The organism is Micromonospora sp. NPDC002389 (genome assembly GCF_040296095.1).
Lineage (GTDB): Bacteria > Actinomycetota > Actinomycetes > Mycobacteriales > Micromonosporaceae > Micromonospora.
Genome location: NZ_JBEOWP010000021.1, coordinates 1 through 56,757, shown reverse-complemented (window position 1 = coordinate 56,757; position 56,757 = coordinate 1). Strand labels below are relative to the sequence as shown.

Annotated in this window: 55 protein-coding genes (1 of these 55 only partly in view); 18 read left to right on the top strand and 37 right to left on the bottom strand. The window is 71.6% G+C overall.

Features of this window, described 5'->3' with window-relative positions:
* The 7 genes from ABT008_RS27955 to ABT008_RS27925 form a co-directional block, all read right to left on the bottom strand.
* Positions 1-2,365, bottom strand: partial view of a type I polyketide synthase gene (locus ABT008_RS27955; RefSeq protein ID WP_350699926.1) — the 5' portion only. 881 nt of this gene lie to the left of the window's left edge; only the first 2,365 of its 3,246 coding nucleotides appear in the window; it begins with the start codon at positions 2,363-2,365; its stop codon lies off the left edge, out of view.
* 1 nt (position 2,366) lies between these two features.
* On the bottom strand, positions 2,367-7,661 hold the full coding sequence (locus tag ABT008_RS27950; protein ID WP_350699925.1) for an acyltransferase domain-containing protein: 5,295 nt from the start codon (positions 7,659-7,661) through the stop codon (positions 2,367-2,369).
* A gap of 477 nt (positions 7,662-8,138) precedes the next feature.
* Complete coding sequence (locus tag ABT008_RS27945) at positions 8,139-8,816, bottom strand: response regulator (protein WP_350699923.1); 678 nt, start codon at positions 8,814-8,816, stop codon at positions 8,139-8,141.
* A 28-nt stretch (positions 8,817-8,844) separates the two neighbouring features.
* Entirely contained in the window at positions 8,845-10,440 is a 1,596-nt protein-coding gene (locus ABT008_RS27940; protein WP_350699922.1) for a sensor histidine kinase, read from the bottom strand.
* The gene (locus ABT008_RS27935; RefSeq protein WP_350699920.1) at positions 10,437-10,712 is read right to left on the bottom strand and encodes a hypothetical protein; all 276 of its coding nucleotides are present in this window, start codon (positions 10,710-10,712) and stop codon (positions 10,437-10,439) included. Before ABT008_RS27935 ends, ABT008_RS27940 begins: the two co-directional genes overlap by 4 nt.
* Positions 10,713-10,856: 144 nt before the next feature.
* Positions 10,857-11,225: a hypothetical protein gene (locus ABT008_RS27930; protein ID WP_350699918.1), complete on the bottom strand. Its 369-nt coding sequence runs from the start codon at positions 11,223-11,225 to the stop codon at positions 10,857-10,859.
* A gap of 129 nt (positions 11,226-11,354) precedes the next feature.
* Positions 11,355-12,269: an oxidoreductase gene (locus ABT008_RS27925; RefSeq protein WP_350699916.1), complete on the bottom strand. Its 915-nt coding sequence runs from the start codon at positions 12,267-12,269 to the stop codon at positions 11,355-11,357.
* 102 nt (positions 12,270-12,371) lie between these two features.
* Here ABT008_RS27925 and ABT008_RS27920 point away from each other — a divergent pair, with 102 nt between their 5' ends.
* Both ABT008_RS27920 and ABT008_RS27915 read left to right on the top strand, forming a co-directional pair.
* Positions 12,372-13,196, top strand: coding sequence for a helix-turn-helix domain-containing protein (locus tag ABT008_RS27920; protein ID WP_350699914.1), 825 nt, complete (start codon positions 12,372-12,374; stop codon positions 13,194-13,196).
* A 262-nt stretch (positions 13,197-13,458) separates the two neighbouring features.
* Complete coding sequence (locus ABT008_RS27915) at positions 13,459-14,139, top strand: lytic polysaccharide monooxygenase auxiliary activity family 9 protein (RefSeq protein WP_350699912.1); 681 nt, start codon at positions 13,459-13,461, stop codon at positions 14,137-14,139.
* A gap of 73 nt (positions 14,140-14,212) precedes the next feature.
* Here ABT008_RS27915 and ABT008_RS27910 read toward each other — a convergent pair whose 3' ends face one another.
* From ABT008_RS27910 to ABT008_RS27875, 8 genes are read right to left on the bottom strand one after another with little or no spacing between them, the layout of a single operon-like run.
* Complete coding sequence (locus ABT008_RS27910; protein WP_350699910.1) at positions 14,213-14,602, bottom strand: VOC family protein; 390 nt, start codon at positions 14,600-14,602, stop codon at positions 14,213-14,215.
* A 12-nt stretch (positions 14,603-14,614) separates the two neighbouring features.
* Positions 14,615-14,893: an ArsR/SmtB family transcription factor gene (locus ABT008_RS27905; protein WP_350699908.1), complete on the bottom strand. Its 279-nt coding sequence runs from the start codon at positions 14,891-14,893 to the stop codon at positions 14,615-14,617.
* 58 nt (positions 14,894-14,951) lie between these two features.
* Positions 14,952-16,520, bottom strand: coding sequence for a hypothetical protein (locus tag ABT008_RS27900; RefSeq protein WP_350699907.1), 1,569 nt, complete (start codon positions 16,518-16,520; stop codon positions 14,952-14,954).
* Positions 16,520-16,819, bottom strand: a complete 300-nt coding sequence (locus tag ABT008_RS27895) for a YciI family protein (protein ID WP_350699905.1) — start codon at positions 16,817-16,819, stop codon at positions 16,520-16,522. Before ABT008_RS27895 ends, ABT008_RS27900 begins: the two co-directional genes overlap by 1 nt.
* Entirely contained in the window at positions 16,816-18,135 is a 1,320-nt protein-coding gene (locus ABT008_RS27890; RefSeq protein WP_350699903.1) for a hypothetical protein, read from the bottom strand. The genes ABT008_RS27895 and ABT008_RS27890 overlap by 4 nt, the downstream gene beginning before the upstream one ends.
* Before the next feature lie 43 nt (positions 18,136-18,178).
* Positions 18,179-18,940, bottom strand: a complete 762-nt coding sequence (locus ABT008_RS27885; RefSeq protein WP_350699901.1) for an SDR family NAD(P)-dependent oxidoreductase — start codon at positions 18,938-18,940, stop codon at positions 18,179-18,181.
* Entirely contained in the window at positions 18,937-19,917 is a 981-nt protein-coding gene (locus ABT008_RS27880) for an alpha-ketoacid dehydrogenase subunit beta (RefSeq protein ID WP_350699900.1), read from the bottom strand. Before ABT008_RS27880 ends, ABT008_RS27885 begins: the two co-directional genes overlap by 4 nt.
* Positions 19,910-20,845 (bottom strand): thiamine pyrophosphate-dependent dehydrogenase E1 component subunit alpha, encoded by a 936-nt coding sequence (locus tag ABT008_RS27875; protein ID WP_350699898.1) that lies wholly within the window; start codon positions 20,843-20,845, stop codon positions 19,910-19,912. Before ABT008_RS27875 ends, ABT008_RS27880 begins: the two co-directional genes overlap by 8 nt.
* 130 nt (positions 20,846-20,975) lie before the next feature.
* Here ABT008_RS27875 and ABT008_RS27870 point away from each other — a divergent pair, with 130 nt between their 5' ends.
* The gene (locus ABT008_RS27870) at positions 20,976-22,106 is read left to right on the top strand and encodes a mandelate racemase/muconate lactonizing enzyme family protein (protein WP_350699896.1); all 1,131 of its coding nucleotides are present in this window, start codon (positions 20,976-20,978) and stop codon (positions 22,104-22,106) included.
* 52 nt (positions 22,107-22,158) lie between these two features.
* On the opposite strand, the gene ABT008_RS27865 is transcribed toward ABT008_RS27870, so the two are convergent.
* The 6 genes from ABT008_RS27865 to ABT008_RS27840 all read right to left on the bottom strand — a co-directional run bounded on the left by ABT008_RS27865 (position 22,159) and on the right by ABT008_RS27840 (position 28,077).
* Positions 22,159-22,476, bottom strand: coding sequence for an L-rhamnose mutarotase (locus ABT008_RS27865; RefSeq protein WP_350699894.1), 318 nt, complete (start codon positions 22,474-22,476; stop codon positions 22,159-22,161).
* 122 nt (positions 22,477-22,598) lie between these two features.
* Positions 22,599-23,432, bottom strand: coding sequence for a carbohydrate ABC transporter permease (locus tag ABT008_RS27860; RefSeq protein WP_350699892.1), 834 nt, complete (start codon positions 23,430-23,432; stop codon positions 22,599-22,601).
* Entirely contained in the window at positions 23,429-24,388 is a 960-nt protein-coding gene (locus ABT008_RS27855) for a carbohydrate ABC transporter permease (RefSeq protein WP_350699890.1), read from the bottom strand. Before ABT008_RS27855 ends, ABT008_RS27860 begins: the two co-directional genes overlap by 4 nt.
* A 61-nt stretch (positions 24,389-24,449) precedes the next feature.
* On the bottom strand, positions 24,450-25,748 hold the full coding sequence (locus ABT008_RS27850; protein ID WP_350699888.1) for an ABC transporter substrate-binding protein: 1,299 nt from the start codon (positions 25,746-25,748) through the stop codon (positions 24,450-24,452).
* A 15-nt stretch (positions 25,749-25,763) separates the two neighbouring features.
* Positions 25,764-26,768 carry a Gfo/Idh/MocA family protein gene (locus ABT008_RS27845; RefSeq protein WP_350699886.1) on the bottom strand — a complete coding sequence of 335 codons (1,005 nt, stop codon included), beginning with the start codon at positions 26,766-26,768 and terminating at the stop codon, positions 25,764-25,766.
* A 64-nt stretch (positions 26,769-26,832) separates the two neighbouring features.
* Complete coding sequence (locus tag ABT008_RS27840) at positions 26,833-28,077, bottom strand: M20 metallopeptidase family protein (RefSeq protein ID WP_350699884.1); 1,245 nt, start codon at positions 28,075-28,077, stop codon at positions 26,833-26,835.
* A 113-nt stretch (positions 28,078-28,190) separates the two neighbouring features.
* On the opposite strand from ABT008_RS27840, the gene ABT008_RS27835 reads away from it, so the two are divergent.
* Positions 28,191-29,057: an amidohydrolase family protein gene (locus ABT008_RS27835; protein ID WP_350699882.1), complete on the top strand. Its 867-nt coding sequence runs from the start codon at positions 28,191-28,193 to the stop codon at positions 29,055-29,057.
* 127 nt (positions 29,058-29,184) lie between these two features.
* On the opposite strand, the gene ABT008_RS27830 is transcribed toward ABT008_RS27835, so the two are convergent.
* The 5 genes from ABT008_RS27830 to ABT008_RS27810 all read right to left on the bottom strand — a co-directional run bounded on the left by ABT008_RS27830 (position 29,185) and on the right by ABT008_RS27810 (position 33,009).
* On the bottom strand, positions 29,185-29,859 hold the full coding sequence (locus ABT008_RS27830; RefSeq protein ID WP_350699881.1) for a DUF6891 domain-containing protein: 675 nt from the start codon (positions 29,857-29,859) through the stop codon (positions 29,185-29,187).
* Between the two features lie 47 nt (positions 29,860-29,906).
* Entirely contained in the window at positions 29,907-30,863 is a 957-nt protein-coding gene (locus ABT008_RS27825; protein ID WP_350699879.1) for an ATP-binding protein, read from the bottom strand.
* Between the two features lie 148 nt (positions 30,864-31,011).
* Positions 31,012-32,076: an LLM class flavin-dependent oxidoreductase gene (locus ABT008_RS27820; RefSeq protein ID WP_350699878.1), complete on the bottom strand. Its 1,065-nt coding sequence runs from the start codon at positions 32,074-32,076 to the stop codon at positions 31,012-31,014.
* Positions 32,066-32,458: an SCO5389 family protein gene (locus tag ABT008_RS27815; RefSeq protein WP_350699877.1), complete on the bottom strand. Its 393-nt coding sequence runs from the start codon at positions 32,456-32,458 to the stop codon at positions 32,066-32,068. The genes ABT008_RS27820 and ABT008_RS27815 overlap by 11 nt, the downstream gene beginning before the upstream one ends.
* Before the next feature lie 143 nt (positions 32,459-32,601).
* Positions 32,602-33,009: a Fur family transcriptional regulator gene (locus ABT008_RS27810; protein WP_350699876.1), complete on the bottom strand. Its 408-nt coding sequence runs from the start codon at positions 33,007-33,009 to the stop codon at positions 32,602-32,604.
* Between the two features lie 231 nt (positions 33,010-33,240).
* Between ABT008_RS27810 and ABT008_RS27805 the strand changes: the two genes are divergently transcribed.
* Together ABT008_RS27805 and ABT008_RS27800 are read left to right on the top strand one after the other, a co-directional pair.
* Positions 33,241-33,594, top strand: a complete 354-nt coding sequence (locus ABT008_RS27805; protein WP_350699874.1) for a hypothetical protein — start codon at positions 33,241-33,243, stop codon at positions 33,592-33,594.
* A 353-nt stretch (positions 33,595-33,947) separates the two neighbouring features.
* A complete protein-coding gene (locus ABT008_RS27800; protein ID WP_350699872.1) occupies positions 33,948-35,471 on the top strand; it encodes a non-reducing end alpha-L-arabinofuranosidase family hydrolase in 1,524 nt (507 codons plus the stop codon).
* A gap of 116 nt (positions 35,472-35,587) precedes the next feature.
* Here ABT008_RS27800 and ABT008_RS27795 read toward each other — a convergent pair whose 3' ends face one another.
* From ABT008_RS27795 to ABT008_RS27775, 5 genes are all read right to left on the bottom strand, one after another.
* A complete protein-coding gene (locus ABT008_RS27795; protein WP_350699870.1) occupies positions 35,588-35,848 on the bottom strand; it encodes a superoxide dismutase in 261 nt (86 codons plus the stop codon).
* A 5-nt stretch (positions 35,849-35,853) separates the two neighbouring features.
* Entirely contained in the window at positions 35,854-36,468 is a 615-nt protein-coding gene (locus tag ABT008_RS27790; RefSeq protein ID WP_350699869.1) for a superoxide dismutase, read from the bottom strand.
* Between the two features lie 528 nt (positions 36,469-36,996).
* Entirely contained in the window at positions 36,997-38,118 is a 1,122-nt protein-coding gene (locus ABT008_RS27785; RefSeq protein ID WP_350699867.1) for an AbfB domain-containing protein, read from the bottom strand.
* Positions 38,119-38,214: 96 nt separating this feature from the next.
* A complete protein-coding gene (locus ABT008_RS27780) occupies positions 38,215-39,435 on the bottom strand; it encodes an MAB_1171c family putative transporter (RefSeq protein WP_350699865.1) in 1,221 nt (406 codons plus the stop codon).
* A gap of 12 nt (positions 39,436-39,447) precedes the next feature.
* Positions 39,448-39,960: a M78 family metallopeptidase domain-containing protein gene (locus ABT008_RS27775; protein ID WP_350699863.1), complete on the bottom strand. Its 513-nt coding sequence runs from the start codon at positions 39,958-39,960 to the stop codon at positions 39,448-39,450.
* Positions 39,961-40,169: 209 nt separating this feature from the next.
* On the opposite strand from ABT008_RS27775, the gene ABT008_RS27770 reads away from it, so the two are divergent.
* Positions 40,170-40,790, top strand: coding sequence for a phosphatase PAP2 family protein (locus ABT008_RS27770; RefSeq protein ID WP_350699861.1), 621 nt, complete (start codon positions 40,170-40,172; stop codon positions 40,788-40,790).
* 12 nt (positions 40,791-40,802) lie between these two features.
* On the opposite strand, the gene ABT008_RS27765 is transcribed toward ABT008_RS27770, so the two are convergent.
* Complete coding sequence (locus ABT008_RS27765; RefSeq protein ID WP_350699859.1) at positions 40,803-41,225, bottom strand: helix-turn-helix domain-containing protein; 423 nt, start codon at positions 41,223-41,225, stop codon at positions 40,803-40,805.
* Positions 41,226-41,652: 427 nt separating this feature from the next.
* Between ABT008_RS27765 and ABT008_RS27760 the strand changes: the two genes are divergently transcribed.
* Positions 41,653-42,333 carry an HAD family hydrolase gene (locus ABT008_RS27760; protein WP_350699857.1) on the top strand — a complete coding sequence of 227 codons (681 nt, stop codon included), beginning with the start codon at positions 41,653-41,655 and terminating at the stop codon, positions 42,331-42,333.
* An 82-nt stretch (positions 42,334-42,415) separates the two neighbouring features.
* Entirely contained in the window at positions 42,416-43,033 is a 618-nt protein-coding gene (locus ABT008_RS27755) for an STAS domain-containing protein (RefSeq protein WP_350699855.1), read from the top strand.
* A 43-nt stretch (positions 43,034-43,076) separates the two neighbouring features.
* On the opposite strand, the gene ABT008_RS27750 is transcribed toward ABT008_RS27755, so the two are convergent.
* Positions 43,077-43,268, bottom strand: a complete 192-nt coding sequence (locus ABT008_RS27750; protein WP_350699853.1) for a hypothetical protein — start codon at positions 43,266-43,268, stop codon at positions 43,077-43,079.
* 3 nt (positions 43,269-43,271) lie between these two features.
* Positions 43,272-43,790, bottom strand: a complete 519-nt coding sequence (locus ABT008_RS27745) for a SigE family RNA polymerase sigma factor (protein ID WP_350699852.1) — start codon at positions 43,788-43,790, stop codon at positions 43,272-43,274.
* Between the two features lie 315 nt (positions 43,791-44,105).
* Between ABT008_RS27745 and ABT008_RS27740 the strand changes: the two genes are divergently transcribed.
* The 5 genes from ABT008_RS27740 to ABT008_RS27720 are packed head-to-tail and all read left to right on the top strand — an operon-like array spanning position 44,106 to position 51,251.
* A complete protein-coding gene (locus tag ABT008_RS27740) occupies positions 44,106-44,573 on the top strand; it encodes a hypothetical protein (RefSeq protein WP_350699941.1) in 468 nt (155 codons plus the stop codon).
* Positions 44,573-45,970 (top strand): hypothetical protein, encoded by a 1,398-nt coding sequence (locus ABT008_RS27735; RefSeq protein WP_350699850.1) that lies wholly within the window; start codon positions 44,573-44,575, stop codon positions 45,968-45,970. The genes ABT008_RS27740 and ABT008_RS27735 overlap by 1 nt, the downstream gene beginning before the upstream one ends.
* Positions 45,967-47,313: a VWA domain-containing protein gene (locus ABT008_RS27730; RefSeq protein ID WP_350699849.1), complete on the top strand. Its 1,347-nt coding sequence runs from the start codon at positions 45,967-45,969 to the stop codon at positions 47,311-47,313. Before ABT008_RS27735 ends, ABT008_RS27730 begins: the two co-directional genes overlap by 4 nt.
* Positions 47,314-47,328: 15 nt before the next feature.
* Positions 47,329-48,441: an ATP-binding protein gene (locus ABT008_RS27725; protein WP_350699847.1), complete on the top strand. Its 1,113-nt coding sequence runs from the start codon at positions 47,329-47,331 to the stop codon at positions 48,439-48,441.
* Positions 48,438-51,251, top strand: coding sequence for a DUF5682 family protein (locus ABT008_RS27720; protein WP_350699845.1), 2,814 nt, complete (start codon positions 48,438-48,440; stop codon positions 51,249-51,251). The genes ABT008_RS27725 and ABT008_RS27720 overlap by 4 nt, the downstream gene beginning before the upstream one ends.
* Before the next feature lie 56 nt (positions 51,252-51,307).
* Here the strand turns inward: ABT008_RS27720 and ABT008_RS27715 are convergent, their stop codons facing one another.
* Genes ABT008_RS27715 through ABT008_RS27705 form a run of 3 tightly spaced genes read right to left on the bottom strand, consistent with a single transcriptional unit; the run spans position 51,308 to position 52,369 of the window.
* Complete coding sequence (locus tag ABT008_RS27715; RefSeq protein WP_350699843.1) at positions 51,308-51,730, bottom strand: SHOCT-like domain-containing protein; 423 nt, start codon at positions 51,728-51,730, stop codon at positions 51,308-51,310.
* 19 nt (positions 51,731-51,749) lie between these two features.
* Positions 51,750-52,010 (bottom strand): hypothetical protein, encoded by a 261-nt coding sequence (locus ABT008_RS27710; protein ID WP_350699842.1) that lies wholly within the window; start codon positions 52,008-52,010, stop codon positions 51,750-51,752.
* The gene (locus ABT008_RS27705; RefSeq protein WP_350699841.1) at positions 52,007-52,369 is read right to left on the bottom strand and encodes a DUF2089 domain-containing protein; all 363 of its coding nucleotides are present in this window, start codon (positions 52,367-52,369) and stop codon (positions 52,007-52,009) included. Before ABT008_RS27705 ends, ABT008_RS27710 begins: the two co-directional genes overlap by 4 nt.
* A gap of 219 nt (positions 52,370-52,588) precedes the next feature.
* Here ABT008_RS27705 and ABT008_RS27700 point away from each other — a divergent pair, with 219 nt between their 5' ends.
* The 4 genes from ABT008_RS27700 (at position 52,589) to ABT008_RS27685 (ending at position 56,632) form a co-directional block, all read left to right on the top strand.
* Positions 52,589-53,410 (top strand): class I SAM-dependent methyltransferase, encoded by an 822-nt coding sequence (locus ABT008_RS27700; RefSeq protein WP_502890512.1) that lies wholly within the window; start codon positions 52,589-52,591, stop codon positions 53,408-53,410.
* A gap of 112 nt (positions 53,411-53,522) precedes the next feature.
* The gene (locus ABT008_RS27695) at positions 53,523-54,227 is read left to right on the top strand and encodes a YcnI family copper-binding membrane protein (RefSeq protein ID WP_350699837.1); all 705 of its coding nucleotides are present in this window, start codon (positions 53,523-53,525) and stop codon (positions 54,225-54,227) included.
* Between the two features lie 15 nt (positions 54,228-54,242).
* Entirely contained in the window at positions 54,243-56,015 is a 1,773-nt protein-coding gene (locus tag ABT008_RS27690; RefSeq protein WP_350699835.1) for a copper resistance CopC/CopD family protein, read from the top strand.
* Positions 56,012-56,632: a DUF1775 domain-containing protein gene (locus tag ABT008_RS27685; RefSeq protein WP_350699833.1), complete on the top strand. Its 621-nt coding sequence runs from the start codon at positions 56,012-56,014 to the stop codon at positions 56,630-56,632. The genes ABT008_RS27690 and ABT008_RS27685 overlap by 4 nt, the downstream gene beginning before the upstream one ends.
* The last annotated feature ends 125 nt before the right edge of the window (positions 56,633-56,757 follow it).

Below are 56,757 nucleotides of genomic sequence, written 5' to 3'. Positions count from 1 at the left end.
GTACGGTGCCGGCGCGGGGACGGATTCCGGCCAACTCGGTGAGCAGGTCGTCGGTGAGGGCGTCCACCTGCGGGCTGTGCGAGGCGACGTCGACGCGTACCGGCCGGGTGAAGACGTTGTCGGCCCGCAGCCGGTCGGCGATGCGGGCCAGGGTCGCCGGGTCGCCGGACAACACGGTCGAGGTCGGGCTGTTGCAGACCGCGACCGACACCAGCTCCTCGTGCCCGGTCACCAGGTCCTGGGCGGCGGCCGTGGGCAGGGCCACCAGCAGCATCTCGCCCTGCCCGGCGATCCGCAGCAACAACGCGCTGCGCCGGCAGACGATGCGGGCCGCGTCGTCCAGGCTCAACGCCCCGGCCAGGTACGCGGCGGCGATCTCGCCCATGCTGTGCCCGACCACGGCGTCCGGTTCGACACCGGCGGCGCGGTAGTGGGCGGCCAGACCGACCGCCATCGCGAACAGGGCCGGTTGGATGACGTCGATGCCGGTCAGTTCGGTGCCGTCGGGCAGGCCGTGCACCGCGTCGAGGATGCTGCGCCCGAGCACCCGACGGAACGCCTCGTCGCACTCGGTCACGGCGGCGCGGAAGTGCGGGCAGTGGCGCATCAGATCCGCGCCCATGCCGGCACGCTGTCCACCCTGGCCGGGCACCACGAAGACGACCTTGCGCCCGGCCCGGTTGCGGGCCCGGCCACGACTGACGCCGGACGCCTCGCCGGTGTCGAGCCACTCGGTGAGCCGTCGGGCCGCCTCCTCGTGGGTGGCGGCGACCACTGTCAGGCGGTGGTCGTGCTGGGTCCGGCGGACCACGGTGGCGTACGCGATGTCGGCCAGCGGTCGGGCCAACGCCTCGGGGCTGCGCAGGTGTGTGACGTAGGCCCGCGCCATCGCGGTCAACGCCTCGGGTGCCGCCGCGGTGAGCGACAGCACGACGGGCTCGCCGTCGTGCTCGTCCACGACGGGCGGGGTACGCGCCTGCTCGGGTGCCGGCCCGAGCACCACGTGGGCGTTGGTGCCGCCGGCCCCGAACGAGCTGACCGCGCCGTAGCGGCGGTCGGTGGGCACCTCCCAGCTCTGCGCGGTGCGTGGGATGAACAGCCGGGTGTCGTCGATGTCGAGGTGCGGGTTGAGTTTCTCCAGGTGCAGCAGTGGCGGGATCGCGCGGTGCCGGATGCTCAGCGCGACCTTGATCATTCCGACGATGCCCGCGCCGGCCTCCAGGTGACCGAGGTTGGTCTTGGCGGAGCCGAGCGCACACCGGTCGGTCCCGTCGGTGGCCGCACCATAGACCTCGCTGAGCGCCTCGACCTCGATCGGGTCGCCGAGTTCGGTGCCGGTGCCGTGTGCCTCAAGGAGGGTGACCTGCCCGGCGTTGACCTGGGCGTTGCGCAGTGCCGTGGTGATGACCGCGCGTTGGGCGTGTCCGTTGGGCGCGGTGAGGCCGTTGGTGAGGCCGTCCTGGTTGACCGCCGATCCGGCGATCACCGCCCAGATCTGGTCCCCGGCGGCGACCGCGTCGGAGAGCCGCTTGAGCACCACCACGCCGACGCCTTCGCCTCGGCCGTACCCGTCGGCCCGGGCGTCGAAGGTCTTGCACCGGCCGTCGGGCGCCAGCGGCAGCCCTCGCGCGTGTGCCTCGGTCAGGGTGGGCGAGAGGATGACGTTCATGCCGCCGACCACTGCGGTGTCGCACTCCCGCGTCCGCAGGCTCTGACCGGCCAGGTGCACGGCGACCAGCGAGGACGAGCAGGCGGTGTCCAGGGTCAGACTCGGTCCGCGCAGGTCCAGCAGGTACGACAGCCGGTTGGCGATGATGCAGCCGACGCCGCCGACCACCGTGTACGTGTCGACGTCGGCCGGGTCGGCGAGCTGCAACTGGAGGTAGTCGGTGGCGTTGGCGCCGACGAAGACACCGGTGGCGCTGCCCCGGAGCTGGTCACGGGTGAGGCCGGCGTTCTCCAGCGCCTCCCAGGAGGTCTCCAGGAACAGTCGCTGCTGGGGGTCCATCCGGGCCGCCTCGCGCGGGGAGATCCCGAAGAAGTACGGGTCGAAGTCCGCCACCCCGTCGATGAACCCGCCCTGGCGGAACACGTTCCCGGGCGGCGCGTCCGCAGTGTGCCACCGGTCGCGTGGCACCTCCACGATGCCGTCGACCCCGTCGATCAGGGCCTGCCAGAAGGTCTCCGCGGAGGTGACTCCCCCGGGCAGCCGGCAACCGATGCCGACGATCGCGAGCGGTTCGCGTGCGGAGCGTTCGAGTGCGTCGACCTTCTGCCGGAGTTGCCGGACGGCGGAGAGGGCCGCGGTGAGCGTGGCCTGCGGTCGTGGTGTGGCCGGGTCTCCCGGACGAGATCCGTCGGCCATGTCAGATCATCTCCATCCGTCGGTTGAGCTCGGCGAGTTCTGCCGCCAGCTCCGCTTCGAGGCTGTCGAGCGGCTCGTCCGGGGGCGTCGGCTCCGGCTCGGGCGCGCCGGTTGCCGCCGGTTGCCGTGCGTCCTCCGGCGGGCCGAGTCGTTCGGCCAGGTGGCGGGTGATCTGGTCGATGGTCGGGTGGTTGTAGATCAGCGTCGCCGACAGGCGCAGACCGGTGAGGCGTTCCAGCCGGTGCCGCAGTTCCAGTGCCATCACCGAGTCGACGCCCATGCTCCGCAGTGGCGTAGTCTCGTCGAGCCGGTGCTCGGGCAGCCGGACGACCTCGGCGACGTGGGTCAGCACCGCTTCGGACAGCAGCGCGCGACGCTGCTCGGGGTCGGTGACCTCGGCCAGGGCCGGGCCGGTGGCGGCGGGTGCCGGGGCGGTGGCGTCCGGCGACGTGTCGACCGGCAGACCACGGGTCCGCACCAGGCCGAGGCCGTGCACCTCGACCAGCAGTCGTCCGTCCGGGGCGAGCAGCCGTACGTCCGCGACCGGGTACCGCTCGTCGGAGACCGGCCGGTGCACCGCGTACGCCCACGCCGAGGTGCCGGGGGCCTGGTGCACGATCACGCGTTCCGCGCCGGTGCTCAGGTAGGCGGTGTCCGCCGTCGCCGTGGCCAGCAGCGGTGCGAGTGCGGACTGGAGTGCGGCGTCCAGCACGACGGGGTGGACGCGGGTGTCCGGCAGCGCGGCCGTGGTGGGTGACTCGATGCGGGCCAGCGCCTCGACGTCGTTGTGGCGGATCTCCACGATGCCCTGGTAGGCGGGGCCGAAGCGCACTCCCCGGGTGGCCAGGTCGGCGTAGAAGGCGGCCCCCTCGACCAGGGTGGATGTGCGGGCGGCCACGGCGGCCCGGTCCATCGGGGGCGGTGGACCGTCGGTGGCGGCGGTGAGCAGGACGCGCATGACAGGCGTCGGTCCGTCGTCGGTGACGCCGAAGACCTGGAGCTGTGCCGGGCGGGCGGTGGCGTCGAGGGTGACCTGCACCCGCCGGCTGCCCCGGTCGGGGATGGCGAGCGCCTGGCTGAACACCAGGTCGGACAGGACCGGCGGGGCGCAGGGCAGGGTCTCGGCGGCGGCTCGCAGTGCGACGTCCACGTAGAGCGCGCCCGGGACGACGACCTGACCGCCGATCCGGTGGTCCCCGATGGCGGCGGTGTCGGCGTCGTACCGCATCTGCCAGTAGTGGTGTCCGGGCACGATCGGGGAGTCCAGGCGGTCGGCCAGCACGGTGGTCGCCGCCGTGGCCGGGGTGGCTGCGGGCGGCGGCGTGTCACCGCCGTCGAAGCCGGCCATGTCCTCCGGCCAGTACCGCTCCCGCTGCCAGGGATAGGGCGGCAGCTTGACCCACGGGTCGCCGGGGGTGAGTGCGCGGTCGAGCGCGACCGGGACACCGGCCACGTGCAGCGCACCGAGGGTGGCCAGCAGGGTGTCCCGTTCCGGTTCGTGTCGGCGCATCGAGGGCAGGACGGTGACGGTGCCGTCTGCGGCGGCGGCCACCTGTTCCACTGCGGGCAGCAGGATGGGGTGTGGGCTGGCCTCCACGAACACGCTCGCGCCGTCGCCCAGCAGCCGGGCGATCTGGTCGCCGAAGAGCACCGGCTCGCGCAGGTTGTCGACCCAGTAGTCGGGTGACAGGTCGGTGCCGTGCACGACCGTGCCGGTCACCGTGGAGTACAGCGGTAGGCGGGCGGCGTGGTGGGTGAGCCCGTCGAGTGCGGCCAGCAGGTCGTCGCGGAGGACGTCCATCTGCGGGCTGTGCGAGGCGACGTCGACGTTGACCCAGCGGCAGAACACGGCGTCGCGTTCCAGCGCCTCGGCGATGCCGGTGAGGGCTGCCACGTCCCCGGAGAGCACAGTGGAGCGCGGGCTGTTGTTCACCCCGATGGACACCACCGCCTCGTGCCCGCTGATCGCCTCCCGGGCCTCGTCGACGGTCAGTTCCACGGCGAGCATCGCGCCCTGGCCGCTGAGCCGGCGCATCAGCCGGCTGCGTCGGCAGATGATCTGCGCGGCGTCGTCCAGGCTGAGGATGCCGGCGACGTGTGCGGCGGCGACCTCGCCCATGCTGTGGCCGACGACGGCGTCGGGGGTCACGCCCCAGGCACGCCACTGTGCCGCCAGTGCGACCTGTACCGAGAACAGCAGCGGCTGCACCACGTCGATGGGGCCGAAGCTCGTGGCGTCCGGTGGATCGTGGAGCAGGTCGCGTACCGACTGGCCCAGGTGCGGGCGGCAGGCGGCGTCGCAGGCGCGGATCGCCGCGTCGAACGCCTCCGCGCGGCCCAGCAGGCCCCGGCCCATGCCCACCCACTGTGAGCCCTGACCGGGAAAGACGAACACGGTACGCGGCGGCGCGTCGACCGCCCGGTCGCTCACGGCGAGGCCGACGACGTGTTCACCGGCGGCGAACCGGCCCAGGTGCTCGGCGAGTTCGGGCAGGTGGTGGGCGACCACCGCGAGCCGGTGCGACTGCCCGGAGCGCCGGTGCGCGGCGGCGGCGAGGTCGGCCATGGACGGTGGGTCCACCGCCGGGTTGTCGATCGCGGCGGCGACCTGCCGGGCCAGTTCCCGCAGCGCCTGCGGGCTCTGCGCGGAGAGGGTGACCAGTTCGCCGATGGCGTCGGCGTCCTGTCCGGGCGGGCGGACGTCGAGGCCGAGGGCGCGGCACTCGGTCAGGGTCTCCGCCAGGCCGTGGTCGTCGTCGCGGCGCAGGGTGGGCAGCACCTGGGCGGACCGGCCGGCCTGCTCGACGCTCTGGCGCAGCGCGGGCAGCAGCACCGGAGCGGCGCTGATCTCCAGGAACAGGTCGTGGCCGTCGTCGAGGAGGAACCGGGTGGCGTCGGCGAGGAGCACCGGCTGGCGCAGGTTCCGGACGAAGTAGTCGGCGTCGGCCTCCCGCCAGTCGAGTGGTCGACCGGTCACCGTCGAGATCATCGGTAGTCGTCCGGGGCGTGGGGTGAGCCCGGACAGTGCGTCCCGCAGGTCGTCGCTGACCAGGTCGATCGCCGGCCCGTGCGCGGCCAGGTCGACCCGGATCAGGGAGCAGAGCACCCCGGCGGCCTTCCATCCGGCGACAAGCGTGCGCAGCGTCTCCTGGTCGCCGGTCAGGGCGGTGGAGCGGGGTCCGTTCTCCGCGGCGACCACGGCGGCGAGGCCGCGCTCGGTGAGCAGGGCGCTCACCTCGGCGCCGGAGAGTTCGACCAGGGCCATCCCGCCGCCGGTGCCGGCCACCCGCCGCTGCTGGTCGCTGTAGTGGTGGATGAGGCGCACCGCGGAGGTGAGGTCGAGGATTCCGGCGATGACCGCGGCGGCCACCTCGCCGAGGCTGTGTCCGACCACCGCGTCCGGCCGTACCCCCCGGTCCTCCAGCCACGCGGCCAGGCCGACCTGGATGGCGAACAGCAGTGGCTGCATGACGCCCACGTCCTCGGCGTCGTCGCGGCCCCGGTTCCGGAACATCTCCTCGACCAGCGAGACACCGGTCAGCCGGTGGAACTCCTGGTCACACCGCCGCACCACGGCACGGAAGACCGGTTCCGTCCGGTAGAGGTCACGGCCCATGCCCGTCCACTGCTGACCGTACGGGGAGCACACGAAAACGACCCGGGGACGGGCGCCCTCGGGTCGTGATCTCTCGACGGGCGGCACCGTCATCCGCGCGGGCTCTGTCCAGCCCTCCAGCACGAGGTGCACGTTGGTGCCGCCCCAGCCGAAGGCGCTGACACCGGCCAGCGACGGCTGTTGCGTCGGCCACGGCTCCACCTCGGTGGGCACCCGCAGCCGCAGGTCGTCGAAGGCGATGTGCGGGTTGGGCCGATCGAAGTGCAAATTCGGCGGGATCGCCCGGTGCCGCAGCACCAGGACGGCCTTGAGCAGCCCGGCGACGCCCGCCGCGCCTTCCAGGTGCCCGATGTTGGTCTTGACCGAGCCGATGACCAGGCTCTGCTGCGGCGGACGGTCAGCGCAGAGCACCGCGCTCAGGGCCCCGGCCTCGATCGGGTCGCCAAGCATGGTGCCGGTGCCGTGCGTCTCGACGTAGTGCACGGCGCGCGGGTCGACGTCGGCCCGCCGGTAGGCCTCGCGCAGCACCTCCTCCTGCGCGACGGGATTCGGCGCGGTGAGGCCGTTGCTGCGGCCGTCGTTGTTGGTCGCGGAGCCCCGGATCATGCAGTAGATGTCATCGCCGTCGGCCAGCGCCAGGTGCAGGGGCTTGAGCACCAGCGCGACGGCGCCCTCACCCCGGCCGAAGCCGTCCGCGTCGGCGGAGAACGCCTTGCACCGGCCGTCGGGCGACAGCCCGCCGAACCGGGTCAGCGCCACCATGGAGGTGGGGTCGAGCAGCAGGTTGACCCCACCGGCGATGGCCGTCGTGGACTCCCCCGCCCAGATGCTCTGACAGGCCAGGTGCACGGCGAGCAGCGACGAGGAGCAGGCGCTGTCCACCACGACGCTGGGTCCGCGCAGCCCGAGGGCGTACGACAGCCGGTTGGCCACCATGTTGAGGGCGCGTCCGGTCGCCGAGTGCGAGGTCAGCCGAGATTCAGCCCGCTGGGCCAGATCGGCGAAGTCGTGCCAGATCGCGCCGACAAAGACGCCCGTACGGCTGCCGTCGAGTCGTCCGTGGGTCAGGCCGGCGTCCTCCATCGACTCCCACGCGACCTCCAGGAACAGTCGCTGCTGGGGGTCCATCTCCTGGGCCTCGCGGGGCGAGATGCCGAAGAACAGCGGATCGAAGCCGTCGATGCGGCCGGGGAGGAACCCCGCCTGGGCGGTGATCGCCTTTGCGGAGTCGGCCGGCCCCCGACCGACCGGCAGCTCGGGGTTCCACCGGTCCGGCGGCACCTGGCGCACCGCGTCCGCCCCGTCGAGCAGGGCACTCCAGAACTGGGCGGGGCCGTCACCGGCCGGCAGACGGCAGGAGAGGCCGACGACGGCGATCGGGCCGTTCGTGGCGGCCGGCGGCGCGGAGGCGGGCGCCTCAGTGCCGGTGGCCCGGTGGCCGTCGAGCGCGCCCTCCAGCAGGCCGGTCGCCAGGCTGCGGACGGTCGGCCTGGCGAACAGCAGCGTCACCGGCACCGACCGGCCGAGCAGGTCGGTCAGCGCCTTCACGAGATGCGTCGCCCGCAGCGAGTCCAGGCCGTAGCTGGAGAACCGGTCGTCCTGCCGGATGGTGGCGGGATCGCGATCGACCAGGCGGCCGATTTCCGCGAGGATCCAGTTGGCTAATTCGTCGTAGCGCATCGGAACAGAGAAATGCCTGTCTTCCGCTGTCAATTCTTACCCCCGTTGGGCAAAGCGGTTTACCGAGCCCTTGACCCATGAACAGCAGCCAGCGCAACGCACGTTACAAGCTGCGTTTAACGGATGTCAAGGAGCTTGACATAAGCATCCGATTCGACCTTTATGAGGGGATTTTTCTGTCCAACGGGCGCGAAGAATGGCGGTTTTGTCCGGAATAATGTTACAGGTGCTACCGGATGGGTTTCTCTGCCGTTAACGCAAATGTCCACCTTCCCGACATAGCCCGTGAAATTCTGGCGGTCTGCATTTCGCCTTGTCAGGGGACGACTGGGCAGGCAGTCGGGCGCGACGCACGGCCACTTCCGCGAAGAACAACGGCACAGTGATTTACGCCGCTTGACCGTGATGTAATTGATTGATAGGAGGGCCGATCAGCCCGGACGACGACTCCGTCGACGCCGACCGCGGGGTGTGCGGTCAGCGTGGCGAGTCCGCCTGCGGCTCCAGTAGCCCGGCGCGTTGTGCCAGCATCGCCGCCTGCACCCGGTTGTCACAGCCGAGCTTGGCGAACACCCGGTAGACGTGCGTCTTGACGGTGCCCTCGGAGACGAACAGTCGCTGGCTGATCTCGGCGTTCGACAGCCCCTGGGCCAGCAGGACCAGGACCTCGCGTTCCCGGCTGCTGAGCATGCCCACCTTGACCAGGTCCTCCTCGGGCCGGACGGTCGCGGCGGGCAGCCGGTCGAGCACCTGACGGGTGATCTTCGGGGACAGGTAGGCGTTGCCGTTCGCGGCGGCGCGGATCGCGTACGCGAGTTCCTCGGCGGCCGACTCCTTGAGCAGGAAACCGGCCGCCCCGGCGGCCAGCGCCTGCGCCACGTACTCGTCCTGACCGAAGGTCGTCAGCATCACCACCTGGACGGCGGGCGCCAGGTGGCGGATCTCCCGGAGCGCGGCCAGGCCGTCGAGGACCGGCATCTGGATGTCCAGCAGCGCCACGTCCGGCCGCTGCCGCACGGCCTGTTCGACGGCGGCCCGCCCGTCACCGACCTGTGCGATCAGGTCGATGTCGGCGGCCGGATGCAGGATGGTCTGGATCGCGGTCCGGATCAGCGAGTCGTCGTCGGCCAGCAGGACCCGCAGGGGAACGGTCATCGCCTCGACCTCCGCCGTCGTCGTGGGGTCATGACGGCTGCTCCTGGAAGGTCTGCTTGTCGACGAGCACCCCGTCGCGGAAGCAGAACCGGTACAGGGTCTGGCCGAGGTCGACGTCGGTATCGTGCCGGTCCAGGATAGACGCCTGGTAGTCGAGGCAGACGGCCCCGGGTACGTCCCGACCGCCGACCGCTCCGGTCACCGCCGCGTCGGGATCCGGCAGCCGTTCGCGTACCTCGGCCTCCGGCTGGCCGACCCGGACCGCGTCGTAGGTGTCGCGGTCGACGATGACGAGCGCCATCATCAGCCAGACCCCGGCCGCGCACAGCACCAGGCAACCGGCGACGGACAGCGCGGTCGCGGCGAGGACGAGCCGGGAACGGCGGCGGTCGCGGTCCATCAGCGCCGCGAAGTCGGCTTCCGGTTCGGCGGCCGGCGGCGGCCGGTGCTCGGCGGTGGGAACGGCGCGTTCGTCGCCCGGGTACGGCAACGTGGCCGCCAGCCGGAAGCCGCCGTCCGGGGTCGATCCGTGATAGAGCATGCCGCCCGCGACCCGGACGCGTTCGGTCAGCCCGAGCAGCCCCTGCCCGGAGGTGGCCCGCACCACCCGCTGCCCCACGGTGTTGGTCACGCCGGCCACCAGCGCGTCTGGCTCGTACCGCAGCGACAGCACGATCGCGCCGCCCTGGGCATGGCGCAGCGCGTTGGTCAGTCCCTCCTGGATCACCCGGTACGCGGCGTGCTCGGTCAGCGCCGCCAGCGGTCGCGGCTCCCCCGCGCGGACGATCTCCACCTCGGCACCGGAGGCACGTGCCTGCGCGGCCAGCTCGTCCAGGCCGGTCAGCGGACGTACCGCGGACTGGCTGTCGTCCTGCCCCAGGATGCCCAGGATCTGCCGCAGCTCGGTCATCGCCGCCGACGACGTCTGGCGGACCAGGTCGGCGGCCTCGGATCGCCCGTCGTCGTCGGCGGTGCGCAGCATCCCGGCGTACAGCGAGATCAGCGTGAGCTTGTGTCCCAGCGAGTCGTGCAGGTCCCGCGCGATGCGGGCCCGTTCCCGCGTCTGTGCCTGGCGGGCCACCTCGCTCTGCTGGCTGTGCAGTTGCACGTTGCGGTGGTGCATGGCGGCCAGCAGCACCCGCCGCCGACGGACCAACCGCGCGACCCCGGCCGGCAGCGCCGCGCACAGCACGAACAACGCCGAGTAGACCACCACCAGTTCCACGTCCAGCGGATCCGTCCAGGCGATGGATCCCACGTAGCAGGCCCAGGCCAGGGACAGCCCGGCCGCGACCTGCCACCACCGGGCGACCCGGTAGCCGAGCGACGCGCTCAGCACCACCAGCAGCAGGCTGCTCTGCCCACCGGTGCCCAGACCGACCAGGGCCGCGGCGACGTAGGCCGGCAGCGGGTTGGTCAACCGCAGCACCATCAGGATCGGCGTGGTCGCCCCGACCAGCCACGGCATCAACGGGTACCAGTCGGCGGTGGCCGCCGGGAACGTCGCCGCCACGGTCACCAGCAGCACCAGGCTGATCTCGTAGACCCACCGCCACACCCCGCTCAGGCCGGCCCGCTCCCGCCACCGGGCCACCCACCGCCACGGGTGACTGCCCACGGTCATCGGGTCGAACCTCGCCCTCGGGTCTCGTCGTGGGCGATCCGGTCGACCGCCTGGTACGCCTCCAGCAGCCCGGCACCGGTCCGCCTGCGGTAGATCTTGACCGACGCCACCCAGCCGGCTCGATCGAGGGTGTCCCGAACCTCCGCGTGCAGCGCCGCGAGTTCCGGCGTGCCACGATCGGGCATCCTCGACGCCCGCCGACGCAGAACCTGTGCGACCACGAGCATCACCACGCCGACCACACCGATGCACAGCGCCACGATCGTTGTCATGCTCCACAGTGTTGCGACAGCCGGTCCGGGTCGGCGTCTGGCGGACGACGGAAACACGCCTCACACTTTCGTTGACCCGCACTGGGTACGAGAAACCGCCCGGGTGGTGCACACCCGGGCGGCGGCTCATTCTCGGTGCCCCGCTCACTCCGGGATGGTGATGCCCCGCTTCTCCACCAGCGCCCCGTCGACGAAGCAGAATCGCCACAACTCCGGGCCGGGATCGCCCAGCGGCGCCACGGTGAAATAGGCGCACGAGGCGCCGGTCGGAATGCCCTGCCGCCCCGGGTCGTCGGGATAGAGGTCCTTGTCGCGCATTCCGCTCAGTGGCTCGGGCAGTGCGGCGCGGACGTCCGATTCGGCCGCTCCCACCTGCTGCGCGTCGAACTGCTCCCGTGTGACGCCGGCCTCGAGCACCTCCTTGCCCAGCGCGATCGCCTGGTACACGGTCCACCCGATGCCGCCGCACAGGACCAGGATGACGGCGGCGATGATGAGGCCGACTCTTCGCATGACAGTTCCTCCGTCGTGATGGGGAGGTCCAGCTTCTCGAGAATCGGTCGCCGAATCGTCAGTGCTTCGTCGGATCCGCGAAGCAGCGCGGTACGACGAAAGTGCGACCACCCTCCATTCGCGACCGCCTCACAGGTATCGGACGCCGGTCAGCCGGGCGGCCTCCGCCCACATCCGCCGACCGTTGTCCGGGTCCTGTGCCGGTGCGCTCGCCCGCACCTCGGCGACCGGCCCCCGGATCTCCTGGAAACCGCGCGGCCCGAAGAACTGCCCACCGCGTACGCCGATCGCGGTGGCCGCGTAGAGCTGTGGTCTGGCGCCGGCCTCGACTCGGCTGATCAGCAGCGCGCTGAGCCGTCCGACGGCGCGGAGGAGCACGGTGCGGTCGGCCAGCGCGCGCGGGGTGAGATTGGTGGAGGTCATTCCGGGGTGGGCGAGCACGCTGATCAGCGGTGATCCGGTGGCCCGCAGACGGCGGTCCAGCTCCAGGCCGAGGATGGTGGTGACCAGCTTGGACCTCGAGTACGCCGTCGGGCCGTGGTAGGACTTCTCGGAGTTCAGGTCGGCCAGGTCCAGGCCGCGCCGCCGGTGCACGATCGACGAGACGGTGACCACCCGAGGCTGCCGTCCGGCGGTCAACCGGTCGAGCAGGAGACCGGTCAGCGCGTACGGGCCGAGCGCGTTGGTCCCCATCTGCATGTCGAATCCGTCCGCCGTGAGGGCGGGGCGGGGCCCGGTCAGTGCCACCCCGGCGTTGTTGACCAGCAGGTCGAGCGGGCCGGTCAGGGCGGCGGCGAAGGCGCGGACGGAGTCGAGTGAGGCGAGGTCCAACCGCCGCACCTCGACGTCGGCCCCCGGCACCCGACGTCGGATGTCGGCGGCGGTCTGCTCACCGGCCGCGACGTTGCGCACCGCGAGCACCACCGAGGCCCGGTGGCGGGCCAGTTCCAGGGCGGTGACCCGCCCCACACCCGAGTTCGCCCCGGTCACCACCGCTCGGCGTCCCTGCTGGTCGGGAATCTGTGCTTCGGTCCAGTTCGACATGTCCGCCGACGCTAGGAGGCGGTGCGGCCCGCCGGAGAGACCTCGCCAACCTGGGACCGAGGGACCTACCCTGCGGTCGGACCGGCCCGGCAGACTCGGGTGGTGACCACCACGGCCTACACCCGCGAGTTGGCGGACTTCCTGCGCAACCGCCGGTCCCGGCTACGTCCGGAGGACCTCGGTCTGACGCCCGGGCCGCGCCGCCGGGTCACGGGCCTGCGCCGCGAGGAACTGGCTCTGCTCGCCGGAGTGAGCACCGACTACTACCAGCGCCTGGAGCAGGGACGGGACATGCGCCCCTCCGACGACGTGCTGACCGGCATCGCCCGTGCCCTCGCCCTCAACGCCGAGGAGACCCGCCACCTGCACGCCCTCGCGCGTCGGGCACAGCGGCCGCCGACGCCACGTCGGCGCACCCGGGAGACGGTCCCGGAGAGCATCCATCGGCTGCTGCACAGCCTGCACACCCCGGCCGTGGTGATCAGCCGTCACCTGGACCTGCTCGCCTGGAACAGGATGGCCACCGCGTTGTATCCGGGCATCGGCCCGGGCAACGTGCTGATCGACATGTTCACCCATGCCGAGGCGCGGGACCGGTGCGCCGGGTGGCGCGAGACGGTGCTGGACTACCTGGGCTTCCTGCGCGCGGCGGTGGCCGCCGATCCGGAGCACCCGCGCGCACAGGAGATCGTCGGCACGTTGACCATCCGCAGCGAGGAGTTCGGCAAGCTCTGGGCCCGTCACGACGTCCGCGAGTCGGTCCACGGCAGCAAGGTCTTCGCGCATCCCCAGGTCGGCGACTTGCGCCTGGACTGGGACGCCTACACGCCGCCGGGGCGCAGCGGGCCGATCCTGATCGCCTACACCGCCGCCCCGGGCAGTGCCGCCGCCGAGCGGCTGTCGCTGCTCGCCGCGTACGCCGGGTGAGGCTGGCCGGCCACGACCGGCCAATCTAGACGAACCGGACACGTATCGACTTCCGGAAATCGAATTTCGGGCGATCGGCGAGCCCGCTCCATCCATCCCGAAAGCCCCGCTGAGCTGCGATTGTGGGCGACTCGGACCAACCGCATCCAGTCCATCCAGATCGATCATTCATCGACCATCGTTGATAATCGGAAACATCGGTGTAATGCTGGGCCTTGGAAGCGCTCCCATGTCGATCCGATCGCCGAACGGAGGACGTAACGTGCGTTCACACAAGCCCGACCAGTCCGGCTCGCGAGTCCGGTCCGCTGCCCGCCAGCCGCTTCGGGCGCTCGTACTGCTGCTCGCCATGATGGCCGGGATGATCCCCTGGGTCGGTGCCGCGCAGGCCCACGGCACCATCATCAACCCGGCGTCACGGGCGTACCAGTGCTGGCAAACCTGGGGCAGCAACCACACGAACCCGGCCATGCAGCAGCAGGACCCCATGTGCTGGCAGGCGTTCCAATCCAACCCGGACACCATGTGGAACTGGATGAGCGCGCTGCGGGACGGGCTGGGCGGCAACTTCCAGGCCCGCACTCCCGACGGGCAGTTGTGCAGCAACGGTCTGTCCCGGAACAACAGCCTGAACCAGCCCGGGGCGTGGAAGAGGACCAACGTCAGCAACAACTTCACGATCCAGCTGTACGACCAGGCGAGCCACGGCGCCGACTACTTCCGGGTGTACGTCAGCAAGAACGGGTTCAACCCCGCCACCCAGAGCCTCGGCTGGGGGAACCTGGACTTCATCACGCAGACCGGGCGCTACGCCCCGGCTCAGAACATCAGCTTCAACGTCTCGACGTCCGGATACACCGGACACCACATCGTGTTCGTCATCTGGCAGGCATCCCACCTCGACCAGGCGTACATGTGGTGCAGCGACGTGAACTTCGGCTGATCCGGTAGTCCCGCCCACTGCGGCGTCGGCTCCGGCTCGGGACCTGTCCCGGGCCGGAGCCGCCGCGTTCGCGCTACTTCATCGCGGCGATCTGGATCAGGTTGCCGCAGGTGTCGTCGAGCACGGCGGTGACCACCGGACCCAGGTCGGTCGCCTCCTGGACGAACCGCACACCCAGCCCCTTGAGGCGTTCGACCTCGGCGTGGACGTCCTCGACGGCGAACTGCGTGAACGGGATTCCGTCGTCGACCAGCGCCTCCTTGAAGGGCCGGGCCGCCGGGTGGCCGTCCGGCTCCAGCAGCAGTTCCACCCCGTCCGGATCGGCGGCGGACACCACGGTGAGCCAGCGCGCCGCGCCGGCCGGCACGTCGGTCTTCTTCACGAAGCCCAGCTTCTCGGTGTAGAAGGCGAGCGCCTTCGCCTGGTCGTCGACGAACACGCTGGTGATGTTGATGCGAAGCACGGTCGCTTCCTCTCAGTCGGCGGGCCACCGCTCGGCGATCGCGCGCAGCGGGCCGGTGTCGATGTGGTGGAACTTGTACCGGCCCTGTCGCCGGACGTGCACCAACCCGGCCTGTTCGAGCACCGCGAGGTGTTGCGAGATGGCCTGACGCGACGAGGTCAGACCGTGCTTCATGGTCAGCCGGCCGCAGATCTCGAACAGGGTCTGGCCGTCCCGGTCGACCAACTCGTCCAGGATGATGCGTCGCGTCGCGTCACCGAGGGCCTTGAACAGATCCGGTTCCGCGTCCACCCGCACAGTTATAGGCAAGTAGCGACTTGCCTGTCAAGGTCGCCACGCTCCGTCGGGCTCAGCCGATCGAGTGGGCGTGCCGGGCGGTCCGCTCGGCCAGCCACAGCCAGCGGCGCTGCACGTCACCGCTGGTGGCGGCGACCATCGACAGGGCGTCGCCGCCCACGTTGCGCAACGCCTCCGCCTCGGCCGCCGGGTCGTCCAGCAGTGCCGCGCCGTCGCGGAACGCCTCCGCCTCGGCCGACCCGCCGAACCGGGGCGCGACCTCGTCACGCCAGAACTCGGCCCACGTCGACTCGGGGTTCCAGGAGAACCGGGCGTACGCCAGGTAGCTGATCTCGTTGGTCGGGTGGTACGCGGACGCCTCGGCGAAGATGGTCAACCCGCGCATGCCGGCGGCGGCGGTCCGGGTGGCCATGTCGGTGTACATCTCCGGCACCCACGAGTGCCGCTGCCGGTTCCACTGCGACCCCGCGTGCGTCCGCAGCACGTTGGTGGTGTGCGGCAGTGCCGCCACGTGCTCGGCGGTCAGCCGGTCCCGGTTGTCGTACCAGAAGCCCCGGTTGACGCAGTACTGGTACGCCACGTCGTCGGGCAGGTCGGCCAGCGGCCCTTGCGCGTCGAGGTCGAAGATGTTGTCCCAGTACACCTCGACCAGGTGGCGCAGCGGCACCCCGGCCGGGCCGGGACGGCGGGCGGTGTCCAGCAGGGTCGGGTACACCGACCGCATCGCCTCGTACGACCAGGAGGTGCGCTCGCCACCGGTACGGTCGACGCACCGCGCGCAGGCGCAGCTGCCGTAGTCGCCGGTCTCGAAGTTGATCCCGCCGACCGGCAGGGTGTCCAGCAGCCAGTCGATGGCGTCGCGGTGCCAGGCCAGGTTCTCCGGCTGCGACGGGCAGGCGGCCATCATGTATTCGCTGGCCGGGAAGTGCAGGTCACCGAACTCGTCGATGTCGAAGCCGACCTTCTTCGGCAGTTCGGCCGCGAGATCGGGGCGCTGGCGCAGCCAGGTGGCGAGGTTGTACCGGTGCCGGCCGTCGAAGTAGATGCCGCCGTAGGCGTTGATCCCCACCCCGGCGATGATGCGCACGCCTCGGGCGTTGGCGTATTCGCACAGGTCACGGGCGGCCTCGACGCCGCCGTGGGCGTCGCGCAGCAGCCCGTAGACCACGATCCCGCCGATGCGTTCGGCGCTGCAGAAGTCCACCAGCCGCCGGTAGTCGGCACCGAAGGCGTCGGCGCCCTTGGCGTACGGGTTGAGTGCGCCGATCTCCTGCTGGCCGAGCTGGCGCAGGTCCCAGTTGGTGGAGTGGTCCCAGGTCCACAGCGTCCGCAGCGGCAGCCCGGGTGCGCTGTGGTGCGATCCGACGGGCAGCCCGGCCGGGGTGGCCCGGGCCAGCAGGTCCCGGACGGCGTAGACCAGGCCGGCGAACGGGTCGCCGACGACGCGGATCTCCCCGGTGGCCGGCACCTCGACCCGGAAGCCGCCCTCGGGCAGCGTCGGGTCGGGGACGAACCGTACCGGCTCCGGCCCCTCCCCCAGCGACTCGGCCAGCAGGGTGGCCGCGACCGGCGCGTGCTCGGCGCCGTGCACCCGGACGCCGGGAATCTGGCGGTACGACATCATGACCTCCCGAGGGACTGCGGAGTGGCGGCCAGGTAGTCGACGACGTCGAGAGCCGTCCACACCCGGTGCCGCCAGTACGGATCGTGTTCGACGAGGACGCGGGCGGCCGCCGCGTCGGGTGCCCGCAGCACGAGGACGGAGGCGCTCAGGTCGGCGCGGGCCCCGGCGAGCAGGGCGGTGCCGTCGGCGAGCAGTCCGCGTACGTGGGCCAGGTGGGCCGCCCGGTGCGGCTCACGTCGGCGGACCGCGTCGGCGGCGAAGGTGGCGGTGACCAGGAAGGTCGGTTCGAAGATCACTCGTTCGCCCCGATCGCCCCGACCAGGCGTTGCAGGGCCACCCGGTAGACACTCTGCGGCCGACCGGCTCCGGTGCTGACGTGCACGCCGACCTCCTCGGCGAAGCCGGCCGCGCGCAGTGACTTGAGCAGCCGGCGGGCCGAGCGGGTCTCCACCCCGTACGCGTCGGCCAGACCCCGCGCGGTCACCTGGTTGGGGTCCATCTGGTGCAGCGCCTCCAGCAGCCGCCGGGTGGACAGCGGCCCGAGGCGCAGTTGCTCGGAGACCCGCAGCACACCGGGGGCGGTCTCGCGCAGCCGCTGCTTGACCGCGCTCTCCCGGGTGGAATAGATCTCGCCGTCCGGGAAGACCACGTGCGTCTCGCCACCCCGCCCCAGCGCGAGCGCCTGGCGGGCGTTGGCCTCGGCGGCGGCGATGGTGGTGCCGGCGCCGAAGCCGACGGTGTGTTCGCCGTCGACACCGCGCAGGCTGAGCAGGGAGGCGTGCCCGGCCCGGTGGCGGGCGATGGCGCTCTCCACGGTGCCCCGGGTGGTGGTGATGAGCAGCGTCCGGTCGTCGATGGTGTTGAGCCGTCCACGCATCCGCTCGGCGTGTTCCAGCAGTGCCTCACGCAGCCGCAGGCGCTGCCGTTCCGCCTGGTACGGGTCCTGCGGGCGGCTCGCCGACTCGGCCACCTCGATCATCATCACCGCGATCTGGGTGGCCCGGGACTGGCGTACCTCGGCGGCGAGCCAGGCCCGGCGCAGCGCGTCGCGGACCGAGGCCCGGGTGTGCTCGACGCGCCAGACCGGCACCCCGCGCTCGCGCAGTTCCCGGTGCACCGCGCCGAGGCAGGTCAGGCACGCCTCGACGGCGCCGGACTCGTACCGCTCGCGGTGGTAGGCGGTGATCTCGGCCAGCCCGGAGAAGAGCAGGCCCGACGAGTCGGCGATCGGCAGGATGTCGGTGGGCGGGCTCAGTTCGATGTCGTGGTACGTCTCCCGGACGGTGTCCGCCTCGATGGTGTCCACACTGACCCGGGGCAGTCGCCCGCCGCCCGCCAGCAGCATCCGGGACAGCGTGCGGTACAGGTCGATCCCGGCGTGCCGGATGTAGTCGATCTCGGCACGCAGCCCGCCGGCCGCCGCAGCGAAGGCGTACGGGATGCGCCCGGTGAACAGCAGCACCTGGCAGAGGTCGTCCAGCTCACGGGCCAGGTGAGGTGCCTGCTCCGGGTCGGTGTACGCGCGGGTGGTCACCTCCTCCGCACGGCCCTCCCCGGCCGCCACCTCCTGCACGAGCCGGATCGAGTCCTCCGGGCCGATGATCCCGATCACGCTGCCGCCTCCACGTCGTCGCCCTCGCCGTCGGTCGGGCTGCTCAGCCGGTGTAGACGGTGCCGGCGATGCCGGCGCTGGCCGGTGCCGCCAACAGCGTCAGCACCGACGCCACGTCCTCGGGACGGCCCAGGGCCGCCTCGATCCGGGAGACCTGGGCACCGTCGGTGCCGTTGGCCCGTGCCTCGTCCAGCGACCGCCGCATCAGCGGTGTGTCGATGTCGCCGGGACAGAGGGTGTGCACCCGGATCCCGCGTGGGCCGAGGTGCCGGGCCAGCGTCAGTGCCAGGCCGTGCAGTCCTCCCTTGCTCGCGCCGTAGGGTACCGAGCCGGATCCGGTCAGCACGCCCGCCTTGGAACCGACCAGGACGAGCACCCCGTGACCCTCGGTCAGGTGTCGCACGGCGTGCTTGGCGACCAGGAACGGCCCGGTGAGGTTGACCTCGATCACCCGCTGCCACAGCTCCAGCGGCAGGTCGGTGACGTCGGTGCCCTGCCCGCGCATGATCCCGGCGACGTGCAGCACCGCGTCGATGCCGCCGAGGTCGGCGGCGACCGCGTCGAACACCGAGGCGACCTGCGCCTCCCGGGTCACGTCCACGGCGTGGGCTACGGCCGTCGCCCCGGCGGCCCGGGCCTGCGCGGCGGCACCGGCGGCCCCGTCGGCGTCGGCGTCGAGCACCGCGACGGCCCCGCCGGCCGTGGCGGCGGCCCGGACCGTGGCGAGCCCGATGCCGGAGGCACCGCCGACGACGACCACCCGGCGGCCGGTGAGCAGGCCGGTCGCCGGGGCGACGCCGGTCACCGGCGAACCGTTCCGCGAACCGCCTCGGCGACGTGTTCCGCCTCGGGCACCACGGCCTTCTGCAGCGCCGGGGCGGCCGGCATCGGCACGTCCGGGGCGGCCACCCGGGCCACCGGGGCCTTCAGGTCGGCGAAGCATTCGGACGCGGCCCGGGCGGCGATCTCCGCACCGAATCCGCCGGTCAGGTTCGCCTCGTGGGCGACGACCAGGCGGCCGGTGCGCGAGACCGACGCACCGACGGTGTCGAAGTCCAGCGGGTTGAGCCACCGCAGGTCGATCACCTCGGTCTCGATCCCCTCCGCGGCGAGTTGGTCGGCGGCGGCGAGGGCCGCCGGGACCATCCGGGACCAGGCCACCACGGTGGCGTCCCGGCCCTCGCGGACCACGCGGGCGCCGCCGATCGGCTCGACCGGCGCGTCGGTGCGGACCGGGCCCCGGGTCGGGTAGAGCATCCGGGCCTCCGCGACCACCACCGGGTCGTCGCTGACCACGGCGGTACGCAGCATCTGGTACGCGTCGTCCGGAGTAGACGGCAGCGCCACCCGCAGTCCGGGGGTGTGCGCGAAGTACGCCTCCACCGAGTGCGAGTGCTGTGCACAGGCCCCCGGGGAGTACCCCTGCTGCATCCGGATCACCAGCGGGGCCTTCCACCGGCCGGCGCTGGAGTAGCGGATGGTGGCGATCTGGTTGACGATCTGGTCCATCGCCACGAAGGAGAAGTCGGCGTACATGATCTCGGCGATCGGCCGCAGGCCGGTCATGGCCGCGCCGAGCGCCATGCCCAGGAAGCCGGTCTCGGAGATCGGGGTGTCGAAGATCCGGTCGCTGCCGAACCGCTTGTGCAGTCCCTTGGTCGCACCGAACGGGCCGCCGGGCAGAGCGACGTCCTCACCGAAGTAGACGGTGTCGGACCGGCTGTCCAGCGCCCAGGCCAGCGCCGCGTTGACGGCCTGGATGTACCGCAGCGACTCAGACATAGACGTACTCCTTGACGGTCGCCGGGTCGGGGAACGGCACCTCGCGGGCGGCGGCGACGGCGGCCTCCACCTCGGCGGCCACCTCCGCGTCGATGGCGTCGAGCCGGGCGGTCAGCTCGGCGTCGGCGGCGGCCCGGATGCGGACCAGCGGCTCGCGTTCGCGGGCGGCGGCGATCTCGCCGGCCGGTCGGTAGTGCTGCACGTCGCCGCTGTAGTGGCCGACCAGGCGCTCGGTCATGGCCTCCACGATGGACGGGCCGGAGCCCTCCCGGGCGCGGGTGACCGCCTCGGTGACGGCCTCGGCGACCGCGTCCGGGTCGTTGCCGTCGACGACCCGGCCGGGGATCCCGTACCCGGCGGCGCGCTCGGCGAGTTGGCGGATGCGGACCATGTCCTCGATGCGGGACATCTCCGAGTAGACGTTGTTCTCCACCACCAGGACCAGCGGCAGGTCGAGTACGGCGGCGAGGTTGATCGCCTCGTGCACGTTGCCCTGGTTCATCGCGCCGTCACCGATGCTGACCACCGATACCGCGCCGCTGCCGGTGCGCTGCGCGGTGAGCGCGGCGCCGGTGGCGATCGGCACTCCGGCGCCGACGATGGAGTTCTCCCCCATGAACCAGCGTCCGGGATCGGAGAGGTACGGCGAGGCGGCCCGGCCGCCGTTGACCGCCGAGTCACGCCCCATCATCTCGGCGAACAGCCCGGTCATGTCCACGCCCCGGGCCAGCGCCCAGCCGTGCCCTCGGTAGGTCGCGGTCACGTGGTCACCGTCGCGCAGCGCGCGGGCGGCACCGACCGGGATCGCCTCCTGACCGTTGCACAGGTGGATCGAGCCCGGGATCTCACCGTCGTCCTTGAGGGCGGCCAGCCGCTCCTCGAACCGGCGGATCCGGGCCATCGCCCGGTAGTCGTCCGGCAGACCCATCACACCCCCATAGATGAATTAGAGCCCTATTCCGGCTCGTTCGGATTGGAGCCTAGACCAGGGACATCATGCTATGGAAGAGTGCATGAGCAAGTTTGTGGCCGTTATAGGGCTCTAATTTGGGGGCAGCATGGAGATCACCGCCGTCGAGTCGGTGGTGCGGGGCGACGCGCACTTCGTCGCGGTGCACACCTCGACCGGGCTGGTCGGCGTCGGACAGTCCGCCTGCTGGGGGTATCCGGGAGCGGTCCACGCGGTCGTGGAGGCGTTCCGCCCACACCTGCTCGGCGCCGACCCGAGCCGGATCGAGCACCACTGGCACCACCTGTACCGGATGGGGCCGTTCCGGGGATCGGTGCTCACGGCCGCCGTCTCCGCCATCGACCTGGCGCTGTGGGACCTGCTCGGCAAGCGCCTCGGCGTACCGGTCTGGCAGTTGCTCGGCGGTCGGGTCCGGGACCGGATCCGGCTGCACCTGCTGCTGCCCGGCACCGGCGCGCAGGACCTCGCCGCACAGGCCGCGGCGGCGGTCGCCGACGGGTTCACCGCGGTGAAGTTCGACCCGCTGCCGGCCGACTACGGCGATGTGTCGCTGGCCCGGCTGGTCACCGACACCGAGGCCACCACCGCCGCGGTCCGCGACGCGGTCGGACCCGACGTCGACCTGCTCATCGAGCTGCACCGCAAGCTCACCCCGTTGCAGGCCGAGGCGGTGATCCCGGCGGTCGGCCGGCTGCACCCGCTGATGGTCGAGGACCCGATCCAGATCGACAGCGTCAGCAGCCAGGCCGAGCTGAGCCGCCGCGCGCTCGGGGTGCCGATGGCCAACGGCGAGCGGCTGCACACCATCTGGGAGTTCAAGGAGTTGCTGGCACAGGGCGGGGCCCAGTACGTCCGGCCCGACCTCGGCCTGGCCGGCGGCATCAGCCACGCCCGCAAGATCGCGGCGCTGGCCGAGTCGTACCACGCGGCGGTGGTCAGCCACAACTGCCTCGGACCGCTGCTCACCATGGCCTCGGTGCACCTGGACACGGCGATCCCGAACTTCGTGACGCAGGAGTACTCCCCGCTCGACGACCTTCTGGCCGACGGTCCGGCCCGGGCCTGCGTCCGTCGCGAGGGCGGGTTCCTGCCGATCCCCGAGGAGCCCGGTCTCGGCGTCACCCTGGACCTCACCGACGAGACCCCGCTGGACCTGACGGGCCGCCCGCTCACCCGCATCCCCCACCGCGCCGACGGCTCCATCGCGTACGCCGTCTAGATGTAAGGAGGGGTCCCCTGCTAACGCCTCGTGCATAGCAGGGGACCCCTCCTTACATCCGGCGGCCGGGGTGCTGGAAGACGGGGTACGCCCACAGGGGCTCGCCGTCGGCGTCGGCGATCTCGGCGAACAGGTGTGCCAGCGACGCCGTCCAGCGCGCCTGCACCTCGGAGGCGCCGGTGACCCGGCCGGCGTGGTCGAAGCCCCACCGGGTCCGCAGGACGCAGATCAGCAGCAGACCGTGCCGATAGATGTGGTAGTCGTACACGCCCGCCTCGTCGAGCAGGGCGGCCATCTCCGGCCACAGCTCGACGTGCCGGCGCTCGTACTCGGCTTCCGCCCCGGGGCGCAGGCGGTACAGGTGACACACCTGCACTCCCGGCCCGCGGGCCGGTCCCGCCCCCGATCCGGTGCCGGGATCGGGGACGGGACCGGGGTGACCCGCGCTCGGACATTGAGGAGTATCCGGGTCGGGTCGGTCGGTCGGCGTGCTCACTTGCCGGAGCCGGCGAGCGCACCGGAGACGAGTTGGCGCTGGAACACCAGATAGATGACGAGCACCGGGAGCAGGGCCACGATCAGGCCGGCGCTGACCAGCGGCACCGACACGTCGTACTGGCCGCTGAGCAGGGAGACGCCGACCATCAGCGTCTTGGAGTCCGAGCCGCCCATGATGACCAGTGGCAGCAGCAGGTCGTTCCACATCCAGACGAAGTTGAAGATGGCCAGCGCCGCCAGGGCGGGTGTGGCGATCGGGGCGAGCAGCCGGAACAGGATGGTGAAGTGTCCGGCCCCGTCGACCCGGGCCGCCTCGATAAGCTCGTCGGGCACCTGCTGGAAGTAGCCGGCGAGCTGGTAGGTGCCCAGCGGCAGGCCGAAGGCCGCGTACGCCAGGATCAGGCCCTGGTACTCCCCGGACATGCCCAGGTCCAGCACGGTCTGGTAGAGCGGGTAGATGATCGCCTGGCTGGGGATGGTCAGGGTGATGATGATGAACAGGAAGACCAGCTTGCCGCCCCGGAAACGCAGCTTGGTCACCGTGTACGCGATCAGCATCGCGGCCAGCACCGACAGCACCAGGCCACCGACCGTGGTGATGATGGAGTTGAGCAGCAGTCGGGGCATGTTCATCCGCTTGAACGCCTCGACGTAGTTCTCGAAGGTGATCCCGGCGGGCAACCCGAGCGGGTCCTGGGCGAACCCGGTCTGGGTCTTGAGCGAGCTGACCACGGTGAACAGCAGCGGGTAGAGCGCCGCCACCGCGACCACCACCAACGCAAAGACCAACAGGTAGCGCCCGATCTGGGCGGAGTGTCGCCGGTTCATCGCGGCTTCCGGGTCCCCTCTTTGAACATGTGCCGCACGCTGAAGATCGACAACACGGCGACGAAGACGAACAGGGCGATGCCGATGGCCGAGCCGTACCCCCGGTCGAGGAACTGGAAGGTGGTCAGGAAGACCAGGTACTCGGGGAGCATGGTGGCGTTGCCGGGGCCGCCCTGGGTCAACGCGTAGATCAGCGGGAACAGCCAGATCAGCACGCCGGAGGCGCAGAGCACACTCCAGTACGCCACGGTGGGACGCAGCATCGGCACCACGACCGAGAAGAGTCGCCGCCAGAAGTTGGCCCCGTCGAGGTACGCGGCCTCCAGCACCTCCTCGGGGATGGTGGCGAGCCCGGCCAGGTAGGTCATCACGCCGAGGCCGAAGAAGCTCCACAGCGCCACCGCGACCAGGGAGAAGAGCGCGCTGTTCTGCCCGTTGAGCCATTCGATGGCCAGCGGTTCCAGCCCGACGGCGCGCAGCAGGGCGTTGATCGGTCCGTCCGGGCTGAGGATCTGCCGGAACATGATGCCGACCACGATCGGCGCGATGGTGTACGGGACGAAGTAGACGGCCCGGAAGAACTTCCAGCCCGGTGCCCGTTGGTGGATCAGCACCGCGAGTACGAGCGGCAGCACGATCCAGACCGGCAGGGTGGCCACCACCAGCAGGGCGTTGCGGAAGCTGGCCAGCACCACCGGGTCGTCGAACATCCGGGTGTAGTTGTCCCAGCCGGCGAACGAGCTGTCGCCGAACCCGCTGGAGGATTCGAAGCTGGTGATGACGCCCCGGATCAGCGGCACCAGTTTGAAGGTGACCGCCAGGGCCATCCCCGGCAGCACCAGCAGGGCGCCGAGCCACCATTCCCGGGCGTGCCGAGGTCGCCGGTTGCGGCGTGCCGGCGGGGGCGGGTTCGTCGCGACGGCCGAATCGGCGGCCGACGCGGTGGAGATGCTCATCGGGCTGTCCTCCCCGGAGGCTGGCGGGTGGGGTGGCGCCCGGCCACCCCACCCGGTGCGACTAGTTGCCCTGCTTCTTCGTCGGGCTGCGCTCCAGCGCCTGCTGCATCTGGTCGGCCCACTTGTCGACGGTGAGCTGACCGAGGGTGATCTGCTGCCAGCCTCGGGCCAACGCGTCGGCCTCCGGGCCGGAGAGCATGACACCGGCGTGCAGGGTCGGCTCGGCCACGAACTCCTGGATCTTCTTGAAGGCCGGCGACGAGGGCAGCAACGCCGGGTCGACGTTCTTGTTCAGCGGCTGACCCTTGGCGTGCTTCACCCACAGCTCGCCGTTCTCCTTGCCGGCCAGCCAGGTGATGAACTCCAGGCCGGCTTCCTTCTTCTCGCTCCACTGCGTCACGCCGTAGACGGCGCCCTCGATGCCGGAGAACTTGCCGGCCAGCGGCGCGGACTGGTTGATCACCGGCCACCGGGTGACGCCGAGCTTGTCGTCGCCGAGTGCCTTGCCGAACGCCTCCCAGTTCACCGCGTCGGAGATGATGGTGCCGGCGAAGGCGGCGTCACCGCGCTGGAAGATGTCCGCGCCGTCGGGCAGCATCGTGATCGACGGGGCGTTCTTGTTCGTCCAGCCCTTGGTGGTGATCTCGGCGAGCTTCTCCAGGACCTGGACCAGCTTCGGGTCCTTCCAGGACAGCGTGCCGGCGAGCAGGCCGCGAACGTCGTCCTCGGTCAGGTAGTTGCGGGCGATCTCCGGGAAGTCCCAGTACGCCGGGAAGGTGCCGGACAGACCCAGGGCCAGGCAGGTCTTGCCGGAGTTCTTGATCGCCTCGCAGGCGGCACCGAACTCGTCCCAGGTGGCCGGCGGGTTCTCCGGGTCCAGCCCGGCGCCGCGCAGCACGTCCTTGTTGAAGTACAGGACGTTGCCCTGGTAGGAGAAGGGCACGCCGAAGCATTCCTTGCTGGTGTCGAAGCCCTCGCAGGCACCGCTGTAGGTGACCAGGTCCTTGTTGATCTCGGCGGCCCGGTCGCCCAGCGGCACGTACGCGCCCCGCCGGTCGAACAGCTCCAGGCCGGCGTTGTTGGCCATCACGTCCGGCCCGGACTGCGAGGTGATGTACGGCCCCTGCACCTCGGGGTACTTGTCGAACGGGACCGACTGCAGGTCCAGCTTGATGTTCTGGTGGCTGGCCTCGAAGGTGGTCTTCACCTGCTGCCAGTACTCGGAGCCGCCCGGCTCCCAGGTGAGCACCTTGAGGGTGACCGGGCCGTCGGCGGCGTCGCCACCGCCCCCGCATCCGGCCAGCATCGCGGCGGTGGCCACACCGGCGGCGAGGACGCCGGTCAATCTACGACGAAACATCGGCGCAAGCTCCTGTCAGGAGAGGGGTTCGAGGGAGATCCGACGGGGTTCGCCACCGGCGGCGGCGCTGTCGGCCATGGCCGTGGCGACCTGCACCACGTGCAGTCCGTCGGCGAGCGGGACGACCGCCGACGACTCGGTGCCGGTCACCTGACCGACGAAGTGGCGCAGTTCGGCGGCGAGCGCACCGCCGCCGTCGACCGGCGAGAGCAGCCAGTCCGGCGCCTCGGTCTGCTCGGCCTGGACGAGCAGCGTGGGGTGGCCGAGGTCGACGTGGGCGACCCCGTCGGTGCCGTACACCTCGACCAGGTCCGAGGTGTGGTTGGGCGTGGTGTCAGGCAGCAGATAGCTGTTGCGGATCGACGACACGACGTCGTTGGCGTGCCGAAGCTCCGCCCACACCAGGACCGGCGAGGCCGGTCCCGGTCGGGTCCGGGCGGTGGCACGGACCTCGACCACCGGCGACTGGGCGTACCAGATGGCCAGGTCGACGTCGTGCACGGCGGTGAGCAGGGCCGGGTGCTCGTCGGGGAAGAGCCGGCTGAGCGCGCGCGGCCGGTCCCGGCGGGAGGAGACGGCCAGCACCTGGCCGAGCCGGCCGGCGCGGACCGCGTCGTACAGCGCCCGGTGCGGGGCGCTGTGGCGCAGGATGTGTCCGGGCTGGCAGAGGACCTGGTGGGTACGGGCCGCCGCGACGATCGCGGCGGCGTCGGCGACCGTGGCCGCGAGCGGCTTCTCGACCAGGACCGGCACCCCGGCGGCGAGCAGCGCGACCGCGACCGCCCGGTGGGCGGGTCCGGGCACGCAGACCGAGGCCGCCTGCGGGGCACCGGCGGCGAGCAGGTCCGCGACGGTGCCGAAGGTCCGGGCCACGCCGTACGCGGTGGCGGCCCGGTCCCGCACCTCGGGGTCCGGGTCGACCAGCGCGGTCACCGGTACGCCGAGCGAACGGTAGGCGGCGACGTGCCGCAGCCCGAACGCGCCCGCGCCGACGACGGCGACCTCCGGCGCGGCGGTCATGCCGCGCCTCCACCACGCGGTGTGTCCTGGACGGGCGTCGGGCCAACGCACCTGACGACGCGGTTCATGCCGTCACCGCCGCGACGGTCGCGTCCGGCCCGGCGGGCGCCGGTACGCTCGCCGCAACGCTGCCGTTCGGGCCTGCGGTGAGTCGGCCGTCCAGCACGGCTCGGGTGAGCCGTTCGAAGGCGGTCACGCCGACGTCGAGGCACCGCTCGTCGACGTCGAACGAGCCGGAGTGCAGGGGCGCGCCACCGCGCTCGCCGGTGACGCCGAGTTTGACGTACAGGCTGGGGCCGAGCGCGCCGAGCAGCGCGAAGTCGTCGGTGGTCAGCGGCGGCACCGCGAGGTCCGTCACCTGCATCAGGCCGGGCAGCTCGGTGTGGGCGAGCGCGACGAGTTCGGCCGCGTTGCGCACCGGCGGCATCTCGTTGGCCCAGGTGAAGCGGACGCCGAGGTCGAGCGCGGCGGCCTGCTGGCGGGCGACCCGCTCGATGACCGTCTTGAGCCGGTCGCGGGTGCCCTCGTCGAGGGTGCGCAGGGTGCCGGTGGCCTCCGCGTATCCGGCGACCTGGCTCTGGCTGGCACCGCCGGAGATGGTGCCGATGTTGAAGGCCACCAGTTCGTCGGCGTTGCGCGACCGGGCCACGGCGGCGTGCAGCATGTTCACCATGCCGCTGAGCCCGAGGATGGCGTCGCGGCCCAGCGCCGGGGTGGCGGCGTGCGCGGCCCGGCCGAGGACCTCGACGCGGAACGCGTCCTTGGCCGCCATGGCGGTGGTGCGGTCCACGCCGAGTGTGCCGACCGGCAGGTCGGGCCAGCAGTGCAGTCCGAGTACGGCGTCGAAGCGCCGGCCACGCAGTGCCTCGTCGACGAGGACGGCGGCGGCTCCGGAGGTCTCGCCGAACGGGATCTCCTCGGCCGGTTGGAACAGCACGGTCACCGAGCCCCGGGCCGGCGGATCGGCGGCGAGCCGGGCGACGGTGCCGTAGGCGACCGTCATGTGCACGTCGTGTCCGCAGGCGTGACAGACCCCGGCCGCCGTGGACGCGTACGGCTCGGTCTTGGCGTCCTGCACGGGATAGGCATCCATATCGGCCCGAAGAAGGACCGACGGTCCCGGGAGGTGACCTTTGAGTTCGAGTAGCAGCCCGGTACCGGCGATACCGGTCCGCAACCGCCCGAACGGCTGAAGCTTCTCGGCCAACGTCCCGGCCGTACGGTGTTCAGTAAACCGCAGCTCGGGGTGGCGATGGAGCTGACGCCTCAGCCGTACCAGCTCATCAACCCCGTCGTGTCCCCGCGCCACTCGGCCCACCCCTCGCTCGCGACCTGCAATCCGGACCTAATTGAGACAAGAACCTAAGTCAGGGGGGTGGCCGCGTCAATAACCCGCCAGAATTTGGGTTATCGTCCGTGACCATGGACCGCGCTGACGCCCATCTGCACCTGTTCGCCGACGGCTACCCGAGCCGGTACGGACGCTCCCCGGCGGGCGGCCAGGAGATCGCCGCATATCAGGACATCCGCCGTGTGCACGGCATCGATCGGGCCCTCGTGGTCGGGTACGAGGGCGAGCCGCGCTTCGCCGGGAACAACGACTACCTGGCGGGGCTGGCCGCCCGGCATCCCTGGATCGCGCCGGTCGCCTACGTTCCACCAGGTGGACCGGCGGACGGGCAGTTGACGCGCTGGTGGGCGGCGGGCTTCGTCGGATTGGCCGCCTACCTGGCGGACGCCGAGGCCGCCGACCGCTTCGCCGACTGGGTGACCGGGTCCGCCGCCGACCTCACCACGGCCGGTGCGGTGCTCAGCCTCAACGCGACCCCGGCCGCCACCCGGCGGCTCGGCCCCGCGCTCGCCGCCCTCGACGGGTGCCCGGTGTTGTTCAGCCACCTCGGGCTGCCCGGCAGCCGACCCGTGCCGCCGACCCCGCAACAGGCCGCCGAGGCTCTGGCACCGCTGCTCGACCTCGCCCGGCTGCCGCACGTCGGGGTGAAGGTCTCCGGCCTGTACGCGGTCAGCGAGCCGCCGCACGCCTGGCCGCACGCGGTGGCCCGGTCCTTCGTCGAGTTGCTCCTGGAGCGCTTCGGCAGCCGGCGACTGTACTGGGGTTCGGACTTCCCGCCCAGCCTCGACCACGTGTCGTTCGCGCAGACGCTGGAGCCCGTCGGGCTGGACGACCTATCCCCCACCGAGCGGGCGGACGTCTTCGGCGCCAACCTGCGCCGCATCCTCGACCGGGCGACCGCCCCGGGAGGCGACGCGTCAGCGGCCGAGCCGGCCTGACGACGCGTCGTCAGGCCGGCTCGGTTTCGCGCCACACTGTGTCGAGCAGTTCGGCGTCGGCGGCCTCGACGGTCACCCCGTTCAGGTCGGTGTCGCTATAACCCGGCCGGGGCGGGCCGGGACGAACTCAGAGCACCGACGCGTACCACTGGGCGCCGGTGACGCGGATCCGCTGCGACTGCTTCCGGTTCCACTCCACCCGCAGACCGTGCTCTCGTAGCACCGGGAAGACGATGTCGTCCAGGAAGTGCTCCAGGTCGGCCTGGTAACCGGCCTGCTGCTCGGCCTCGGAGAGTGCGGAGTAGGCGGCCTCGTCGAAGTCCACCGGCGGATAGGCGCCGTAGCCGAGCCAGACCTGGCCGTCCTCGCTGTCGATCAGCGACTCGGTGTCCTGCTGGTGATACCAGAGGTAGCCGTGCCAGTGCCGGGAGTCGTCCCGCTCGCCGTGGATCTCGCCCGCCGCGCAGGTGCCGCAGCAGGTGAAGTTCTCCCTGGCCACCACTCCGCGCCGGTCGAGTTCAGCGAAGGCGCGAGTGAGGTTGCCGCTCACCTCGCCCCACCCGCGCTGCTGCTCCCGCCGCGCCGCCACCGCCGCCTCGTACGCCGCGCGCAGTTCCTCGTCGGTGGCGCCGTGACGCTGGTCGTCCTGGTCGAAGTAGTCCACGAACTCGTCGGCGTCGGTTTCTCCGCGCACGATCCAGGCCCAGATCTCGGCCTCGATCTCGTCGCGTCCCGGTGCCCCGACGCGCTCGGTCAGGAACCGTGCGCCTGCGGGGCGCTCGTTGTAGATCCATTCGGTCACGGCGAGGATCTTCACACGCCCCTCCGACAACCCGCCCGCTGCCGCGCTCAGGCGGGGACCGTCGCGGGGCCCATCTGGAAGTCCGGGTCGATCTGCGTGGTGAGGTCCACGCCCGTGCGGTCGTTGGCCCAGGCCACCGCGTTACGTCGGTGGAACTCGTGGGCCCAGCGGGTGAACGCCGCCCGGTCCTGGGTGGTGGCGTCGACGACCTCGGCCAGCCGACCCAGCGCGGCCCGGTTCTCCGCCTCCACCTCGTCCAGCGGCCCGAGGACGCCACGCTCGGCCCGGCGCACGTACGCCGAGCGTCCGACCGAGGTCAGCAGGTCGTCACCCACGTGCTCGCGGAGGAACTCCACGTCGGCGGCGTCCTCGACCTTGTTGCCGATCACGGACAGGGCGACCCCATAGTCCCGCGCGTAGCCGGCGTACTGCTGGTAGACACCCACCCCGCGTACGGTCGGCTCACAGACCAGCACGGTGCGGTCGAAGCGGGTGAACAGCCCCGAGGCGAACGAGTCGGCACCGGCGGTCATGTCCACCACCACGTACTCACCGGGACCGTCGAGCATGTGGTTGAGCAGCAACTCCACCGCACCCACCTTGGAGTGGTAGCAGGCCACCCCCAGGTCCTCGGCGGTGAACTCGCCGGTCACCGCCAGCCGCACCGCGCCGACGGGCGTCACGCAGGTCGCGTAGATCGGGTTCTCCTCGTCCACCCGGAGCAGACGCGACCCTCGGCCCGGCGGGGTGGTCTTCACCATCTCGGCGGCGGAGCCGATCCGCGGGTTGTCGCCGCGCAGGTACTCCTTGATCGCCGGCAGGTGAGCGCCGAGCGGCACGGGGGCCGTGGCGGGCTCCGGCCCGCCGAGGGCGACCGCGAGGTGCTGGTTGATGTCGGCGTCGATCGCCAGCACTGGTCGGCCGGTGGCGGCGAGGTGGCGCGCGTACAGCGCGGTGAGCGTCGTCTTCCCACTGCCGCCCTTGCCGACGAACGCCACCTTCACCGCGACCACCCCTTGATGCCAACGGAAACCGTTTCCATGAGCGCGATGGTAACGGGTGGTGCGGCACCCACCGCGGACAACCCGCTGATTGCGTCAGAAACAGGTCAGCGAATGGCCGGCTCGCTCACGGGGCGCTACCACCGGCAGCTCACGCCGCCTCCGGCTCGGTCTGCGCGGCGGGCAGGTCGAGGACGTCCACGGCGAGCCGGTGGATGGTGTCGAGCGTGGCGTCCCTGCCACCGGCGGCCTCCACCATGAACAGCAGATGCCGTACGCCCGGCAGCGCCGCCGCCCGGGCCACCGTCTCCCGGCAGCGACGGGGCGAGCCGACCGGGTGGATGTCGATCAGACGGTCCACGTAGCGCTCCGGATCACGACGCCCACCCGACGCACCGTCCAGGCGGACGTACTCCCGGGTGCCCGCCAACAGCGGAGGGAGACCGGCGCGGACCGCCCGCGCCGCCGCATCGTCGGTCGTCGCCACCTGGGCGAGATGGACGCTGGCATGGTGGATGCCGGCGGGATCGTGCCCGTGCGCGGTGGCCACCCGCGCGTGGCGGGCCACCAGTTCCGCCTTCTCGGCCAGGTCGGCGTGCAGGCCGAGCAGGAGCGGAAGTCCGTACCGAGCGGCGAGTTCGACCGTGGGCGGGGTGGTCGCGGCCACCCAGAGCGGCACCCGGCTACGCGGTCGCGGCACCACCGGCACCGGCCGGAACGGGAAGCGCGAGTTACCGGCCACCGTCGGCTCCCCGGAGAGCCACCGCAGCAGCAGCTCCACCGAGTCGCCGAAGCCGTGCCGGAACCGGTCCAGGCCGGTGCCGAAGACCTCCAGGTCGACCCAGGGACCGCCCCGGCCCACCCCCAGCCGGAACCGGCCGCCGGAGAGCTCGTGCAGCAGCACCGCCTCCTCCCCGAGCGCCACCGGATGCCGGTTGGACAGCACGCAGGCGGCGGTGCCGACCGCGATGCGCCGGGTGGCGCCGAGCAGATGCGCGGCGAAGGCGACCGCAGAGGGACAGACGCCATAGGGGATGAAGTGGTGCTCGGCCATCCACACCCCGTCGAAGCCCGCGACCTCCGCCGCGCGGCCGTACCGGTGGGCGTCGGCGAGCACCTCGGCATGGGTGTCACCGGGCCGCTGCCCGGCGAGCAGGAACAGGTGCGCGTGCACGCCCCGTTCCGCTCGCCGGGTGCGGAGGAACTCAGCAGTCACGCAGCTCGGGCGACTGGTTGAGCAACTGGCCCCGGGTGGAGACGAACCGGCGGTAGGTGTCCGAGTCGACCGCCGACGGCCGGAAGGCCGCGACCCGGTGACAGTTCTGGAAGGCCAGCTTGACGCCGAAGTGACGCTCCAGGCTGGACCGGATGGCGTCGCTGGCCAGTGCCCGCAACAACTGCCCCCGCTCCGCCTCGCTGGGCGGTGGAAGCACGTTGTCGGCGAACTCCTCGCCGGAGGTGGCCAGGTCCGCCGCCACCCGGCTGACGGTCTGCCAGGCGTACGGCAACGACTCCCGTACGCAGGCCACGAACTCCTCGTCTCCGACGGGACCGGACTCGGCGGCCCGCAACAGGTCGGGCGGCACGGTGAGAGACATGCTCCTCCTCAGTTAACGATCACGGTTATCGCTTTCGTTAGACTGAGCACACCACGCCAGTGACCGCCCGTCAACACCGGAACACGGAAAGCCACCATGGAGTCCGGCGAGCCACCTCGGTCAGCCCCCGGAGAGGATCCGCGCTACCGGGCCGCGCAGTCGGCGCAGACGCCCACGATCTCGAGCGTGTGGTTGAGGTCGGTGAACCCGTGCTGGGCCGCGACACCTTCGGCCCACTCCTCCACCGCCGGGCCGACGACCTCCACGGTGCGACCGCATTCGCGACAGACGAGGTGATGGTGGTGGGTCCGGCTGCACCGACGGTACAACTGCTCACCGGAGGGCAGGCGCACCGTGTCGACCTCGCCCGCGTCCACCAACGCCTGAAGGGTGCGGTAGACGGTGGTCAGGCCGACCGACGCCTTCTGGTCCCGCAACTGGGCGTGCAACCCCTGGGCGCTGCGGAACTCGGTCAACTCGTCGAGCAGCCCGACGACCTCGGCCCGTTGCCTGGTGTTGCGGGCAGCGCCCGGAATCGATTTGATCGCCATCGCCACTCCCCTTCGTCCGGGCCCCGGGCCGGCGTGGGACCCTCGCGGCCCACCCACGGCCGGGCCGGCGACGCGAGGCACATCGGCTCGCCGCCGGGCCATTATGATAGCCACCGTTGTGCCGGCCTCGCCGGCTTCACGCCGGTCGCACCCGGCCGCGGCCTGCCGGAGGACGCCAGCCCGGAGTTGCGTCGACTCCGCACCGTCGAGCCGGTCCACGATTCCACCTGGGTGACGTGGGCAGAGGTGGCCCGGATCGACTGGACGGCGAGTGCGCCCCGGGTGGACGACCGGATTCACGAGTACCGGCCGACGAGCGCCGGAGAGGTCCTGGTCGGCAAGGCGAGCCATCACGGGCGCGCCTGGCACGCGGTGGCCGGCGAACACGCCGACCCGCGCGGCAGCAGCTACCCCGAGGGCACCCAGTGGCGCACCTCCGACCGGATCTGGCGGGTGGAACGCCTGCGCACGGGCGACGTGCTGCGCCGCAACCCGCAGTTGCGCGCGCTGCTGGCCGGCATGCGGGGGCTCGCCGAGCGACACGGCGACGACCACGTACGACTCGTCGTCTGGTTCGACAGCTGACACGGCGGGTCGCCTCTCCGAGATCGTGATGACGGGAACGCCGGAGGCGCATCCCGCCGGCCCGCACGGCGTGCCCGTCCACCCCTGATCGTCGGCACGGCAGCTCCGGCGCGGGTTTTCGGGTCGGGAACGTTACGACTTGACGAACGGCATGTTATCGCTCACAGTCGATGCCTAAGGACGGCGCCTGCGGCTTACCGGGCAAGCCCGCTTCGCCGGACCTGGGATCGGGCGCGCGCAGGGCAAGCGGCGATCATGTTAGCGCTGCCATCCCGCGTTCGCGTCCGACCCGTGCGTCATGGTGCACCCGACTCCGGGTGGACCGTTCATCTGTTGGTCATTGAAGGAGGATCATGTCTGCCTTCGGTAGATCTCCATCGATCGCACCGCCGTCGCGGCGGCGCCGGTGGTTGCCGCGGGTCATCGCTGCCGGCGTGGCAGCGGTGATGGTCAGTGGTGCCGCTGCTGCGGTGCTGGCGACGCCCGCCGCTGCGGCCACGGTCGACACCAGCGCCTGGTATGTGCTGGTCAACCGCAACAGCGGCAAGGCGCTGGACGTGTACAACCTGGCCACGAGTGACGGGGCGCGCATCACCCAGTGGACCCGGAACAACGGCAATCAGCAGCAGTGGCAGTTCGTCGACTCCGGCGGTGGCTACTACCGGCTGAAGTCCCGGCACTCGGGCAAGGTGCTCGACGTCTACAACTTCTCCACCGCCAACGGCGGGAACATCGTGCAGTGGACCGACGGCAACGGGTCCAATCAGCAGTTCCGGCTGGCCGACTCCGACGGCGGGCACGTCCGTCTGATCAACCGCAACAGCAACAAGGCGGTGGAGGTGCAGGGCGCCTCGACCGCTGACGGCGGCAACATCGTGCAGTACGACGACTGGGGCGGCACCAACCAGCAGTGGCAGCTCGTCCGCGTCGACGGCGGGACCACGCCCACCACGCCGCCACCGTCGGGTACGTGTGGTCTGCCGTCGTCGTACCGGTGGTCCTCGACCGGCGCGTTGGCGCAGCCGCGTGCGGGTTGGGTGTCGTTGAAGGACTTCACCCACGCCCCCTACAACGGTCAGCAGCTCGTCTACGCCACCACCCACGACACCGGCACCAGCTGGGGGTCGATGAACTTCGGCCTGTTCTCCAACTGGAACCAGATGGGCTCGGCCAGCCAGAACGCCATGCCCTTCTCCGCCGTCGCCCCGTCACTGTTCTACTTCGCACCGCGCAACGTCTGGGTTCTCGCCTACCAGTGGGGCGGCCCGGCGTTCTCGTACCGGACGTCGACCAACCCGACGAACGTGAACAGTTGGGGACCGGCACAGACCCTGTTCACCGGATCCATCTCCAACTCCGGCACCGGCCCCATCGACCAGGCACTCATCGGCGACAGCCAGAACATGTACCTCTTCTTCGCCGGAGACAACGGCCGCATCTACCGCGCCAGCATGCCCATCGGCAACTTCCCCGGCAGCTTCGGCTCGAACTACACGACGATCATGACCGACACCACGAACAACCTCTTCGAAGGCGTGCAGGTCTACAAGCTCGAAGGCGAGAACCGGTACCTCATGCTCGTCGAGGCCATCGGCTCGCAGGGACGCTACTTCCGATCGTTCACCGCCACCAGCCTGGGCGGCACCTGGACCCCCCAGGCCGCCACCGAGAGCAACCCCTTCGCCGGCAAGGCCAACAGCGGCGCCACCTGGACCAACGACATCAGCCACGGTGAGCTGCTGCGCACCAACGCCGACCAGACCATGACCGTCAACGCCTGCAACCTCCAACTGCTCTACCAGGGACGCTCCCCCAACTCCGGCGGCGACTACGGCCTCCTGCCCTACCGCCCCGGAATCCTCACCCTGCAACGCTGAGCCACCAGTGACACCCGGCGGGCCCGTAGCGGCCCCGCCGAGGTGGGCACCCCGTCGGCCCTGTCCCGTATCCGTGGGACAGGGCCGACGGTGGCGTGTCAGCCCGTGAGCCCCGATCAGGTCTCGGGCCGGCCGGCGGTGGTCGCGACGAGCAGCGACAGTTCCCGGACGAGGTCGTCCAGGGACTGGCCGCTCTGCGTCCGCAGCAGTCCGAGGCTGAGGTCGGCCAGCAGATAGAAGCCGAGCGTTCGGGCCTGCTCGGAGTCGAAGGCGGCGAGCAGTTCCTCGGCACCGGCGAGGTCACCACGGTGTTTGGCGGCGATCACCCCGGCGGCGCGTTGCACCAGTTCCGCCACGGCCGGGGTAGGGCCGGTCACGCTGGTCAGATCTTCGGCGTGGTAGCGCGGGCGGCGTCGAACCGGGCGATCACGTCCGACCAGTTCACCAGGTTCCACAGCCGGTCTACGTAGTCCGGTCGCACGTTGCGGTACTGCAGGTAGTAGGCGTGCTCCCAGGCGTCGAAGACCAGCAGTGGCGTGGTGCCCTGCCCGACGTTGCCGTGGTGGTCGTAGACCTGCTCCACGATCAGCCGCTGCCCGAGTGGTTCCCAGGCCAGGACGCCCCAGCCGGAGCCCTGGACGCTCTTGGTCGCCGCCGACAACTGGCCGGCGAACGCCTCGAACGAGCCGAAGTGCTCGTCGATCGCCGCCGCCAGCTCACCGTCAGGGCGGTCACCGCCGTCCGGCGACAGGTTGCCCCAGAAGATCGTGTGCAGGACGTGTCCCGACAGGTTGAACGCGTACGTCTTCTCCAGGCCGACCAGCGTGCCGAAGTCGCCCTTGGCGCGGGCCTCGGCGAGCTGCTCCAGGCCGTCGTTGGCCCCCTTGACGTACGCGGCGTGGTGCTTGCTGTGGTGCAACTCCAGGATCTGCCCCGACATCGCCGGCTCCAGTGCGCCGTAGTCGTAGGGCATGTCGGGCAGGGTGTAGACCGCCATCAGGAAGATCCTCCACGTCTTTCTGCGATAGCTTTGCTGTTGCCACTATCTTGCAACAGATCGCCGCCTAGCAGTAGCAGGACCGGGTTCGCGTTCCTCGAATACCGACGGGTGGACCGCCAGGGGCCGGGTCGGGCGGCGCGCCGACGGCGGCCATCGGGCCCGATGTCCCGGCCGTCGGGACATCGGGCCCTGTCGCCTGGGACGCCCGGACGGGCACGCTCATCGGCAGAACGCGGGCAGACGGCCACGGCACCCGAGACGGCCGTGGTGCCTCCCGCACCGTTCGCCCGGCCCCACCCGGCCGGCCACCGTGCCACCGACCGTCCCGGTCCTACGGCCCGGACCGGTCACCGGTCGGCGGATCGGGGCGGCCCGGGGGGTGCCGCTCCGATCCGCCGGTCTCGTCGACCGGGCACGACGGACCTCCGCCACCCCGGTCAGCGGAAAGGCGCGAGCGTGGCGCTGTCGGCGGTCGGGACGCCGGAGGCGGCTACTACCGGCGCGGAGCCGGGTCCACCCGGGAGGTCACAGGGCCGGGCGGGCGACGAAGGTCGCCGACGACGAGGAGGCGCCACCGTCGATCGGGGACACCTGCATCTGCCGCTGACCGTCGTGGCGCAGGTACCGGTTCGGGTAGTTGTAGGAGCGCAGCGACGTGTGCGTACCGCTGATGCCGGTGACCTGGCAGAACGTCGAATCGGCACGGAACAGGTCGCTGCCGTCGGCGCGGTGCAGGAACACCCGGAACTCGTGGTGCCGCAGGTAGTGACCGGGAAAGTTGACCGATTCGAAGGAGAGACAGGCCCCGGCGAGGCCGGTCCGGACGACGAACGCGGCGTCGGCCTTCGTGCTGGCGCTGCTGCCCGCGTCCACGGCGTCGACGCGGGCCTGAAAGCCGGCGTGCCGAACCCGGCGGCCCGGCAGGGCGGCCACCTCCAGGCCGACACGCGCGCCCGGAGTCAGGGCGGTGCCGGCCGGCGCCGTCGGCGTCGACGAGGGACGCGCGGGATCACTCGCCACCGGCGGCGGCACGGCGGGAACGGGATGCGCGGACGTCGGGGCCGCAGTGGCCCGACGGGACACGCTGGCACCGCCGCCGTCGGTGGTCGGGGTGGCGCCCGGCGACACGGGCGGGGCTCCCGACGGCCCGTCGGCCCCGGGGGCAGTCGTGCCGATCGGCGGCCCGTCGACGGGCTGGTCCGGACGGGGCACCGCCGCAGCGAACTCGCCGCGTACCGGATCGGGTGCGGACCCGTCGTACAGTGCCGTCGCGCCGACGATGGTGCTCACGGCGACCACGGCGACCCCACAGAGCAGCAGCTTGCGCCGGACGTCGGCGGCCCCAGCCTCGTCCCGGCGATGCGGGCCTCCGAACGGCGGGAGCAGGTCGGTGGCAAGCTCGTCGCCGCTCCGCACCGGACCGGGTACGGTGCCGCCCTCGGCAGAGGTACGGGTCAGCCGGGCATGGGTGGACAGCACGATGCGGGGCAGGGCCGGGGACGCAGCGCTGCGTCGCGGCAGTTCACCGGGCCCGTAGTGCCGCCCGTCACCGGATCGGGCCGTCGTTGTCGAGCCGGCGTCCATGTCGGGCGGAGAGATCCAGCCACCGATACGCAGGCGTGGCTGGTTGGTGCCCTTTTCGGACATGGTGGTCTCCTGCCGCTTCCCGCGCACGCGCCCGCCCGGACAAGTCATCTGGTTGCGGCACATACGCTCTCATCACCACACGGTTCGACGCCAGTCCTAGATCGCACGCGTACCGCGACTGTCCGAGGCGATGGCGCGGACCAGGTGCTCGTTCAGCGCGGTCGAGATCGGCGCGAGACGCCGCGCGTCGGCTTCGACGTCGGCGTGCGCGATCTCTCCCGACGGCTGTTCCACACCGGGCTCCACCGTGCTGCCGGCCACCTGTCCCCGGGCGTACCGCTGGACGGCGTCCAGGATCCCGGCGGCCTCCCCGACGGCGGTCACCCGGGCCTCGTCCCCACCGGCCTCCGCCGCACGCCGCCGGGCCTGCGCCACCACTCGCGGATCCGGCGGGCCCACCGCCTGGAGACCGTCACCGATCTCCACGCACCGCCGGTACAGCCGTTGCCCGACACCCCACACCCACCAGGGGTTGCGCTCCGGACGACGGGGCGGATGCAGCGCGATGCTCGGGACGGCCCGATAGAGCAGGTGCCACAGCGGATGCAGGTCGCGGTACAACGCCCTCCTGCGGGGCCATGCCCGTAGGCCGTCGACGGTCTTCCACACCGTGGACAGCACGAAGCTCGAACAGATCAGGACGACCGACAGCGTGACAAGCGACTGTGATGCGAGCGGTTCGGACCAGGCAGGCGTGGTGCCGGCCAGTTTCCACGCGAGGAACAACGCCTTGTGCGCCACGAAGGCGGCGCCGAAGAACGCTCCGGCACTCAGCAGCCGCATCACGACCTTCAGCCGGGTACCGGCGAAGCGCGCGTAGCCCAGCGACATGCGCAGGATGTCCACCACGGAGACGCCCAGGTACGCCAGAAACGCGAGCATGTAGACGATGACCTGCGGCATGTCGCCGTAGCGCTCGGCGAAGTGCATCGGTTCGGACTCGGGGAAGTCCGCCGCCCAGAACATCGTGACCATCACGGTGGCCACCACCGCGAAGAAGAGCCATCGCCGCCGCATGGACCGACGCGCCCGCTGCGGATCTCCCAGGTGCAGGAAGAGGAACTGGATCGCGGTGGCGGTGACCAGCGCTGCCCCGTGCTCGACGGGCTTGGCCAGGTTCGGCACCCCGGACAGTCCGTCGATCCCGCTGTGCACCGGGGCCCATCCGGCGGTGACGGCGACGCCGCAGCCCAGGCAGATCCCCAGGCTGGCCAGGACCCTCGGGTTCGACGGGTCCCGTCGGAGCGCGCCCAGCTTCACGACGAACGCCGCGACGGCGACCACCAGCGCCGCGATGTGGCCCGCCGCCACCAGCATGCGTACCTCCGGCTAGTCGGTCAGCGTGGCGGCGATGCGGTACATCACCGCCGCCGTCTCGTCCGCGAGATCGTCGAAGCCGCCGACCTGGCCGACGGCGGCCATCTGTGCGCCGAGGTAGGTGGCCAGCAGCTCGGCGTCGTGCTCCTGACGGTCGTGGAACGTCGACGACGAGCGGGCCAGCAGGGCCTGGACGTCCGCCGGACCGGCTGGCTCCGGCGCGGTGTGCGGCAGCACCACCTTCCCGCGGTGCCGCAGGGCGATGTGCATCAACTCGTGCAGGATCGTCTGGGTCTGGAGGACCGGGGACGAGTCTCGGCTGTAGAGCACGTAATCCGTCTCTGTGGTCGCCACCCACAGCCCGCACGGCCCGGCCTGCTCACCCATCGTCATGGCGAGGACCTGGATGTCCCGGCGACGGGCGTCGGCCAGGGCGGAGATCATCCCGGAGAGCGTCAGCGGAGCCGGCAGATCGACCACGAGCTGGCGGATCAGCTTCTGGACCTGCCGTCTCTGCCGCCACATCGTCGCTGCGCCTCCCCCGTGCGAGCCCCCACCGAGACGATCCCGTGCCTGTCGCCCGTCCTCGTCCTGATCCGACGTCCGGTCCATCGAGCCTCGCGCTGCGCCACAATAGTGGCGGCGCAAGGGGGCAGCATAGCCAACCGGCGTCGATCGTGGGATCCCCGCGCGGCGCGCGCCCCTGCCCGGATGGTGCGACCGGACGAGGCAGAATGCGGGACGTGCACGACACCAGGGAGGTCAGGGCCGGTCGACCGGCGTTACGGTCCGCGCGCGTGGTGACCGAGGTGTTCGCACCGGCGCTGCTGGCCGCGGCCATGCCCGTCGTGATCGGAGTGACGAGCGTGTCGCCCCTCGCCGACGGCCTCGGGTGGGCGCTGGTCGGCGCGCTGTTCTGCTCGGCGATCCCCAACGCCCTGATCTGGTGGGACGTCCGTCGTGGGCGGCTGACCGACCACCACATCCGGGTGCGCGAACAACGCCGGACGCCGCTGCTGTACGGCCTGCTCTCCGTACTCGTGGGACTGTCGCTGATGATCGGTCTCGGTGCGCCGCGTCCGGTCACCGCGATCGTCGTGGTGATGTTCCTGCTCGGGGTGGCGGTGACCGCCGTGAACCTGGTCTGGAAGCTCAGCATCCACGCCGCGGTGGCCGCCGGTTCGGCCGCGGTGCTCGTGATCGCGTTCGGTGCCGCGCTCCTCGCCACCGCGCCGGTGGTCGCGCTGGTCGGCTGGTCGCGCGTACGGCTGCGGGATCACACCGTCGCCCAAGTGATCGCCGGCACCGTCGTGGGGGCGCTGGTCGCCGCGCCGACGTTCCTCGCCCTGCGGTGACCCCGGGACGCGCTACGGGTCGGACCGGTCCCGGCGTGCCTTGCTCTGCGCCTCCAGCGCGGCGACCTGCTCCACGATGGCCCGCAGGCTGGCCCGGGGCGCGCCGGGTGGCATCCGGCGGGCGAGCACGGTGATCGTCTCCAAGTCCGGGTCGCTCACGGACTCGGCGTCGGACTCGGCGTCGGCCACCCGGTCGAAGAAGAAGTTCGGCTCCACCCGGAAGAAGTTGGCCAGTTGCTGGATGGCCGAACGCGACGGGTTGTCGCGCTCCCCCCGGAGCAGGTAGTTGACGTAGCTGGTGGACAGACCGGTCGCCTTGGCCACCTCGTCCGGCGAGAACGCCTTGTCGGTGCCGGGTTTGAGACGCGTCTCGAACAGGTGCCGCAACCGGGCGGCGAACGAGGTCGGGCCGTCGGCGCTACCAACGTCGGCCATGACCACCTTCCGATCCACCTGCGACGATCGTCGCGACCCGGCTCGGGTCGACCACGATAGTTGCTGAACATCGCGGCGCTGTGCTCTACTGAGCTGCATCCGACAACTATTGTGGCAGTGACACCGTAGCGGACACCGCCCGATACCCAAAGGCATCCACGGCCACCGGCAGATGTCGAATCGGTATCGAAGTGTCGGGTGACGAGCGTCAGTGGTGGAAGCGGCACGGGGAAACGCAGGCTGTCACGGCGTGCGTTGCCGCACCTCGGGCGGCCGGCAGGCGGAAGCAGGGCTCATCGCCCTCCGTGTCCGGGACGCCCGCGCCCCTGGCGCCGGTGGCCCGGGGCGGTGCACGTCCCGGGCCACGACTCGGTGGGGTGGCGCCACCATGGCTGTTCGCTTGCAGGCCGAGGGCTAGGCTTGGCCGGTGATCCGGGCCGTGATCGTGGACGTCGACGACACCCTGTGCCTCACCCAGGCCGCCGCGCTCGCGTTGGAGAACGAGGTGCTCGCGGAGATGGGCCGACCTCCGATACCCCCGCACGTCCACCTGTCGACGTGGGGCGCACCACTGCTGGACGCCATGCCCACCCGGTCGCCCGGGCTCGACCTGGTCCGGTTCACCGCGCTGCACCAGCGGGCGTTGGAGCGGCACATCGCCGACGGCCGACTGGACGTGATCCCGCCGGAGAACCTGCGGGCACTGGACGAGTTCGTGCTCGCCGGCCGGGCGGTGTTCCTGTTGACGTCGCGCACCGAGGACGAGGTCCGGCACATGCTGGCACCGGACCATGTTCTGGCCACCCGGGTCAGCGGCGTCTACCACGCCGGGAACACGCGTTTCCGCAAGCCGGACCCCCGGGCCTTCGACGAACTCCTCACCTCGACCGGACTCCCGCCGACCCAGTGCGTCTACGTGGGGGACTCCCCCGGTGACGCCCTGGCCGCAGGGGGTGCGGGCCTGCACTTCATCGGCTGCCTGCAGAGCCGGATCCGGACACCGGCGGACTTCGACCCCCGCTACGTCGACGCTTTCGTCGACGCCTTTCCCGACATCGTCGACGCGGTCCGGCAGCTCGATCCGGTCACCCCGGTCTCCGGCGGTTGACCTGCGGCAGAGCAGGGGGCGGCGGACAGCGGTCCCGGCTCTCGGTCGTCCACTCTGGCACTGGTTCGCGGCACCGGCGGGGATGGCATCGGTCGCTGGTGGCGGGTACGGTCGAGGGAAAGGCGTCCTACGCGCCACGTCGAGGTCGGCACCTGAACGCTGTCCTCCCCGGCGCCGGATCGATGGTGGCAACCTCATCCGGCCGCGCCAGTGCCCTTCGCCAGGGCAGGGACTGAGCATTCGCATGAATGTCGTCACTGACCAGGAACTTCTGCAATTCCATCACTATGACGCCAGACCGAGCACCCGGCACGTGACCCTGTCCGGTGAGGCCGATCTGGCGACCGCCCCGCGCATCCAGCACCACCTCGGGCAGCTCCTGACCCCCGAGTGGATCACCCATCTGGTGCTCGACCTGACTCCGCTGCGGTACCTCGACTGCGCCGCTCTCTCCGCGCTGCTCGTGATCAGGGAGACCGCCGCCGCACGAGGGCAGCGGATCACCGTCACCGCCACCAGCGGCGCGGCGAGGGTGATCGCGCTCAGCGGCGCGGAGCACGTCCTGCGGGCGCCGGAGCACCTCGCCGGACCGACCGGGTCGATCACGCGCGAGGTGACCGGCCCCCACCGCCCGCCGGCCGCTGCCGCGCCGGGCCGTCTCGTGAACGCGGGACAGCCGGATCAGCCGGTATCCCGCTGACAGGTCTGCCCGGCAGACGGCGTCCACGCCGGTGGCAGTCGGCCTAACCGGCGGCCTCGATGCCGCCGACGGCCAGCCCGGCCGCCAGCAGCACCGCCAGCGCGCCGCCGGCGGCAATCCACCGTCTGCGGCGGCGTAGGCGATGCTCCACCAGGTCGAGTCGGTCCTGCGGGGGCCGCAGTACCGGCACCGCCTGGGTCAGCAGGGTCCGGATGTGGTCGTCGTCGTAGGTCACGTCCTACCTCCAGACCGCGAAGAGTTCGAGATGCGGATCCGCCTGCACCGTCCGTAGCGCCTTCTGCTCCTGCGCCTCGACCGTGCTGGCCGGGCAGCCGAGAATCTCCGCCGTCCCCGCCACCGACAGCTCCTCCACATAGCGCAGGACCACGATCGCCCGCTGCCGCCGGGTCAGCCGGGCCAGTGCTCGACACACCGCGTCCCGGTCCGTGGAGCCGACCGCCATGTCCCCGTACCCCGGGTCCTCCGTGGGTGGCCTCGGGATCTGCCCGCGCCACCGCCATTGCCACCGTGAGACGTACGTGGTGAACAAAGCCCTGCGCAGGTACGCCTCCGGCTGTCCACCGGCGGCGATCGTGGGCCATCGGCGCCAGGCGTCGGCCAGCACCGTCTGCACCAGGTCCTCGGCCCGTCCCGCGTCCCCGGTCAGCAACCAGGCGGACCGCAGCAGGCCGTCGGACCGGACCCTGACGAACTCGACGAGACCGTCCGGCGGCCCCGCTTCCCCGTGTCGTCGCATCTGCACCTCCCGGTGCAGAAACGCGCTGGGCGAGCCGCGAGGTTAACGGCAGGGCCCACTTCGTCGCTGCTTCTTGCCGGACGTGGATGAGCGCGTGCACTCCCCGTAGAGCGTCCTAGGAGGATGACCTGATGGGGTGGCGAATCGTGGGACGGCCTGCGCGCGGGCGGATGTCGTACCCGTGGGCCATGATCTTGTCTGCACGGCGGCGCCGGGACCAGTCGGCGTGGCATCACCAGGGCGGACGCCGAGTCTGCGGCGGGCGGGAGGATTGCGGTGACGGACGCTGACGAGGCCGCCTGGCGGCGGCGGAGCGTGCTGGCGGTGGTGCCGCCGGCCCGCCCGCGCAAGCTGGCGAAGGTGCCCTTCGTCGAGCTGGCCGACGGCCGATTGCAGGGTGTCGTCTCCAGCGGCTCGGACATCGAGCGGGTCTACGTCTCGTCGGTGACCGCCGGCACCCACGCCTATCACTGCAGCACCAACAACAACCGGCCCTGCGGCGGGTTGCGGGGTGCGCCCTGCAAGCATCTCCACTCCCTCGCCGACGAGGCCGTCCTCCAGTACGGCGTCGAGCGGGTCGCCCGGTACCTGCGGGTCGACGCCGGTGACGGGGTGCGCAGCGGCGCGGATCTGCTGACCCGGATGGACACCCGGCACGAGCCGACCCCGGCCGCCGTGGTGTTCAGCCGGTTCCTGCGTCACCTGGCCTACCTCGAACTGCCGGACAGCACCACCGCGTGGCCCGAGCTGCACTGGTTCCCGGCCACCGGGGCGGGTCGCTGATGCTCGGCACACAGGTGGCGCAGTTGCAGCAGGACCCTCCGGCCGGCCTGGCCGACGTCGACACGGTGGTGGCCGGCTTCGACGAAGCACTGGTGAGCGGTTTCGCGCGGGTCGGCGACGAGGCGGCGGCAGCACTGGCGGCGATGGCCGATGCGGTGGCGGGCACCCCGCTGGGCCCCCGGGTGGCCGACGCGGTCGGCAGGGTGACGTCCGGCGGGTTCGGTCCGGACGACCTGGCCGTCCTGGCGGGCGCCCGGTCGGCGTTGCTCGGCGCGGCGCACGACGCGCTGCTCGACCGCTTCGACACCGTCGTCGGGCGGGAACGGGCCCGGTGGACGACACCGTCCGGGGCACCGGACGAGATCTCCGCCGCGAGCGGCGCGACCGCAGCCTGGCTGCACGAGGTGGCCGTGGCCGGCTGGCGCGGCGCCGACCACGAGATGCTCTCCGCCGTCGGGTCGCCGGTCGAGGCCGCCCTCGCCGAGCCACGGCTGCGCCGTCTGGCGGTGCTGCTCGACGGGCTCGCCGCAGAGCTGCGGGCGAGCCTGCCGGTGGCCACGATGCCGCAGGTGCCGGCCCGCCGCTGGGCCGACCTGTGGACCCGCGCCGTGCTGCTCGCGCAGGACCGGTCCGGCCCGGCGGACGACGTCGAGCGGGTCTCCGGGCGGCTGCTCCCGCTCGGGGTTGACGTGCACGAGCACGCCACGGCGGTGCAGGTGCAGGTGCACGCCGTCCTGGAGCCGTCCGACGGCGGACCGGCCCGACTGGTGCGGACGACGGTGGCGGCCGGGAAGGTCGAGACGATCACCGGGCCGGCGGTGTGGCGGCTCCTGGCGGCGTACCCGGTGCTGCTGACGGCGGTGGCGCAGCGGCGGGCGGTGACCGTCACCGACCTGCCGGTGCGCGGCGGTGACCTGACCTGGTGTGACTCGCAGGCCCGCGCGGGCGAGCCGGCCGACCCGTTCGCCACCGGCCGGTTGCTGCTCACCGAGGCGACGGCAGCGGCCACCGCGCCGCTGGACCGGCACCCGGCCGTGATCGCCGAGCCGGTGCTGTTGGAGGGCTACCGGATGCGCAAGGGCGGCGACGGGCTCACCCTCGTCCGGGACGGCGCGTCGATCGGCGTGTCCGTCGATCGGCTGCCGGCGGCCGGCCCGCTCACCGCCGCACTGGTCGCCGCCTCGACCTCCTGTCTGGGCTTGGCGCGGTGGGACGACGGACGGTGGTGGGTGCAGCCCCTGGCGGTGCAGGCCACCGTCAAACGCGAGCCCGTCGAGGCGCACAACGGCGACTGGGCCGAGGGTGTCACCGACCCGAAGGTGGCCAAGGCCGAGGCCAGGGCGGGCGACGCCGTGGCCGTGCTGCGCGAGCGCGCGGGACGGTTGCTGCGCCGATGACCGACTCCCCCGAACAGGCCGCCGCGAACCGGCGGCAGGTGCTCTACTGGCGGCTGCTGGGCCGGATCTTCGACCCGGACGAGCAGCCCACGCTGGAGTCGGCGAGCATGGCCGTGGTCGAGGACCTGGGCCTGCCGGCCGCCCTGCTGGACCCGTCGGTGTCGGTGGACACCGTGGTGCAGCGCTTCCCCGAAGTGGCCGACGAACTGCGGGGTCTGCTCGCCGACACCGAGGCCGGCACCGAGGCCGAGGCGGCGTCGACCGATGGGCCGTATCAGCCCGGTGAGGCGGAGGTCCGTCGGGCCGCGCTGGTGTCGAAGGTGCTGCTCAACGTCTTCGCCACGGGTGCGGGGTCGGTCACCGCCGGTCAGCTGGCCCGTTGGCAGGCTGACGCGGGCTGGTTCGAGCAGGCGCTCGGCACCGCGCCGGGCGAGCTGCGCCGGCAGGGCACCGGGCTCGGTGCCACCCTCGCCGGCATCGAGGGTGACCTGGTCCGGCGGATGCACCTGCGGGAGGTGCTGGCGGATCCGGCGCTGGCCCGGCAGCTCACGCCCAGCATGTCGCTGATCGAGCAACTGCTGCGGGACAAGTCCAACCTGTCCGGCGTCGCGTTGGCCAACGCCAAGGCGCTGATCCGTCGCTTCGTCGACGAGGTCGCCGAGGTGTTGCGGACCCAGGTGGAGCAGACCAGTGTGGGCAGCATCGACCGGTCGGTGCCGCCGAAGCGGGTCTATCGCAACCTCGACCTGGATCGCACCATCTGGCAGAACCTGACCAGCTGGAGCCCGGAGGACGAGCGTCTCTACGTCGACCGGCTCTACTACCGGCAGACGGCGCGCAAGACCACGCCGTCGCGGTTGATCGTGGTGGTGGACCAGTCCGGGTCGATGGTCGACTCGATGGTCAACTGCACCATCCTGGCGTCGATCTTCGCCGGGCTGCCCAAGGTCGACGTGCACCTGATCGCGTACGACACGCGGGCGCTGGACCTGACCCCGTGGGTGCACGACCCGTTCGAGGTCCTGTTGCGCACCAAGCTCGGCGGCGGCAACGACGGGCCGGTGGCGATGGCGATGGCCCGCCCGAAGATCGTCGAGCCGCGGAACACGGTAATGGTGTGGATCTCGGACTTCTACGAGTTCGGCCGGTCCCAGCCCCTGTTCGACGGCATCGAGGCGGTGCACCGGTCGGGGGTGCGGTTCATCCCGGTCGGTTCGGTCAGCAGTTCCGGTCAGCAGAGCGTCAACCCGTGGTTCCGGCAGCGCCTCAAGGACCTGGGTACCCCGGTCGTCTCCGGCCACATCCGCAAACTCGTCTTCGAGCTCAAGAGCTTCCTCACCTAGGAGAGACACCCCCTGATGTCCGAGATGCTGCGTGCCCCCGCCGAGGTCAAGTACGCCGACGAACTCGACTTCCTGGAGTCGGTGGACACCGGTCCAAAGCCGTACTCGTGGCGGCTGAGCCCGCGCATGGTCCGGCTGTTCGTGCTCGGTTCGGAACGCGCCGACGGTCTGGAGCGGGAGATCCCGCAAAAGTGGTTCGGCGACCGCAGTTTCGTCGAACGCAGCATCGTGACGCTGGCGTCGGACCGTGGCCTGCTGCTCATCGGTGACCCGGGCACCGGCAAGAGCTGGCTCGCCGAGCTGCTGTCGGCTGCGATCTGCCGCAACTCCACGCTCGTGGTGCAGGGCACCGCCGGCACCACCGAGGACCACATCAAGTACTCCTGGAACGTCTCCATGGTGATCGCCAAGGGTCAGTCGCGCGAGTCGATGATCCCGTCGCCGATCATGACGGCGATGGAGCAGGGTGTGGTGGGCCGGTTCGAGGAGCTGACCCGTTCCACCAGCGACGTGCAGGACGCGCTGATCTCCATCCTGTCCGAGAAGTACGTCTCCATCCCCGAGTTGAACGACGACAACATCGTCTTCGCCCAGCCCGGATTCTCGATCATCGCGACCGCCAACAGCCGGGACCGGGGCGTCAACGACCTGTCGTCGGCGCTGAAACGACGGTTCAACTTCGTCCGGATCCCGGTGGTCACCAACAAGCGCAGCGAGGCGGAGATCGTCCGGTTCCGGACCGAGGAGTTGCTGCGCCGCCACCACGTGGAGTTGGACGTGCCGCCCACGCTGCTGGACATCCTGTTGCAGAGCTTCGCCGACCTGCGGGCCGCCGCCGCGTCGGCGACCAGCGACGACGAGAAGCTGGAGTCGGCGCTGTCCACCGCCGAGCAGATCGGCGTGTTGGAGGACGCGATCCTGCACAGCCAGTTCTTCGGCGACCGGACCCTGCGGGCCGAGACGCTTGCCGGTTCGCTGATGGGGTCGCTGGCCCGACGCAGCCCGGAGGACCTGGCGATCCTCAACAAGTACCTGCACGCGGTGGTGGAACCCCGGGCCAAGCAGGACGGCGGTGAGTGGCCCGGCTTCCTCGACGGTGGCCGTCAGGCGATCGCCGCCCTGTCATGAGCGCCCCGGCGACCGTTGGCGCGTTCGGCGCCCTGCGTGAGCAGCTCACCGACGCGGCCGCCGCGTTCGCGGGCGGTCCGGACGCGTTGGCCGACATCCTCGCCGGGATGGTCGACGACGTGGACCGGGCCCTGGGCGAGCGGCTGGAGATCTTCCCGGTCTGCCACCATTCGCCGGCCTCCGCGCTGGCCATGGTGCGCCGGTTGCGGAGCAAGCAGCCCCGGGTGATCTATCTGGAGCTCTGCGAGGACCTACGACCGTTGCTGGGGGAACTGCGCAACTGTCGGCTGCCGGTGGCGGTACAGGCGTTCGCCTCCGAACTCGACGGTTTCCCCGCCGCGTGGGGTCCGCTCAGCGTGATCGCGCCGGTCACCGAGGCGTCCGCCGAATACCAGGCGATCGCGTACGCGTTGGAGACGCCCGGGGTGGAGCTGGTGCTGGTCGACCGCTCCACCGACCACGTCTTCCAGTGGTCGCCCCGGGGCGAGACCCCGCCCCAGGGCGAGGCGGCCGGTGCGGAGAGCGGTGCCGAGGCGGGTGAGCAGGCGGCCCTGCACGGCGACGCGGTGGGTGTGGAGATCGGCGACCTGCGTCCCCGGTTCGCCGAGCTGGAGGCGCACCTGCTGCACCACGGCAAGGTGCGGCACTGGTCGGAGTGGTGGGACCAGTACGTCGAACGGCCGCTCACCGTCGCCGACCACGACACCTACCGTCAGGTGATGGTGCTGATCGGCAGCCTGTTCCGGCGGTTGCGTCCCGCCGGGTCGGACCGCACCGACCGCGACGAGGACCGGGAACGCTACATGTGGACCCGGATCCGGCAGCACCTGGCGGCCTCCGGTGCCGCACCCGAGGACTGCCTCTATGTCTGCGGCGCCTTCCACGCCGCCAGCCGGGTCGAGCAGTTCGGTCTGGACTCGACCGCACCGGACTTCGACATCTCCCCGCGCACCGCGACCCGGTGGCGGTACGGCCTGATCCCGTCCAGCCACTCGGCGATCGAGGCGCAGTTCGGGCTCGCGCCCGGCTCGGTGTCGATCGCGGCGGCGAGCTGGACCAAGGCGGTGAGCGGGTCGGGTCTGACGCCGTACCGGCTGGACGGTCAGCGGGGCGGCACGTCCCGGAGCCGGCGGGGACGCACAGAGCCGGATCCGGCACCGGCCGAGGCGGTCAGCGACCGGCTCTCCGGGTTCCTCGCCGCGCCGCCCGCTCTCGACGGGCTCGACGAGGCGGAGCTGCGCCGGTGGTGCGTGGACATCGTCCGGCTGGCCCGACGCAACGGCTACCTGGCCAGCACCGCCGACGCGATCGCGGTGTTCGAGACCTCGATCCTGTTGGCCGGACTGCGCAACCGGGCCCGGCCCACCCCGTACGACTTCGCCGACGCGGCGGTGACCTGCATCGAGAAGGACGTGGTGCCGGGTCGACGCGACGTGCGGCGGCTCTGCGAGATCCTGCTCGGCGGGGACCGGATCGGGCAGGTCGGCTACGACGCCCTGCCGCCGCTGGCCCGCGACGTGCTGGACCGGCTCCAGCCACTCGGTCTGGACCTGGAGAAGCGGACCATGCAGCGGGCGCTGTTGGATCTACAGGCCAGCCCGGAGCTGGCCGGCTGCTCGGACCTGCTCTGGATGCTGCGGCACGTGCTGCCGCCGGGTGCGGTCCGTCCGATCATGGGTGAGCGTCGGCTCGGCCACCGGTCCATCCAGGAGAGTTGGGACCTGGCGCTGGGCCGTCACCAACGCGCGCTGATCGAACTCGGGTACGAGGGCGTGACCGTCGAACAGGTGCTGGAACAGCGCCTGCGTCGGGCCGCACACGACCCCGACGCCACCGCCGCCGGCGCGCTCGCCGCCGTGGAGGACGCCATCCGGCTGCTGGACAGCCCTCGGCTGGTCGACGAACTCGGCACCCGGGCGGTGGCGCTGCTCGCCGCCGAACGCACCGTCGACGACGCGCCGCACGTGCTGCGCCGGATCCGCCGGCTGCTCGCCCACCACCAGGCCACCGCGCCGACGCTGCCGGCCTGGTGCGCGGCGTTCGTGACCACCGGGTACGCCCACTACTGCACGTTGCTGCCGACCGCGTTCGTCGAGGAGGAGACCGGCGTACGGCAGGTCGGGGCGATGCTCGGCTTCCTGTTCAACCTGGAGAGCCTGGCGCTCTCCCTGGGCTGCGACCGGTCCCAGCTCGAACTCGCGGTGGGTCAGTCACATCCGCAGGCGCCGGCCAAGGTGGCCCTGCTCTGGGCGGCCCGTCACCAGCTCGGGCTGCTGCCCCTGACCGAGCTGCGGGCCCAGTGCCACGAGCTGCTGGCCAACCCGCTGGTGGTGCCGGCCTTCCCGCAGTATCTGTCCGGGTTCGTGCACGCGCTGGAACCGGTGCCAGGGCTCACGCCGTTCGTGGTGGAGACGATGTCGACCGCGTTCGCCCGGCTCCCCGACCCGGTCCTGCTGCCCTGGCTGCCCAACCTGGTCACCACGCTGCGGGAGCACGGCGCCGAGTCGGTGCCTCTGCTGGTCCGCGAGGCGGGGCGTACCTTCCCGGGCAGCCTGTCCGCACTGGACTCCTGGGTGCCGCCCTGGCTGGCCACCGCCCCCACCGCCCCGGTCGTCGCGGCGAGTGTCGCGGGTGCGGCGGCTGGGCCGGTGCACGCCCTGCTGGCCGGTCATCCGGAGCCGGTGGACGCGGTCGCCGCGCTGCTCGGCGTCGCCGACGGCTGGCGCAGACCGCGCGGCGGCGCGGCGACCCTGGTGGAGACCCACCCGAGCACCGCCGAGGCGGTCGCGTCACTGTTGTCCGACAGGTGACGCGTGGTGTCGGGCCAAGCAGCCCGACACCACGCGGCCCGGCTCCGGGGCGGGGGTCACTCGCAGAAGACCTGCACCTTGGCCTCGGGCTGGTCCACGTCGACGGTGAGGTCATCGAGCTGCTCGACGAGGTCCTCGATGTGCTGTGGTTTGAGCTGGGTCAGGTCGATGGGTACGCCGGACTTGGCCAGCTCGACGTTGACCTTGCTGAGCGCCTGCGGGGGGACCAGGCTGGTGAGGCGTACCCCGGCGCGCAGCAGTTGCAGCGGCACCCGGATGTTGACCTGGCCCGGACCGTCGTCGTCGTTCGAGGTCACCAGCACGCGCAGGTACTTGGGGCGCGCCTTCGGGCGGGGCAGGACCGCCGTCGGCGACGCCACCTGCTCGCGCTCCAGCGCGCTGATGAGCTGTTCCGCCTCGTCAGCGGTGATCTTGCCGTCGGCCAGCATCTGGAGGATCTGGCGGCGCTGCTCGTTCATGTCGGTCCTCTTCCTCGACTCATCTCACGCTTACCAGCAGGGCCTTGCTGCCCTGCCCGATCTCGATCCGGGTGCCGGGCAGAGCGCACAGCACCTGCCCCACCCCCCGTGACGCGGCCACCGGATTCACCCGGACGACGAGGCAGGCGATCAGGCCGACCGGGAGGGCGAGCAGTAGCAGTGGCGCGAGCAGCAGCAGGACCGGCAGGACCGGTACGTACCGCCGCCGCCAGCGGCCGTCGGCTCGACGGTGACGGATCGTCACGAGCTGCGGGATCACCGTGAACTCTCCAGCTCGGTCAACGCCTGTGCGACGTCGATCTCTCCCCGCCGCAGGCGGTCGACGACGTCGGCGCCGGTGGGCCCCGGGTCGGTGTCCACGAAGTCGAGCTGGGCGGCGATCCGGTTCAGGCGGGACTTGATCGTCGGGTAGCTCACCCCGAAGATCCGCTCCATCTCCTTGATCGAGCCGTGTGACCGCACGAAGGCGGCCACGAAAACCTGGTCGTCGACGCCGAGTTGGGCGAGTTGCGGCGGCTCGAACTGTCCTTCGACCGCGATGCCGCTGCCGGTGAGGCGGACCCGTTCGACCACGAACGACTGCCCACGGGTCAGATCCGTCAGTTCCTGCCAGTCCACCTGCGGCCCCCTGCCGTCGACGACTTACCTAGAACTAGTTATAGCTTGACTTTCTTAATGCCGCAACGCTCAAACCTCAAGATAATTGATGTCGGCCGGGTTTCGGCCTGGAACGAATACCGTGATCGTTAAGGTCCAGGCGAGCTGGGTATAGAGGTACGACGATCGATGGTTCGACGGCACCACCAGAGACCCAGGGGGAAGCCCGTGAGTAACCGAATCAGCGCGAGCCGCGCCAGCCACCACACGGCGGCGGTGTTCGACCGCAGCGCCGCCACCTACGACCGCGTCGGTGTGGAGTTCTTCGGCCCGATGGGACGGGAACTGGTACGCCGAGCCGGGTTGCGCCCCGGACAACAGGTCCTCGACGTCGGGTGCGGACGAGGCGCCGTCCTGCTACCCGCAGCACAGGCCGTGGGGCCCACCGGCGGTGTCGTCGGCATCGACCTGGCTCCGACGATGGTCGACCTGACCCGCGCCGACACCGCCCACCTCCCGCACGTGCGAGTAGAGGTCGGCGACGCCGAGGACCCGGCCCTACCCGAGGCCACCTTCGACGCGGTGCTCGCCGGACTCGTCGTGTTCCTGCTACCGGCACCGCTGCCCGCACTGCGCGCCTACCGGCGGCTGCTGCGCCCCGGCGGGCGGCTCGGCGTCACCACCTTCGCCGCCTACGACCCGCGCTTCACCGCGGCGCTCGGCACGCTGGCCCGACACGTGCCGCCGGAGCGCCGCCAACCACCAGCCACCGGCCGGGAGGACGACTTCGCCACCCGAGAGTCGACCGGTGACCTGCTGCGCCGTGCCGGCTACCACCAGGTCACCGTGCACGACGTACCGTTCGAGAGCCGGTTCCGCGACAGCGACCACTTCGTCGCCTGGGTCTGGTCGCACGGTGCCCGCACGATCCTGGAGAGCATCCCGCCGGAACGGCTGCCCGCCGCCCTCGCCGACGTGGCAGACGTGCTGTCCCCCGACGGCGGGAGCCTCCGGCTGACCACCACCATCCGGTTCGCCCTCGGCACCCGCGAGGATTCCTGACCGGGGCAGAAATCCTCGGCGGTGCCGGGAACTCCGGGCGGGGTGCGCCCGACCAGGTAAGCGAGGTGCGTCCGCACCGGTCGCCGCACCCCTCCCGGAAGGTTGTCCAGACATGTTCCTCTCACGTCGTCGGGTCGCGCAGCTCGGCGCTCTCGGGCTCTTCACCGCCGCGACGGTGGCGCTCACCGGCTCACCGGCCGCCGCGCACGTCACGATCAGCCCGTCGGTGACGACCGCCGGCTCGTACGCCGTGCTGACGATGGGTGTGCCGCACGGCTGCGACGGTTCCGCCACCACCAAGGTGTCCATCCAGATCCCCGAGCAGATCGTCACCGTCACGCCGACGGTGAATCCGAACTGGACGGTGGAGAAGGTGATGGCGGACCTGAACCCGCCGGTCAAGGACAGCCACGGCAACGAGGTCACCCAGCGGGTCGCCGAGGTGGTCTACACCGCCAGGACGCCGTTGCCGGACGACCTGCGGGACACCTTCGAGCTGTCGGTGAAGTTGCCCGACGCCGCCGGCGAGACGCTGGCGTTCCCCTCGGTGCAGACCTGCGAGCAGGGTGAGACGCCCTGGGTGCAGATGCCCGCCGACGGTCAGAACGCCGACGAGCTGGAGTATCCGGCACCGAAGTTCGTGCTGACCGCGACGGCGGACGGTGACGCCGACGACGACGCCGTGCAGCCGGTGGCCCAGACCAGCACGGAGTCCGAGGGCGGCACCGGCGCGGTGGGGTGGATCGCCCTGGTGCTCGGCGCGCTGGGTCTGCTGGCCGGCGGGTTGGCGCTGGTGCGTACCCGCGGGACGGCCTGACGGGCGGGAACGCAGGTGACGTCCCGTAGCGGCCGCACGGCCCGGCGGGCGGCCGCAGGCGGGCGGGCGCGGTGGGTGTGGTCCATCGCGTTCGCCGGCCTGCTCGGCCTGTTGGCGGCCGTCGTGCCGGCGTCGCCGGCCGCCGCCCACGCCGTTCTGCTGGGCACCGACCCGGCCGACGGCGCCGTGCTGGCGACCACGCCGGCCCAGATCACGTTGACCTTCAACGAGCCGGTGGCGGTACGCGCGGGCGGCGTACGCCTGCTCGACGCGGCCGGCGAGGAGGTGTCCAGCGACAGCCGCTCGGTGGACACCACGGTGGTGCTGACCGTGCCGCCGGAACTGCCCGGCGGCACCTACATCGTCACGTTCCGGGTGATCTCCGCTGACAGCCACCCCGTCTCGGGCGGGTTCAGCTTCGCGGTGGGAGCGCCGAGCAGTTCTGCCGTGGCGGTGCCGGAGAGCAGCCCTGGACGTGGGCTGGACGTGCTGCGTCAGGTCACCGAGGCGCTCGCGTACCTCGGTCTGCTGGTCGGTGCGGGCGTCCTGGTCTTCCTGCTGGTGCTGCTGCGCGCCGACGCGCCGCTGTTGCGGCGGCGGCTGCTGCGGCTGACCGCCTGGTCGGTGGGGCTGACCGTGCTGGCGCGGCTGGTCCTGGTGCCGGCCGTCCCCGCCTGGCAGGACGGCCGGGACCTGGACGGACTGGTCGACCCCGTGCTGTGGACCGCCGGCCTCGGCGCGGAGGAGTCCCTGAGCAGCCTGCTGGTGGTGCTGGGCCTGGGTGCCGCCTGGTGGGCCACCGCGACGGCCGGGTCCACGCCTACCGCCGAGGCGGCCGAGCCCTCGCCGACTGCCGGGGCCACCGGCCCCGGCCGGCGGGCGGCACTGACCGCCGTGGCGTTCGCCGGTGTGGTCCTCGCCTGGGGGGCGGTCGCCCTGGTCGGGCACACCCGGACCTACGGTCCGGCCTGGCTGGTCGTCCCGGCCGACGTGCTGCACGTGATCACCGCCGGTGTGTGGCTGGGCGGGCTGGTGGCCCTGGCGTGGACGCTGACCCGGTCGGCCGACCTGCCGCCCGGCGCGGCGGCGCGTACGGTGTCCGCGTTCTCGCGCACCGCCGCCGTTCTCGTCGGTCTGCTCAGTGTCGCCGGGGTGCTGCTCGGCTGGCGCATCCTGGTGTCCTGGGAGGCGCTGTGGGGCACGGCGTACGGTCTGGCCCTGCTGACGAAGGTCGGGCTGACCGTCGTGGTGCTGGCGGTGGCCGCACACAACCGATTCCGTCTGGTGCCCCGCGTCGTGGCCACCGATCGTGACGAGGGATCTCCGGCGGCGTGGCGGCTGCTGCGCCGGTCGGTCCGGTGGGAGGCGGCGCTGCTGGTCGGTGTGGTCGCCGCCACCGGGTTCCTGGTCACGCAGAGCCCGGTCACCGAGGCGGGTACGCGTCCGACGGCCGACGCCGGGGAGCGTCCGATCCTGGTGGAGGCGCCGCTGGGGTCAGGGCGGGCCGTGGTCCGGCTGACCCCCGGGGTGGTGGGGGTGAACTCGATGGAACTGAATCTCCTCGACGCGGCGGGGCAACCCGTCGAGCCGGTCGACGACCCGAGGTTGACGGTCCAGTTGCCCGCGATGGACGTCGGCCCGCTGGAGCGGACGCTGTCGCCGACCGGACCCGGCCGGTACGAGGCGGTCGTCGACCTGCCGCTCGCCGGCTCGTGGGTGGTCCAGGTCAGCGTGCGGACCTCGAAGTACGAGAGTCCGGTCGCCCGGGTCACGGTGGACGTCGGATGACGTCGCGACGGTGGATCCGGACCGCCGCCGTGGCGGGCGGCGTGGTCGCGTACCTGGCGTTGGGGGCGGCGCCGGCCTCGGCGCACGTCGAGATCGCGGGGGCGCAGCCGAACGGGGACGGCAGCACGACCCTGACGTTCGCCTACGACCACAGTTGCGACGACTCCCCCACCACGGAACTGGTCGTCGCCCTGCCCGAGGGGGTGACCGCGACCGGCACCGTGGAGCCGGACGGCTGGTCCGCCGCGCTCTCCGGGGACCGTGTCACCTTCACCGGACCGGGGCTGGGGACCGCCGAGGTGGGGGTGACGGCCCGGATCACCGCTCAGGCGGGCGACACGCTGCACTTCCCGGTGCTGCAACGGTGTGCCGACGGCAACTCGCTCGACTGGATCGACCGCACCGCCGACAGCGACTACCCGGCACCGAGGTTGATCGCGACCAACGCGGTGTTGGAGAACCCGCCGGAGGCGACCGCAGCGCCGCCTGCTGCCTCGGGTGGCGGGGCCTCGCCGGAGGGCGCGGGCACGACGTTGGGCCAGGCGCTGACCGTAGTGGTCGTGTTCGTCGCCGTCGCCGCAGGGGCGGGTTTCGTGCTCGCCCGTCGCACCGCGTAGGGATGCCGCGCGGCCTTCCGGAAACGGAAGGCCGGGCGGGCGCGCGAGCCGGGGGGGGGGGGGGGGGGGGAGCCCGCCCCCGCGGGGGCGGGGGCGGCGGCGGCCACAACGGGCAGAGCCTGGGA

Coding starts and splice junctions, on each gene's coding strand:
- ABT008_RS27770 (WP_350699861.1), top strand. CDS start 40,170: ATGCGGGACGTGCACGACACCAGGGAGGTCAGGGCCGGTCGACCGGCG.
- ABT008_RS27835 (WP_350699882.1), top strand. CDS start 28,191: ATGGACCGCGCTGACGCCCATCTGCACCTGTTCGCCGACGGCTACCCG.
- ABT008_RS27720 (WP_350699845.1), top strand. CDS start 48,438: ATGAGCGCCCCGGCGACCGTTGGCGCGTTCGGCGCCCTGCGTGAGCAG.
- ABT008_RS27845 (WP_350699886.1), bottom strand. CDS start 26,768: ATGACCGCCGCGCCGGAGGTCGCCGTCGTCGGCGCGGGCGCGTTCGGG.
- ABT008_RS27695 (WP_350699837.1), top strand. CDS start 53,523: ATGTTCCTCTCACGTCGTCGGGTCGCGCAGCTCGGCGCTCTCGGGCTC.
- ABT008_RS27725 (WP_350699847.1), top strand. CDS start 47,329: ATGTCCGAGATGCTGCGTGCCCCCGCCGAGGTCAAGTACGCCGACGAA.
- ABT008_RS27715 (WP_350699843.1), bottom strand. CDS start 51,730: ATGAACGAGCAGCGCCGCCAGATCCTCCAGATGCTGGCCGACGGCAAG.
- ABT008_RS27900 (WP_350699907.1), bottom strand. CDS start 16,520: ATGTCGTACCGCCAGATTCCCGGCGTCCGGGTGCACGGCGCCGAGCAC.
- ABT008_RS27950 (WP_350699925.1), bottom strand. CDS start 7,661: ATGCGCTACGACGAATTAGCCAACTGGATCCTCGCGGAAATCGGCCGC.
- ABT008_RS27870 (WP_350699896.1), top strand. CDS start 20,976: ATGGAGATCACCGCCGTCGAGTCGGTGGTGCGGGGCGACGCGCACTTC.
- ABT008_RS27780 (WP_350699865.1), bottom strand. CDS start 39,435: ATGCTGGTGGCGGCGGGCCACATCGCGGCGCTGGTGGTCGCCGTCGCG.
- ABT008_RS27940 (WP_350699922.1), bottom strand. CDS start 10,440: ATGACCGTGGGCAGTCACCCGTGGCGGTGGGTGGCCCGGTGGCGGGAG.
- ABT008_RS27935 (WP_350699920.1), bottom strand. CDS start 10,712: ATGACAACGATCGTGGCGCTGTGCATCGGTGTGGTCGGCGTGGTGATG.
- ABT008_RS27730 (WP_350699849.1), top strand. CDS start 45,967: ATGACCGACTCCCCCGAACAGGCCGCCGCGAACCGGCGGCAGGTGCTC.
- ABT008_RS27755 (WP_350699855.1), top strand. CDS start 42,416: ATGGCATCGGTCGCTGGTGGCGGGTACGGTCGAGGGAAAGGCGTCCTA.
- ABT008_RS27875 (WP_350699898.1), bottom strand. CDS start 20,845: ATGGGTCTGCCGGACGACTACCGGGCGATGGCCCGGATCCGCCGGTTC.
- ABT008_RS27815 (WP_350699877.1), bottom strand. CDS start 32,458: ATGTCTCTCACCGTGCCGCCCGACCTGTTGCGGGCCGCCGAGTCCGGT.
- ABT008_RS27765 (WP_350699859.1), bottom strand. CDS start 41,225: ATGGCCGACGTTGGTAGCGCCGACGGCCCGACCTCGTTCGCCGCCCGG.
- ABT008_RS27685 (WP_350699833.1), top strand. CDS start 56,012: ATGACGTCGCGACGGTGGATCCGGACCGCCGCCGTGGCGGGCGGCGTG.
- ABT008_RS27930 (WP_350699918.1), bottom strand. CDS start 11,225: ATGCGAAGAGTCGGCCTCATCATCGCCGCCGTCATCCTGGTCCTGTGC.
- ABT008_RS27800 (WP_350699872.1), top strand. CDS start 33,948: ATGTCTGCCTTCGGTAGATCTCCATCGATCGCACCGCCGTCGCGGCGG.
- ABT008_RS27735 (WP_350699850.1), top strand. CDS start 44,573: ATGCTCGGCACACAGGTGGCGCAGTTGCAGCAGGACCCTCCGGCCGGC.
- ABT008_RS27775 (WP_350699863.1), bottom strand. CDS start 39,960: ATGTGGCGGCAGAGACGGCAGGTCCAGAAGCTGATCCGCCAGCTCGTG.
- ABT008_RS27880 (WP_350699900.1), bottom strand. CDS start 19,917: ATGTCTGAGTCGCTGCGGTACATCCAGGCCGTCAACGCGGCGCTGGCC.
- ABT008_RS27790 (WP_350699869.1), bottom strand. CDS start 36,468: ATGGCGGTCTACACCCTGCCCGACATGCCCTACGACTACGGCGCACTG.
- ABT008_RS27855 (WP_350699890.1), bottom strand. CDS start 24,388: ATGAGCATCTCCACCGCGTCGGCCGCCGATTCGGCCGTCGCGACGAAC.
- ABT008_RS27925 (WP_350699916.1), bottom strand. CDS start 12,269: ATGTCGAACTGGACCGAAGCACAGATTCCCGACCAGCAGGGACGCCGA.
- ABT008_RS27860 (WP_350699892.1), bottom strand. CDS start 23,432: ATGAACCGGCGACACTCCGCCCAGATCGGGCGCTACCTGTTGGTCTTT.
- ABT008_RS27850 (WP_350699888.1), bottom strand. CDS start 25,748: ATGTTTCGTCGTAGATTGACCGGCGTCCTCGCCGCCGGTGTGGCCACC.
- ABT008_RS27810 (WP_350699876.1), bottom strand. CDS start 33,009: ATGGCGATCAAATCGATTCCGGGCGCTGCCCGCAACACCAGGCAACGG.
- ABT008_RS27785 (WP_350699867.1), bottom strand. CDS start 38,118: ATGTCCGAAAAGGGCACCAACCAGCCACGCCTGCGTATCGGTGGCTGG.
- ABT008_RS27745 (WP_350699852.1), bottom strand. CDS start 43,790: ATGCGACGACACGGGGAAGCGGGGCCGCCGGACGGTCTCGTCGAGTTC.
- ABT008_RS27945 (WP_350699923.1), bottom strand. CDS start 8,816: ATGACCGTTCCCCTGCGGGTCCTGCTGGCCGACGACGACTCGCTGATC.